38 protein-coding genes, 2 tRNA genes, 3 rRNA genes and 1 pseudogene (1 of these 44 running past the window's edge) are annotated in these 57,671 nt (G+C 41.9%); 17 read left to right on the top strand and 27 right to left on the bottom strand.

The window, feature by feature from the left end; all coding sequences use genetic code 11:
* Positions 1-635 carry the 3' portion of a solute carrier family 23 protein gene (locus BFG52_RS00215; protein ID WP_067551046.1) on the top strand. It extends 670 nt beyond the left edge of the window, so only the last 635 of its 1,305 coding nucleotides appear in the window; the start codon falls outside the window, past its left edge; the stop codon is at positions 633-635.
* 180 nt (positions 636-815) lie between these two features.
* Positions 816-1,700, top strand: a complete 885-nt coding sequence (locus BFG52_RS00210) for a LysR family transcriptional regulator (RefSeq protein ID WP_067551043.1) — start codon at positions 816-818, stop codon at positions 1,698-1,700.
* 53 nt (positions 1,701-1,753) lie between these two features.
* Here the strand turns inward: BFG52_RS00210 and BFG52_RS00205 are convergent, their stop codons facing one another.
* Together BFG52_RS00205 and BFG52_RS00200 are read right to left on the bottom strand one after the other, a co-directional pair.
* Positions 1,754-2,488: a sulfite exporter TauE/SafE family protein gene (locus BFG52_RS00205; protein WP_067551040.1), complete on the bottom strand. Its 735-nt coding sequence runs from the start codon at positions 2,486-2,488 to the stop codon at positions 1,754-1,756.
* Positions 2,489-2,731: 243 nt separating this feature from the next.
* Entirely contained in the window at positions 2,732-3,559 is an 828-nt protein-coding gene (locus tag BFG52_RS00200) for an AraC family transcriptional regulator (RefSeq protein WP_067551037.1), read from the bottom strand.
* Positions 3,560-3,668: 109 nt separating this feature from the next.
* Between BFG52_RS00200 and BFG52_RS00195 the strand changes: the two genes are divergently transcribed.
* Positions 3,669-4,817 carry an MFS transporter gene (locus tag BFG52_RS00195; RefSeq protein WP_067551033.1) on the top strand — a complete coding sequence of 383 codons (1,149 nt, stop codon included), beginning with the start codon at positions 3,669-3,671 and terminating at the stop codon, positions 4,815-4,817.
* A gap of 53 nt (positions 4,818-4,870) precedes the next feature.
* Here the strand turns inward: BFG52_RS00195 and BFG52_RS00190 are convergent, their stop codons facing one another.
* Positions 4,871-5,158 (bottom strand): chorismate mutase, encoded by a 288-nt coding sequence (locus tag BFG52_RS00190; protein ID WP_067551030.1) that lies wholly within the window; start codon positions 5,156-5,158, stop codon positions 4,871-4,873.
* Between the two features lie 26 nt (positions 5,159-5,184).
* Positions 5,185-6,474: a hypothetical protein gene (locus BFG52_RS00185; protein WP_067551027.1), complete on the bottom strand. Its 1,290-nt coding sequence runs from the start codon at positions 6,472-6,474 to the stop codon at positions 5,185-5,187.
* A 350-nt stretch (positions 6,475-6,824) separates the two neighbouring features.
* Here BFG52_RS00185 and BFG52_RS00180 point away from each other — a divergent pair, with 350 nt between their 5' ends.
* Positions 6,825-9,035 (top strand): TonB-dependent siderophore receptor, encoded by a 2,211-nt coding sequence (locus tag BFG52_RS00180; protein ID WP_067551024.1) that lies wholly within the window; start codon positions 6,825-6,827, stop codon positions 9,033-9,035.
* Between the two features lie 109 nt (positions 9,036-9,144).
* Here the strand turns inward: BFG52_RS00180 and ilvD are convergent, their stop codons facing one another.
* Positions 9,145-10,974, bottom strand: coding sequence for a dihydroxy-acid dehydratase (gene ilvD, locus BFG52_RS00175; protein ID WP_071890055.1), 1,830 nt, complete (start codon positions 10,972-10,974; stop codon positions 9,145-9,147).
* 472 nt (positions 10,975-11,446) lie between these two features.
* On the opposite strand from ilvD, the gene fmt reads away from it, so the two are divergent.
* A complete protein-coding gene (fmt, locus tag BFG52_RS00170) occupies positions 11,447-12,409 on the top strand; it encodes a methionyl-tRNA formyltransferase (RefSeq protein ID WP_067551018.1) in 963 nt (320 codons plus the stop codon).
* Complete coding sequence (rsmB, locus tag BFG52_RS00165; RefSeq protein ID WP_067551015.1) at positions 12,406-13,710, top strand: 16S rRNA (cytosine(967)-C(5))-methyltransferase RsmB; 1,305 nt, start codon at positions 12,406-12,408, stop codon at positions 13,708-13,710. Before fmt ends, rsmB begins: the two co-directional genes overlap by 4 nt.
* A 222-nt stretch (positions 13,711-13,932) precedes the next feature.
* On the opposite strand, the gene BFG52_RS16530 is transcribed toward rsmB, so the two are convergent.
* From BFG52_RS16530 to BFG52_RS00155, 3 genes are all read right to left on the bottom strand, one after another.
* A complete protein-coding gene (locus BFG52_RS16530; protein WP_071890053.1) occupies positions 13,933-14,046 on the bottom strand; it encodes a methionine/alanine import family NSS transporter small subunit in 114 nt (37 codons plus the stop codon).
* A 12-nt stretch (positions 14,047-14,058) separates the two neighbouring features.
* A complete protein-coding gene (locus BFG52_RS00160; RefSeq protein WP_067551012.1) occupies positions 14,059-15,537 on the bottom strand; it encodes a sodium-dependent transporter in 1,479 nt (492 codons plus the stop codon).
* Between the two features lie 391 nt (positions 15,538-15,928).
* A complete protein-coding gene (locus tag BFG52_RS00155; protein WP_067551009.1) occupies positions 15,929-16,504 on the bottom strand; it encodes a DUF1287 domain-containing protein in 576 nt (191 codons plus the stop codon).
* A 324-nt stretch (positions 16,505-16,828) separates the two neighbouring features.
* Between BFG52_RS00155 and BFG52_RS00150 the strand changes: the two genes are divergently transcribed.
* On the top strand, positions 16,829-17,524 hold the full coding sequence (locus tag BFG52_RS00150) for a TIGR04219 family outer membrane beta-barrel protein (protein WP_067551006.1): 696 nt from the start codon (positions 16,829-16,831) through the stop codon (positions 17,522-17,524).
* 90 nt (positions 17,525-17,614) lie between these two features.
* On the opposite strand, the gene BFG52_RS00145 is transcribed toward BFG52_RS00150, so the two are convergent.
* Complete coding sequence (locus tag BFG52_RS00145; protein WP_067551003.1) at positions 17,615-18,733, bottom strand: AI-2E family transporter; 1,119 nt, start codon at positions 18,731-18,733, stop codon at positions 17,615-17,617.
* Between the two features lie 197 nt (positions 18,734-18,930).
* On the opposite strand from BFG52_RS00145, the gene BFG52_RS00140 reads away from it, so the two are divergent.
* From BFG52_RS00140 to BFG52_RS00125, 4 genes are all read left to right on the top strand, one after another.
* Entirely contained in the window at positions 18,931-19,926 is a 996-nt protein-coding gene (locus BFG52_RS00140) for a DNA cytosine methyltransferase (protein WP_067558913.1), read from the top strand.
* Between the two features lie 81 nt (positions 19,927-20,007).
* Positions 20,008-20,835, top strand: a complete 828-nt coding sequence (locus BFG52_RS00135) for a hypothetical protein (protein ID WP_067551000.1) — start codon at positions 20,008-20,010, stop codon at positions 20,833-20,835.
* A gap of 223 nt (positions 20,836-21,058) precedes the next feature.
* A complete protein-coding gene (locus BFG52_RS00130) occupies positions 21,059-24,415 on the top strand; it encodes a DEAD/DEAH box helicase (protein WP_067550997.1) in 3,357 nt (1,118 codons plus the stop codon).
* Between the two features lie 253 nt (positions 24,416-24,668).
* A complete protein-coding gene (locus BFG52_RS00125) occupies positions 24,669-25,157 on the top strand; it encodes a lytic transglycosylase domain-containing protein (RefSeq protein WP_099092647.1) in 489 nt (162 codons plus the stop codon).
* Positions 25,158-25,257: 100 nt separating this feature from the next.
* Here the strand turns inward: BFG52_RS00125 and BFG52_RS17020 are convergent, their stop codons facing one another.
* The 8 genes from BFG52_RS17020 to tyrS form a co-directional block, all read right to left on the bottom strand.
* Entirely contained in the window at positions 25,258-26,259 is a 1,002-nt protein-coding gene (locus BFG52_RS17020; RefSeq protein WP_067558909.1) for a hypothetical protein, read from the bottom strand.
* A 113-nt stretch (positions 26,260-26,372) separates the two neighbouring features.
* Positions 26,373-26,487, bottom strand: a 5S ribosomal RNA gene (gene rrf / locus BFG52_RS00115).
* A 186-nt stretch (positions 26,488-26,673) separates the two neighbouring features.
* Positions 26,674-29,565: ribosomal RNA gene (locus BFG52_RS00110) — 23S ribosomal RNA — on the bottom strand.
* A 316-nt stretch (positions 29,566-29,881) separates the two neighbouring features.
* Positions 29,882-29,957 (bottom strand) — tRNA-Ala (locus BFG52_RS00105).
* Positions 29,958-30,032: 75 nt separating this feature from the next.
* Positions 30,033-30,109 (bottom strand) — tRNA-Ile (locus BFG52_RS00100).
* A gap of 57 nt (positions 30,110-30,166) precedes the next feature.
* Positions 30,167-31,703 (bottom strand): 16S ribosomal RNA (locus BFG52_RS00095).
* The 16S, 23S and 5S rRNA genes sit together here with 2 tRNA genes alongside, the layout of an rRNA operon.
* A 562-nt stretch (positions 31,704-32,265) precedes the next feature.
* Positions 32,266-34,416 (bottom strand): AAA family ATPase, encoded by a 2,151-nt coding sequence (locus BFG52_RS00090; RefSeq protein WP_067550992.1) that lies wholly within the window; start codon positions 34,414-34,416, stop codon positions 32,266-32,268.
* A gap of 726 nt (positions 34,417-35,142) precedes the next feature.
* Complete coding sequence (gene tyrS / locus BFG52_RS00085) at positions 35,143-36,375, bottom strand: tyrosine--tRNA ligase (RefSeq protein ID WP_171257337.1); 1,233 nt, start codon at positions 36,373-36,375, stop codon at positions 35,143-35,145.
* A gap of 65 nt (positions 36,376-36,440) precedes the next feature.
* Here tyrS and BFG52_RS00080 point away from each other — a divergent pair, with 65 nt between their 5' ends.
* Positions 36,441-37,568: an anhydro-N-acetylmuramic acid kinase gene (locus BFG52_RS00080; RefSeq protein ID WP_067550985.1), complete on the top strand. Its 1,128-nt coding sequence runs from the start codon at positions 36,441-36,443 to the stop codon at positions 37,566-37,568.
* Positions 37,569-37,782: 214 nt separating this feature from the next.
* Here BFG52_RS00080 and BFG52_RS00075 read toward each other — a convergent pair whose 3' ends face one another.
* The 3 genes from BFG52_RS00075 to BFG52_RS00065 all read right to left on the bottom strand — a co-directional run bounded on the left by BFG52_RS00075 (position 37,783) and on the right by BFG52_RS00065 (position 41,100).
* Positions 37,783-38,814 carry an alpha/beta fold hydrolase gene (locus tag BFG52_RS00075; RefSeq protein ID WP_067550982.1) on the bottom strand — a complete coding sequence of 344 codons (1,032 nt, stop codon included), beginning with the start codon at positions 38,812-38,814 and terminating at the stop codon, positions 37,783-37,785.
* A gap of 118 nt (positions 38,815-38,932) precedes the next feature.
* Entirely contained in the window at positions 38,933-39,994 is a 1,062-nt protein-coding gene (locus BFG52_RS00070) for an AAA family ATPase (RefSeq protein WP_067550979.1), read from the bottom strand.
* Between the two features lie 65 nt (positions 39,995-40,059).
* Positions 40,060-41,100 carry an aliphatic amidase gene (locus BFG52_RS00065; RefSeq protein WP_067550976.1) on the bottom strand — a complete coding sequence of 347 codons (1,041 nt, stop codon included), beginning with the start codon at positions 41,098-41,100 and terminating at the stop codon, positions 40,060-40,062.
* Between the two features lie 1,013 nt (positions 41,101-42,113).
* On the opposite strand from BFG52_RS00065, the pseudogene BFG52_RS17215 reads away from it, so the two are divergent.
* A pseudogene (locus tag BFG52_RS17215) lies at positions 42,114-42,386 on the top strand (response regulator transcription factor); the annotation flags it as partial.
* A 53-nt stretch (positions 42,387-42,439) separates the two neighbouring features.
* On the opposite strand, the gene erpA reads toward BFG52_RS17215, so the two are convergent.
* Positions 42,440-42,775 carry an iron-sulfur cluster insertion protein ErpA gene (gene erpA, locus BFG52_RS00055; protein ID WP_067550970.1) on the bottom strand — a complete coding sequence of 112 codons (336 nt, stop codon included), beginning with the start codon at positions 42,773-42,775 and terminating at the stop codon, positions 42,440-42,442.
* Between the two features lie 185 nt (positions 42,776-42,960).
* Here erpA and BFG52_RS00050 point away from each other — a divergent pair, with 185 nt between their 5' ends.
* The 4 genes from BFG52_RS00050 to BFG52_RS00035 all read left to right on the top strand — a co-directional run bounded on the left by BFG52_RS00050 (position 42,961) and on the right by BFG52_RS00035 (position 49,667).
* Positions 42,961-44,946, top strand: a complete 1,986-nt coding sequence (locus tag BFG52_RS00050; RefSeq protein WP_067550967.1) for an ATP-binding cassette domain-containing protein — start codon at positions 42,961-42,963, stop codon at positions 44,944-44,946.
* A 348-nt stretch (positions 44,947-45,294) separates the two neighbouring features.
* Entirely contained in the window at positions 45,295-46,320 is a 1,026-nt protein-coding gene (locus tag BFG52_RS00045; RefSeq protein ID WP_157758053.1) for a 1-acyl-sn-glycerol-3-phosphate acyltransferase, read from the top strand.
* On the top strand, positions 46,321-47,163 hold the full coding sequence (locus tag BFG52_RS00040; RefSeq protein ID WP_067550961.1) for a phosphatase PAP2 family protein: 843 nt from the start codon (positions 46,321-46,323) through the stop codon (positions 47,161-47,163).
* A gap of 11 nt (positions 47,164-47,174) precedes the next feature.
* Positions 47,175-49,667, top strand: a complete 2,493-nt coding sequence (locus BFG52_RS00035) for a PEP/pyruvate-binding domain-containing protein (protein ID WP_067550958.1) — start codon at positions 47,175-47,177, stop codon at positions 49,665-49,667.
* 46 nt (positions 49,668-49,713) lie between these two features.
* On the opposite strand, the gene BFG52_RS00030 is transcribed toward BFG52_RS00035, so the two are convergent.
* From BFG52_RS00030 to dnaA, 6 genes are all read right to left on the bottom strand, one after another.
* On the bottom strand, positions 49,714-50,247 hold the full coding sequence (locus tag BFG52_RS00030) for a DinB family protein (RefSeq protein ID WP_067550955.1): 534 nt from the start codon (positions 50,245-50,247) through the stop codon (positions 49,714-49,716).
* 317 nt (positions 50,248-50,564) lie between these two features.
* Positions 50,565-50,909 carry a hypothetical protein gene (locus BFG52_RS00025; protein WP_067550952.1) on the bottom strand — a complete coding sequence of 115 codons (345 nt, stop codon included), beginning with the start codon at positions 50,907-50,909 and terminating at the stop codon, positions 50,565-50,567.
* A gap of 332 nt (positions 50,910-51,241) precedes the next feature.
* Positions 51,242-53,710, bottom strand: coding sequence for a DNA topoisomerase (ATP-hydrolyzing) subunit B (gene gyrB, locus BFG52_RS00020; RefSeq protein WP_067550949.1), 2,469 nt, complete (start codon positions 53,708-53,710; stop codon positions 51,242-51,244).
* Between the two features lie 55 nt (positions 53,711-53,765).
* Positions 53,766-54,842: a DNA replication/repair protein RecF gene (gene recF / locus BFG52_RS00015; RefSeq protein WP_067550946.1), complete on the bottom strand. Its 1,077-nt coding sequence runs from the start codon at positions 54,840-54,842 to the stop codon at positions 53,766-53,768.
* Between the two features lie 58 nt (positions 54,843-54,900).
* Positions 54,901-56,049: a DNA polymerase III subunit beta gene (gene dnaN, locus BFG52_RS00010; protein WP_067550943.1), complete on the bottom strand. Its 1,149-nt coding sequence runs from the start codon at positions 56,047-56,049 to the stop codon at positions 54,901-54,903.
* 218 nt (positions 56,050-56,267) lie between these two features.
* Positions 56,268-57,671 (bottom strand): chromosomal replication initiator protein DnaA, encoded by a 1,404-nt coding sequence (gene dnaA / locus BFG52_RS00005; RefSeq protein ID WP_067550940.1) that lies wholly within the window; start codon positions 57,669-57,671, stop codon positions 56,268-56,270.

Here is a 57,671-nt window from a genome sequence, read left to right as displayed (position 1 = left end):
CAATTGATTTTGCAGCAATCCAACAAGCCAGTTGGTTTGGTATTCCCACTTTCCATTCACCACAATTTGATATGAATGCCATTTTAATCATTGCCCCTGTCGCTTTGATTTTAGTCGCAGAAAACTTAGGTCATATCAAAGCCGTCAGCGCGATGACCGGTGAAAATCTTGATCCTCATATCGGTAAAGCCTTTGTTGCCGACGGTGTTGCCACCACATTATCTGGTGCTGTGGGCGCACCAGGCATGACCACCTATGGTGAAAATATTGGTGTTATGGCCGTGACCCGTGTTTATTCCACTGTTATTTTTGTGATTGCTGGGGTATTTGCGATTTTCCTAGGCTTCTCACCGAAGTTTGGTGCCATTATTCATACCATCCCAACTGCGATTTTGGCAGGTGCATCGATTGTGGTTTTTGGCTTAATTACCATTGCCGGCGCCAAAATCTGGATCGAGAATAAAGTCGACTTCTCTCAAAATAAAAACCTTATGGTCGCAGCAGTCACCATTATTTTAGGTACTGGCGACTTTGCTTTGCAGTTTGGTCAGTTCAATTTGGGCGGGATCGGTACAGCAACCTTTGCTGCACTCATTTTAAACTGGCTCTTTAATCTAAAATTACGTGCAGACTAATGCAGTGTAAAATACCCTACCATGCGCATGCACCCAAGCGTATGGCATCACATGTTTGCCCAAGCTGCCCAAGCTATACGGCTTGGGCTGTTTCTTGCGCTTTACATGCCAGCGCTTAGCATTGGTTTTCCTGTGGCTTTTGGGTAAGATAGCTTTATCTCATGCAAAGCAGTTATAGGCATGCGCCTAGATTTTTTTGATATTCAATTATTTTTACATGTGGTGGACTGTGGCAGTTTAACCAAAGCAGCACAACGCTCTTCAATTTCTTTGCAAGCTGCCAGCGAACGAATCAAAAAACTCGAACAACATTATCAAGTCAGTTTATTCACACGTCATCATAATGGTGTACAACTCAGTGCTGCTGGGCAAAGTTTTGCTGAACATGCTTTGCGTTTAAAACAACAATATTTAGCCTTACAAGACAGTATGCAAGCTTTTAGTGGACGCCGACGTTTTTGTTTATGGTGTAATTCCTCCGCACAAAGTGAATATTTACCTGATCTATTACCACAATATTTATTGGATCATCCACAGTTTCAGATTGAGCTCAAAGAAGCTGAAAGCTTAGATATTATTCAAGCGATTCAACAAGGTCATGCCGAACTTGGCATTATTTCAAGCTTTTTTGCTCATCAACACTTACAAAGTCGCCCTTTTGCCGATGATCCCCTGGTGCTGATCTGCGCCACGCAACACCCACTGGCACAAGCCACACAATTAGATTTAAACCAAGTGCTGAGTTATCCCTTTGTGGGTTTAATGGCACATCATTCCTTACAGCGTTCCATTGAGCATCAAGCGCAACAACTGGGTTATCAAATCCAATATCGTTTACGTTTACCTACTTTTTCAGCCATTCACCAAGTCGTTGCCAATGGCGTCGGCATTGCCATTGTGCCACGGCGTGCTACACAACATCTCCGGGCACAAAAGCTGCATGTCATTGCTTTAACCGGCGCTTGGGCACAACGCCAACTGCTGTTAGTCGCCCATGACTTTGCAAAATTAAATCCCGACTATGCCAATTTTGCGCACTATCTCAGTCAACACAACCCGCCCTAACACATCATTTTTTCAATGACGCAGACTAAGACAGATCGATAAAGTCTAAATGCTTATTTTAAAAATACACCACTCAACATATATAGCCCCAATGCACATAAGCCATAAAAAAATAAACGTCTAAATTTGGCTTCAGCAATACGATGACGTAACCGCGTACCCAACCACATGCCCAATACCGCAGGCAATAATGCAGCCCAAGATAAATAATTCAATACACTAAAATCATCAACTGGGTTGTGATATAAAAATAGTGCCAAACAAAGCGTAGATACGGTAAAGGCAAGTCCCAAAGACTGTACCAAGTCATCGCGCTTTAACTGCAAAGATTGTAAATAAGGCACCACTGGAATCACCACGACACCTGTGGCAACGGTTAATGCGCCACCTAAATACCCGACGATTGGCGATAAATAAGCTTCATGTTTAGAAAAGTTAGGAAGCTGCCGTGCATATAAACCGTATAGCCCATATAAAGCCAGCATACTGCCCAACAGTGCTTCACTTGGAAAGTCATGATGATTTAAAGTCGGGAAAATACTCCAATAAGCGCCAACGATAATCCCAAGGATTAAAGACCAAAAACGCTTGCATAACCGCAGCACGCCACCTTCAGCAAAGAGTTGCCAAAAGTTCGTTAACATCGACGGTAACACCAATAAACTGGCGGCATGAAAAGGTGACATCCATAAACTAAGTAAACCCATCGAGACCGCAGGTAATCCGAGCCCTAACATCCCTTTAATCATCCCTGCTACTGTAAATACTGCTATGACCACACCAAGCATATTCTCTCTGCCCTCGTACCTTAAACAAGATTGCAATGACGCCATGTTAGTGCATGGCAAAGCGATGCTCTATCATGATTTTTGGGACAGGGCTCAAGCAAAGATTGAGGCTATAAGGGCATAGATTGTTTTGACATTAAAAATAGGATTGAGCTAAAAATAGGATTGGGTTAAGAATAGGATTGAGCTGAATTTGCCTCAATCGTCGCAGACATTATTTTCAGGATGCTATACTGACCAACATCATATAGACCCGCTATATGCAGATTCAGGATATGTAGATCCGGAATCTACAGACCCAGAATATAAACTCAGATATTGTGCAGGTGCTAAGCCAGTTCGTTGTTTAAAAAAAGCAATAAAAGCACTATCACTACAAAATGCTAAACGCTGTGCGATCGCGTGAATACGCTGCTGTTCTAATAACATTTTAATTGCTGTAATCAAACGATAATGTTGCCGCCATTGTTGATAGCCCATTTGTGTTTCGCGCTTAACTATACGACCCAACGTTTTCTCACTCATATGCATTAGGCTTGCCAACTGACGCATAGTGGGAGGGATGTCATACTGCGCCAGACAGAGCAATAATTTTTCATGCCGCGGCATGGTCAGTAATAATTGCTCTGGGCGGGCTGCAGCAATCTCCAACAAGCTTAATTGACTCAGATGATAGGCTGCACCGTGTTGCCAATCGCTGTCTAATGCATAGCCCATCAAACGCTGTAATAAGGCTTTGAGCAATGGGCTGGCGACAAAGATCTTACTGTGCTTTAAGTCCTGACAAAGAGAGGCATCAAACCATAGCGAATGATATTGAATACGATGTTTTACCACGATTTGATGCAGGGTTTGTGGTGCAATCCAAACCAAAAAATACGGCGGTAATAAACAATAGCGCTGCGTATCCTCCAGATATAACTCGACATAGCCTTCACTGATATAAAGCAACTGCCCTTTTTGATGACAATGCAAATCTGAACGATGCTGCTCAAATTGTGAAGCCACAGCCAGTACCTGAGCTGAGATTTGGTCTGCATCAAAGTCAGTTTGTGGATCAACCCATGCCATCGCTATACCTTGTCCGATTTTTGATATTTATGGTCTTTTATATTGTAAAAGGAAATGGTCAATTTTTATATAGTGGCACTTTTGCTTAACCTGCTGTGCTCAGAACATTATGAACAAAGCTCATTTTTATTTACTGATTGTTCTCATCATGCTGCCGCAAATCGTAGAAACGATTTATAGCCCAGCCCTCCCCAGTTTAAGTCTGGCATTTCAAACTGCTCCACCGACCATGGCACTCACCCTTTCCCTTTATTTTATAGGCTTTGCCATAGGGGTACTGATCTGGGGCATACTCAGTGATTATTTTGGGCGTAAACCGATATTACTGTGTGGCTTAGCATTATATAGCCTGTCCTGTTTTGCGATTTTATACTGCACATCTTTTTATAGCCTATTATTTTGGCGTTGTTGTGCTGGTATCGGTATCGCTGTTGGTTCAGTCATCACCCAGACAATGTTACGGGACCGTTTTACAGCAACGCAGTTATTATCCATCTTTGCACTGATTGGCTTTTTTATTGCCATGAGCCCTAGTATAGGTTTATTTATAGGCAGCTATCTGAGTGCGCACACAGGCTATCGCGGGATATTTTATGCCTTAGCGGGTAGTGCTGCATTGCTATGTTTACTCAGCCTGTATTACTGTCAGGAAACAGCACCACCCCAACGTGCTCAGCACGCTTTCATGCAAGTTGCACAGCGCATGCTGCGAGACGCAAAAGTCGGCTGCTTTGCCTTATTAATCACCGCTTATAATGTGCTGATTTTTGGTTATTATATTAAAGCACCTTTTATTTTTGCTGCACAAAATAGTGAGACATCGTACCAACTCTATAGTGGTGTGTTCTTTGCCATCGGTTCTTTGGTTGGGGTCTGGGGCAATCGTTATTTACTACGGCGTCATGCCAATAGCGCACACGTTGCCACACGTTGGATCTTGTGCATTGCCATGCTCTGTTGTGTTTTGGGGTGTCTCTGTGCCTATTTACTCCAAGATCAAGCAACATTTTTTATGGCAATGATAATTTTTATGCTGGCCTATGCGATGGCTATTCCGATTTTACTCGCACAGGCACTGCAACATTATACTGAGCATAAGGGTACGGCTTCAGCACTTTTTAGTTTTGGCTATTATATTGCGATCGCATTGGGTTTAGAGGCGAGTAAATATATCAGCACCCTTAGCATGATGTTCTCAGTACTAAGCGCGATAATTATTATTCTGAGCCTATGGATATTACAACGTCGTTGGTTATAAACACCATCGACGTCATGTCTTCAGCACAAAATTCTCTCGATTGAGAATCAGCTTTAGGGGCGAATTTGTTTCAACTCTCTTTGAATAAAATGCTGAATCATGTGACGATAAAACTGTTCAACCCAATCAGCATCAAGCCCCTGCTGTTGTGCATATTCTCTGACCGCTGCAATCACTTGCTCCACACGTGCAGGTGCCTGCACAGCAGCTTCATCTAATTTAAAATGACTGACCTGATCGACATAAAACTGTCTTAGGGCAATAAGCTCAATCATATGTCGATCAATCTCATCGAGATGTTGTCGAATTTCAGCTAAGGACTGGCATTTTTGTTTTTCCATTTTCACCTTCTATGATCTACTCTTTGCTATGGTTTACTATTTTGCGCTTTATACTTCTGTTCCAATACTCGGCTTAAAATACTTTCAATCATCCAAACTCGATATAAACTATTAAAGACATATTGCTGACCATCGATTCTTAATACCAATACAGGTAAATCTGGTTGCGCCAAAGCACTGCATTGCTCAGCATTATGCAATAACTGTTGTTCTGCCCCCGAAGCCAATTGTGTGATCGCCAATTGTTGCTGCAAAGCATTAAAATGTGGCGTATAAGATAAATCACGACCATCCGTCCATACCGCCGCTAAAATATCGTACATGGTTTGCAGTTGCTGTTCTTCAGCCACACTATAAAATAAGCTTGCCATATGCATGACTGCATCTGCATCGGGTCGACAGAATGGCGTAAATGCCACTTCGGTCCGTTTCGATAATCGCGTGGCTAAACGCCAATCAAATTGATCGCGCCCACTATACGGTAACGGGTAGAGTTTCAGTTGAATATCATAATACTCAGCCAATTCCTCTTTAATATATGCCAATAATAACCAACTAATTGGATCTTCCAGTGCGATATATAAATCCAATTCAGGATCCATCGCCTGTATCTCTGCTAATTGTTCCGCATCATTAATTAGATGTTCACGCCACTCAATATGATTAATTAAAAAAATTGGCGTGCCATTGAGTAAGTTTTGTTGTCTTAAACGCCGTGTTAAACGTAATAAGTCATCTACAGCCTGATATTGCCGCTGACCAAACTCAAAATAACTATAGCGTACAGGCTCATGACTAAAAATACGTTCAGGAAAATGCTGCGGGACTTGATGCCGACTCGCCATGGCAAATAAAGTTCGCAGTTTGCCATATTGCTGTTGCCACAGCATATGAAAAACATCTTCAAGTAAATATAGAAAATTTTGTCCACGCAATGGGGTATGACGTAAAATAGTTTTGGCTTGTTTAAGCGCCTCAGCACTAGGTTGTTCGGGTTTTTCATCATCAAAACTAAAGCGATGTTGCTGTGCCAGAATGCGCGCATCATTCAGACAATACTGATGCCATGCCGCTACATCCATGTGGTTCGGCGGTTCAGCACTGACATCGGAAATAATCACCTTTAACGGTTTGAGTTGCTCACTGAGTAATTCATCTAATTGTGTTAATTGCTGTACCGCCAAATAGCTATACACGTCATCTAGACGTAAATAGATACTCAAGCCCTGATCGATCGGTAATACCGCTTGGCGACTAGGCTTTTGGAAAAACCATCGTGATCGAATCGGATCAAAGCAACGGCGCAACAATGACATGAGATTTGCCTCAATCTAACAAAGTTTGAATATCAAAAAATTATGGCGATCAATATACATATGTATGTCATAGACCTGTTTAAAGTTTATAGCAATTTGTCGCCGAATGATCAATGAAAGCTCATCATTTAAAGCAATAGCACCTTAAAAATTAGACTTTAATCTTTGCCATATCACAGAAGCGATTAATGCTTCTATACAAAGTGCTCTTAGATATGGGAGCCAATACGTCAAGACAATACTTTATACACTGATAAAAAAATGGCAAAAGTAAAAATTTTTTATTGATTTTAACTAATAAAAATAATAATAATTCTCATTTTAAATAAGTCAATGGATTTGTAAAACACATGAACCAATCCGCACTCACTATGGCAATCCGCCATATCCTATTTTCCTCGCTTACCTTATGCAGCTATGCAACATATGCCGCAGATCAACCAGAGCAGCTGCCCACTATTGAAATAAAAGCACAGCATGATCAAGCCCCCGCCTATACAGCAACCTCTTCTCGTGCGGCAACAAAATTGGACCTGAGTTTAAAAGATACCCCACAATCCGTTACGGTCATGACCAGTCAACGTATTGAAGAGCAAAATTTAAAAACAGTTGAAGAAGTACTCTCGCAAACCCCTGGAATTTATATCCAACGTTTCGGTGCCCAAGGTGCTGTGGGTAATGGCGGTGAATATACGTTTTATTATGCACGCGGTAACCAGATTTTAAATTATCAAGTCGATGGCGTAATGACTTCCCCTGCAACCAGTGGAAAAAATGGATCGTCTCTAAGTAATTTAGACCCTATTATTTATGAAAATATTACTGTACTAAAAGGTGCTGCAGGTTTAACCAATGGCGCAGGTTACCCAAGTGCAAGCGTAGGTTTAAACCGCAAACATGCCAATCAAACCGACCCGACCGGGAGCATCAAAATAAACGCTGGTTCAAACAACACTATTCGCTCAGAGTTTGATGTACAAAGTGCCCTCAATGCATCGGGTACAGTACGTGGTCGTCTTGTGGCAGCCTATGGTCAAAATGATTCATGGCGAGATTGGGGGGATCAACGTAATGCGACACTTTATGGTGTATTAGATACAGATCTTGGCGCAAAAACCCAACTTAGTTTAGGTGCATTATTAAGCCGTGCGCGTTTAGATGGTCAGGGTGTACATGGCATTACCATCTTTGGTGATGATGGCAAAATCATGCCTTTTGATCGCGAATTTAACCCAAATGCGCGTTGGGCATATAGCAACATCGATACACTCAATTTATTTACTGAGTTTAAACATGAGTTTGCCAACCGTTGGAAAGTTCAAGCGAACTACAATTATACCAAACAAGATATTGAATCTTTATATGGGGTAATTGGTGTTGCACAAGTTGATTATAGCAATATGACCGCTTCCCTTGCCGCGTCACAAAATGATTTTAGCCCAGAAGAACATAGTATGGATATCTCTGCGACAGGTTATTATCAGCTGTTGGGGCGTGAGCATGAACTAATGTTCGGTGCAAGTTATCAACGCTTAAAAAGCGACAACAATGCTTATGCGGGCTATAATGCACGGGGTGTCATCGATCTTAATACTTGGGATGGCAACATTGCTATGCCTACCGAAGCAACGGTTGCCACAGGTCTAAGTCATAAAGATTATGAGCAAAGCGGTTATTATCTTGCAACACGGTTAAACCCAATCGAAGCATTGCATATTATTCTCGGTGGTCGCTTATCCAATTATGACTTAAAAACACGTTCAACCAACGATGTCCGCAATACCGTATCAGATACACATATTAAAGAAAGTAATGAACTAACACCCTATGCAGGTATTACTTTTGACATCACCCCCTATTTAACAGCATATGCAAGCTATACCAATATCTTCCTCCCACAAAGCAATCGTGACTACAGCTATAACGTACTTGACCCACAACAAGGTGATAACTATGAAGGCGGACTAAAAGCAAGTTTTTATGACGATCGCCTCAATCTGAGTGCCGCCTATTTCCAAGCCAAAATGGATAATGTTGCTGAAACCGCTGGAAAATATACAGATACAGATGAAGCTGTGATTAATGGTTGGACCACGACCGGTTCTAACTATTATCGTGCAGTAAAAGGTGCCGAAACCAAAGGCTTTGAAGTCGAAGTTGCAGGACAGATTTTACCTGAATGGAATATTCAAGCCGGTTATACCCAAGCGGAGACCAAAGATAATAATGGTCAACGCATTAATACCGATCGTCCTAAACAACAGTTTAAAATGTTTAGTACCTATAATCTTCCTATCCTAGACCGTAAATTAACAGTAGGCGCTGGCTTAAACTGGCAAAGCGAGTTCTATGACAACAGTAAAACTGGGCTGAACTACCAAGCATTCCGTCAAAAATCCTTTACTTTAGTTGATCTTATGGCGCGTTACACAATCAACAAAGATCTTAATGTTTCTTTCAATGTTAGTAATTTAACTGATGAGAAATATCGTCTAAATACTTGGGCAAACACTTACGGCGATCCAAGACGCTATACTGCTTCAATTCATTATAACTTCTAAATCATCGTGCAAAAAAATCCCCAAACGCTTGGAGATTTTTTGATTTTTAAATACATCACTTTCTAGTCATGCTTGATTGAACAACAATATATAGTTTAAATATTATTGTTTAAATCTCACGCACCGCACCTTTTGCTGCACTGGTGGTGTGCATGGCATAGGCTTTTAATGCTTTAGAAATTTTACGTTTACGTTGCTCTTTCGGCTGCCAACCAGCTTGGTCTTGTTGCACACGACGTGCTGCAAGCGTTGCCTCATCGACACGTAGTTCAATAGTACGGTTGGGAATATCGATATCGATAATATCGCCATCTTCAACCAAACCAATAGCACCACCTTCTGCGGCTTCTGGTGAAACATGACCAATCGATAAGCCAGATGAACCCCCAGAGAAACGCCCATCGGTAATCAAGGCACATTCTTTACCCAAACCTTTGGACTTTAAATAACTGGTTGGATACAGCATTTCTTGCATACCAGGTCCACCGCGCGGACCCTCATAGCGAATTACCACCACATCGCCAGCTTTAATCTGTTGCCCTAAAATAGCATCCACAGCAGCATCTTGGCTTTCAAAAACACGTGCTGTACCACTAAATTTCAAGATTGACTCATCTACACCAGCCGTTTTTACGATACAACCATCGAGTGCAATGTTGCCGTATAACACCGCCAAACCACCATCTTTGGAGAAGGCATATGCTGCATTACGAATCACACCTGTCTCACGGTTACCATCTAAGTTTGCATAATAACGATTTTGTGAGAAGGCCGTTTGAGTCGGGATGCCGCCAGGTGAAGAACGATAAAACTCATACACTTCTGGATTTTCAGTACGAATAATATCCCACTGATCTAATGCATGTTTTAGAGTCGGCGCATGTACCGTACTACAGTCGGTAGTCAGCAAACCTGCTCGGTCTAACTCACCTAAAATAGACATGATACCACCAGCGCGATGGACATCTTCCATATGAACATCTTGTTTGGCTGGTGCAACTTTACACAGTACTGGTACATGACGGGATAAACGATCGATATCATCCATGGTGAAATCAACACCCGCTTCATTGGCTGCAGCCAATAAATGTAGCACGGTATTGGTTGAACCACCCATGGCAATATCAAGCGTCATGGCATTTTCAAAAGCAGCTTTGGTCGCGATAGAACGTGGCAAAATGCTGTAATCATCTTGCTCATAATGGCGTTTAGCCAATTCCACAATCAATTCACCCGCTTTTAAGAATAGCTTTTTACGATTGGCATGCGTTGCAACAATTGAACCATTCCCGGGTAAAGACAAACCCAGTGCTTCCGTCAAGCAGTTCATCGAGTTCGCTGTAAACATACCTGAACATGAACCACAGGTTGGACAGGCAGAGCGTTCAAAAGCTTGCACTTCTTCATCGGTGTAATTGTCATCTGCGGCAACCACCATCGCATCGACTAGGTCGATTGCTTTTTCATTACCACGAATTTTGACCTTACCGGCTTCCATCGGTCCACCAGACACAAAAACCACTGGAATATTCAGGCGCATCGCTGCCATCAACATACCTGGGGTGATTTTGTCACAGTTCGAAATACAGACCATGGCATCGGCACAATGCGCACTCACCATATACTCAACAGAGTCGGCAATAAGGTCCCGTGATGGTAAAGAATACAGCATGCCATCATGCCCCATCGCAATACCATCATCTACTGCAATGGTATTAAACTCTTTGGCCACACCACCAGCTTCGTGAATCTGTTGCGCAACCAATTGCCCGAGATCTTTGAGATGGACGTGACCTGGAACGAATTGAGTAAAAGAGTTCACGACGGCAATAATTGGTTTGCCAAAATCTTCATCTTTCATACCCGTTGCGCGCCATAAACCACGCGCACCAGCCATATTTCTTCCATGTGTCGATGTTTTTGAACGATAGTCAGGCATTGCGTATATTTCCAACAAAATATGTGCTTGAGTGAAGTCACCCTTCACTCTGGCTAATAACAACCACTTAAGCTATAGCGATGAACAGCCTAATCGGTTTAAATTTCAAACATCATACTATAAGTTGTGATGTAGCTGATGACTCTAAATAAAATCTTTTGTAGTGGCTTAAGCTTGTGGCGACGCCATTACAACGCATGATGTGGTGCACCGTCGCGCTCAGAATTGTTTAGGCAACTATGGCATAAAATCATGCTGAATAGTCGCTTAAATACAATAAAAATATTAAATATAAGCGCTATAAGCAGTCAATATACCTGTAACGACTAGATTCTGATTAAAAACTTATATGAATAATTTTTAAATTTTAGATAACTTTATTTTATGAATAACATATGCATTCATGATTAGCAATGCGCAGCGCGCTGGCTTTGTTATAATGGTCTGGTGTTATTTATTGAGCTGAATATCGTTGAAAATCATTTTTGCAGGTACACCAGAATTTGCTGCTGTCGCCTTAGCAGCCCTCATTGAAACAGAGCACGACATTGTTGCGGTTTATACCCAACCTGATCGTAAGGCCGGCCGTGGACAAAAGCTCAGCGCATCTGCAGTGAAACAGCTTGCGCTTGAACATCACTTACCGGTAAAACAACCATTGCATTTTAAAGCCTCAACAGCAGAAGGTTTGGCAGCACAGCAAGAATTAGCCGCTTTCGATGCCGATATTATGGTGGTTGCAGCCTATGGTTTGATTTTGCCACAAGTCGTATTGGACCTACCCAAATATGGCTGCCTGAATATTCACGCGTCCTTATTGCCTCGTTGGCGTGGTGCGGCACCGATTCAGCGTGCAATTGCCACCGGTGATGACACAACCGGTGTCACGATTATGCAAATGGCTGCAGGTTTAGACACGGGCGATATGCTCTATAAAACCCACTGCCCCATCACGGCGCAAGATACCGCAGCCAGTTTGCACGATCGCCTCGCCATACAAGGTGCTGAAGCCATTTGCAAGGTACTCGCTTCTGAGCAAAGCCTACAAGGCTATATTGCACAACGTGAAATACAAGATGATGCACAAAGCATCTACGCACAAAAGCTTGCCAAAGCAGAGGCACAAATCAATTGGCAAGACCCTGCCTTACACATCGATCGAAATATCCGTGCCTTTCACCCTTGGCCAGTTGCATTTACTGCACTTGATGCCGACAACAACCTGCGTGTATGGATGAGTCAATTATCTACACGCACTACAGAACATGCGCAAGCTGGAGAAATTATTGCGATTGACTCACACGGCGTTCATGTTTGTTGTGGCGATCAGAAAGTGATTTGTCTAACCCAATTACAATGGCCGGGTGCCAAAGCATTTAATGCCCAGCAAATTCTCCAATCTCAACGCCTTCACGTCGGACATATTTTTGCATGAATCAGCCCTTGTCTTCATCGAAACGAAACCTCAGAGCACAGCTCGTCACTAGCCTACTTGCTGTGCAGCAAGGGCGCTCTTTGCAAAGTATCCTCAGCCACGAATTGGCACAAGTGCCCAGCAAAGACCGTGCACTGTTTCATGAGTTATTACTGGGTACACTCAGACAGTGGCATGCTTTAAAAAACATTAGCTTGCCCCTCCTGAGCAAACCACTCAACAACCCAACGGTCGAAAGTTGTATTTATTTGGGGATGTACCAGTTGCTCATGACACGTACTGCACCTCATGCGGCCATCTCAGAAACCGTTGAAGCTTGTAAACAACTCGGTTTTGCAGCGCTCAGTGGTGTGGTCAATGCCATCTTACGTCGTGTTTCACGTGAAACTGAAGCATTTCAGCAAGCGTTAAATGCCACACATGGCTTACCCAGCTGGCTCGCCAAACGTTTAAAACGCGATTGGCCAGAACACTTCCCAGCACTGTGTCAGCAACTTAAACAACCGACCTCGATTTGCTTACGCATCAATCAGCGTAAGATTGGTCGTGATGCTTATCTGACTTTATTGCACGCACAAGATATTGCAGCCCATGCTGTAAGCTGGATTGAAAGTGCCATTGTGCTAGATCAAAATGTACAAATCACCAGCTTACCGGGCTTTGAAAAAGGCTGGTTTGCAGTACAAGACTTACATGCACAATTGGCAAGTCAATTGCTCTGTGCTCTAGATCAGAAAGTTGTACTGGATGCTTGTGCAGCACCGGGCGGCAAAACTGCACACTTATTAGAAAAATATATTCCCAAACAGCTGATTGCCATCGACTCCGATGAACAACGCTTGCAGCGTGTGCAAGAAAACCTCACCCGCTTAGCACTGCATGAGATTGCGCCATTGAGCATTCAATGTGCCGATGCCACCACATGGCAGGCCGAGCAGTTGCTGGATGCAATTTTATTAGATGCACCGTGCTCTGCAACAGGTGTATTACGTCGTCATCCTGATATTCGCTTATTACGTCAATCTTCGGATATTGAACCAATTGTACAATTGCAAAGTCAGATTCTGGAGCAGCTCTGGTCACAGCTCAAGGTGGGTGGGCAATTGCTTTATATTACCTGTTCCATTTTAAAAGCCGAAAATGAGCAACAAATGCAAAACTTCTTCGCCAAACATGCCGATGCACAAGAGATAAAGATTGCAGCAGATTGGGGTATTGCACAACAGTACGGTCGTCAGTTGTTACCGTTAGAAGCCTATGGTGATGGTTTTTATTATTGCCTCATCAGCAAAATCGCATAGTGTGCCCATTGCACGCTTGGTCTAAAAAGCATGGCTCAAAATAGATCGCCTATAGCTGTCGTCTAGACTGTTCTTAAAATAATACCCTCTTATTTCAGGACGAGCGAAACAGTGGCAATAGAGACTAGATAATTTGAATAAAAAGTGGCACATCATGTGCCACTTTTTGCTTATCTTTTTGCTGAAAAGCAGTGTGTATCGTCTTACAACCCTACGCTGTGATTATTCATCATCAGCAGGTTCTGGATGTCGAATTAAATGAATGGTGGCTAAAATCAAACCGCCCCATAAAAACACTGCGGAGATGATAAACATAATAATTGCTTCAAAAGTCATGTAAGCTTCTCCTTAGCGGTCTTTGAGACGTGAGAACAATAACGCCCCTAAAGCACAAAATACGATACAGCCCCAACCAAAGATATATAACATGCTCTGGGTATAACCACCATAACCTTCATGGAAAATCGAATTTAAGGTCAAGAATAAAGTCGTGATTAAAATGGTTGGGGTTACGATGGTTAGGGTAAGTTCCCAAATACGACCTAACTTAATGGTAGAGATATGGTTTATATGTATTTCTAACTCACGCATCAGACTACGTCTAAACCAAGACACCATAATAATCGAAACCAATGCACTTGAAACAATACCAATATTATTAATAAAGTGATCAATGATATCGACCAGTTTAATCGCGCTGGTGCTAGAAAAGAAAGTAATCGAAATAATTGCTGAACCGCCAGCAACGATGGTTACCGCCTTACGCCGCCCCCATTTGAGTTTATCTTGTAAAGCTGCAATGGGCACTTCTAGGATACTGACCATTGATGTAATACCCGCCACAAATAACGAGGTAAAGAACAATAAACCAAATAGATCTGCGCCAGCGCCTAAACTTGAAATCAATTTCGGGAAGGCAATAAAGGCTAAAGCAATCCCCCCACTGACCACTTCATCAATCGGTTTACCCGCAGCATGTGACATAAAACCAAGTGCTGCAAAAACCCCGATCCCGGCCAAAAGCTCAAATGATGAATTGGCAAAACCAACAATCATCCCAGAACCGGTTAAATCAGTTTTCGGTTTTAAATAAGATGAATACGTCACCATAATCCCGAAACCGACCGATAAACTAAAGAAGATATGACCATAGGCCGCTAACCAAACCTTATAGTCTTTCATGGCTTCCCAGTTTGGGGTGAAGAAGGCATTTAAACCATCCACTGCACCCGGTAAGCGCACGGCTTGAATAACTAAAATCGTGAATAACACCACCAATAACGGCATAAAAATACGGTTGGATAATTCAACCCCTTTTTTCACGCCACCATATAAAATAACCATAACCGCCAACCAAATGGCTAAAATAGGCCAGAATAAATGGCTTACAAAATCCAATTCAAAATGACTAGATTCTGAAGTTTGCAAATAGTCATTAAAAAAGAAATGTTGTGGATCATTGCCCCAGACTTGTCCAATCGAGAAAAAGATATAACTCCCTGCCCAGGTGAGTACGCCAGCATAATATAAACCAATAATCAGACAAACACTGACATGCCACCACCCCAATGTCTCTGCTGGTTTCCACAGATTTTTATAGGCTTTGGGTGGTGCGCCATGACTACGGTGCCCAACAGCATAGTCTAAAAATAATAACGGCAAACCTGCTGTCAGTAATGCGATGAGGTACGGTATTAAAAATGCACCACCACCATTTTCATAAGCAATATAAGGGAAACGCCAAATATTACCTAAACCTACTGCTGACCCAATGGCTGCAATAATGAAGCCCGATCGCGCAGACCAATTTTCACGTTTATCTGTCATAGAACACCTAGCCTTAAGGCTTGTCGTTTATGCTGCTTGTTGTCATTGTGCTAATGCAAGCAAAAAAATTAACCAATTGTTGTTTGAATAAATCCTTATACTCTAGAAATCATCGTGTTGCGTCCAAGCCAATGGTTCTGCCCACAAAGTCTGAAGCACAATAACAATATACATGAGTAAATAACGCCATTTGGTGAATACCAAATAACGGCAGGATTGTAATGCTCAGGACAGAGTTTAATGTTTTTTCAAAATAAATGTTATATGAATAACAACGAAGTGCTTTCTTCGTCCAGAAAAACTGCTGATTCACAGAAGATACAACAGCATGACAATGCCAGCGAAAAACTGATTACTGATGTTTTTTGAGGAGGCAGCGCTTTGATTTAATTTAACTTAAACTCGGCAAGCGATAATGCCCAATCATCTTAAATCTGTGCAAAATATCATTTTCTTGCGTGCCGGCGCCAATATTGTGAATCACCAAAGCCGTGCCCTGTGCTGATGTTTTATCGGAAATAATACCAATATGGGTCAAGCCCTTGCCTAAATCCCAAGTCACAATATCACCAGGCAAATAATGTTGATCATGCACTGCATAAGACTGGCGCTGCAAATACGTCATAATATTTGGTACACGACGATGGTCAATGTTGCGATCAGGACCTTTTAAGCCCCATTTTTGTGGATAGATACGAAAGTTTTTTCGCATATCTTCATGAATATTTTGCTGTAAATCGATCCCTTGCGCTCGAAGCGCCCGAATCAGCACATCCGTACAAACGCCTTTGATCAAATCGACATCGCCCATTGGGTAGCTCAATTTGCTATAAGCGGGGTCATAATACAAGGTTTGACCAATTTGACCCCGTGCATCTGTGACCAAGCGCTGTGCATCAAAAGCCCATGCTGGCACGGTATAACAGCCCAAGGCTGTCGCCAATATCATCAAGTTTATTGTTTTCATAACGCTTATAACATTCTTAAATCGGTGTCTTATTTGAACTTTACGTTAAGCATCTAGACAGTACAAGCCCTGAAAGTCGCTTGAATCTATCGATATTCATTGATAGCCATAGCATTACAACGGACTTATATCATGATCATGCTTAAACCGATGAGTGACATTTCATCTGATGAAAGGCTGCCGTAGAATGGCTAAATCATAGACGATTTACTCGCTTTTATTCGCAGCATCTCCCGCTATCTCGTCTATGTCTGCGCTATTGCAGAATCAACATTCTAGGACCTAGGGTCAACAATCGCTATAAATTTATCATTGAAGGGATTTATGATGATGCGTTTCTATCTCTTACTCAGCCCACTTTGGCTTGGTCTCAGCAGCAATTTATATGCGAGTAGCATCAATTTACAAGGTCAAGCACAATACTGGCAATACCACACCACCACCCAAGCCCAAATACTCAGCCCCCTCAGTCTAAGCTATCCGCATGAAGCTGCACTACAATGGTCTATCGATCTCCAGCATCAACTACCTTTCTTACCGCAAGCTAAAGTTAAATCGACATCCTTGAGTAACCAACTCAATCACCCTCCGCTCAAACAAGATTTTTCTTTTGACTATTATAATTATATTTTGTACTACCCGATCTTTGATCGCTTACTCCGTTTCAATCTTGGCGCTGGAATCAGTCAAATAGATGCCGAAGCCAATGCGCAGTTTTTTGATCATCATATCGCTCAAACACAACAGCAACATAAGCCCATCGCTTATAGCAAAATTTCCGCCCAAATACCCAATAGCGGGCTTTCATTGCATACCGAGATTATTTATAGCCAATACAAAACACTTAAGTTGAATGATATTCAAGCAGAAGTTCAATACCAATTTCAAAAATTAGGCTGGCTCGAAGCTGGGCTTAATTTTGGCTATCGTTGGTTAAATATCAACTATGATCATCCACAAATTCAAGATTTAAAGCTTCGTTTTCAAGGACCTTATCTCGGTATCAATGGGGCTTTTTAACAGTGCACTCATGCTTGATCTTTTCATCATGCCTATTCAAAAGATCAATCTTAGCAAGATGATACTACTGTAATGCTTTATTCTGCAGATTTATTCTGCGATTTGCTTGGCCTCAGTTTGCGCTGCCATATTTTTCATCTCTAGTTGATAGGCGACAGGATCATCGACCATCAGTAATGCAAATGCACGGGTAGAAGGAAACGCCCCTAAAATAATCACAAAAATAGAAGTTAAGGGTACAGCCAAAATAGCACCAGCAACACCCCATAATGATGCCCATAAAGACAGTGATACCAAAACGACAAAGGGTGATAAATTAATTTGTTTACCAATCATTTTAGGTTCCAGTACATTCCCGACATACATTTGTGCAACGGTCAATAATACTGCCACCAATAAAGTCATTTGCATTGAACCAAATTGCGCTAAGGTTAATATCACTGGGAAGATGACGCCTAATAATGAACCGATATAAGGAATATAATTGAGTAAACCAATAATTAATGCCCAAAATAAAGCATGTTCAACGCCACATAACCATAAGATCAACCAACAGATCACAGCCAAAATAACGTTGATCAGCGATTTAATAGCCAAATAATCACCGATTTTACGGTTGATATTGAGTAATAATGTTCTGGTTTGATCTGCACCTTGCCCTGAAAAAGCCATCGCAAAACGCGTGGCAAAACGACCGCGTTCACTAATTAAAAATAAGGCATAGACCACCACCAACACCACCATCCCGGTTAAAGTACTCAAAGCACTAATACTGGCACTGATAAATGGATGAATATCAATTTTATCGATGGTCATTGCACGTAATAACTGCCAATCAGGATCTTGACTCAAGCCCAATTGCACACTCATATCAATCACAATTTTTTCTAAATTATTTTGATAAATTGGCAGTGAGGCTACAATTTGTTGCCCTGTAATATAGATAATCTGACTTAATCCAAAAACGGTTGCCATAAACGCAACGAAAACCAATAAACGTCGTATTGCTTCACTGCTATGTTTTAGGAAAATAAAACGACCTAAAAAATCAGTTAAAGTGACGATAATATACATGCTGATGACAGCCATCAAAATCGGCAATAAAAAGTTCTGTCCAACTTTGATTAACCATCCTAATAGAATAATAAAAAGTAACACGTAGACCATCGTCTGTAAGCTGTCATGCCAGCTGCGCTGTTGTTGTCGCATATTTCTAATTAAGGTTATGATAAATAAAAAGAGTTTAACTTATATTTGATGAAATTGCGTTTTTAGTTTACAGCCACTTGTTATTTAACATCTTTATTTTTGAACGACAGTATAAGACGTGTTTTTTAAAAAAAAGCTGGCCTTTTGAGCGTAAAAATGTAAAAATTACGCTTAAATTTTCAAGCGTGTTTTTCTATATGTCTCTTAAAATCGCATCTTTCTTTTCTGGTGCTGGTGGTTTAGATCTCGGCTTTAAACAAGCAGGATTTGACATCATTTTTGCCAATGAATTCGATAAGGACATTTGGTCTACCTATGAATTTAACCATCCTGAAACCTCTTTAGATAAGCGCAGCATTACCTTAGTGGATGAAACTGAAGTTCCCGATTGTGATGGTATTATTGGTGGTCCACCTTGCCAGAGTTGGAGTGAAGCAGGTTCTAAACGAGGTATAGAAGATAAAAGAGGGCAGCTATTTTTTGACTTTATTCGTATATTAAAAGCCAAAAAACCGGCATTTTTTTTAGCTGAAAATGTCAGTGGAATGCTCGCAGCCCGACATAAAGATGCGCTAGAAAATATCAAGAATACCTTTCTTGAAGCAGGTTATGATCTTTATTTTAAATTACTCAATGCGGCAGATTTTGGTATTGCTCAAGATCGTAAACGCGTTATTTTTATTGGTTTTAGATCTGACCTAAAAATTGATTATTCATTCCCTGAACCACAACAAGAATCAAAGTGTTTAAATGATATTATTCGTGATTTAGCAGAATCTGCTGTTCCTGCACTCAATAAATCAAAACCCAATCCAGATGCAACAATTCAAAACCATGAATATATGACTGGTGGTTTTTCTTCCATTTATATGTCTAGAAATAGAGTCCGTGCTTGGGATGAACCTTCCTTTACCATTCAAGCAGGTGGCAGACATGCCCCAATTCATCCCAGCGCACCGAAAATGATTAAACTCGCGCAAGATCAGTTTATGTTTGCTCCAAACAGTGAATATCGACGCTTAAGTGTTCGAGAATGTGCAAGAATTCAGAGTTTTCCTGATCACTTTATTTTTAAATATTCTGACTTAAATCATGGCTACAAAATGATTGGCAATGCTGTAAATGTCGATTTTGCTAGGATTTTAGCAACGAGTATTCGCGAGGCATTATGTCTTGAGCCGAAGCAAAAATGATATCCGTAGATTAAAAAAACTTCCCTTTTGTTTGCTTTTTATTGATTATATGCTTTTTCTACAATGATAAAGAGAAAGCATATGTCAGCTTATACTGATAATTTTGAATGTCAGCTAAAAAATATTATTGCAAATTTTTCCCAACAACCCTTACCAGAACATCTTCCACTATGGGTTAGAGACCTCGGTATTTCTAGTTCAAATAAAATCGTAAAAGCAGAAAGAGTTGGAAGCTCTGGTTATAAAACCGATATTATTGTTCATTTTGATAATCATAAACTTTTAAAAATTTCCGCCAAAATGAGTAGTGCAGACTATTTTGGTAATTGGTATTCTCACAAGCGTTTGGTCAATGAATTCGGTTTAGATAGTTTCGAAAAACTCACGCAAGATTGTACAAAATGGGCAAATGCTTGGATAAACCATTCAAACGCCTCTTTATTTGTTGGGGTGAGTATTTGCTTTGGTAAAAGGTCTGGCAATACTTCTCGCGATTTCCTAGACGTATTTAACCCCAATGATATGATTAAGATAGTTGCTGGAATTGGCACAGGCAACGAGACAGCAAACTGCCTCTATAGTACCTCAAACTTACCCAGCTCAATTGAACAGTTATTTCAGATTCTAAAACCCATTAATACTTCCACTATTTTTGAACTGAGTCATAATTTCAAAATAGCATATCGACCGATTAACCCAATGACAGAAGATAGTAATCGAAAAAAATGTGTATATACCCAATTTGTTCCTTTTAAAGCATTCGCAGAACCGCTAGAAGTGACCCATGTAAGTGATTTAAAGACCTTGGGAAGTTTTCAAACAGTTGAATTTAACAGCTTAAATCATAATAGAATTTTAAATAATCTAAGCGATAATTTTAATCTTATTATCCCTAGAAAAGTTAAGTAAAGTCAGGACCTCACCTCGTATTAAAGCAAAGCATTAGATTGCAAAATCGGCAATAGCGAAGATCGAAGATGCGAACATTGCCGATTGAAAGCAAATTAAGCTCTATCTCACTGATGTTATATTCAGTCTATCCAGCCTATTGTCTTTCGAAACAATATTCTATTCGCTTCTCATATCCAATTCGTCTTATAATTTCGCTGTTCTTTATTTCAACCAGCAAGCTATGCGTAATTTAAATAATTTTTTATCATGTTTCAATAAAGCGACCATTCAGCGTAGTGCCAGTTATGTAGAGCAAATCGACTTGTCTACGCTCGATATTATGACTGAAAATGATATAACATTTGTCTACGCACAAATTGAGGGCACAGATTATTATGACACGACAATTTTTTACCATAGTGTTTTAGATCGTTTAGTTGACACAGATTGTAGCTGCCCCGTTGGAATTCATTGCAAACATGCCGCTGCATTAGCACGTCTTTTTTATGAGTATTACTTAAACCAAAAACAATCCAGTTCATCGCTTCTATCGAGTCCCAGCCATGCTGAAGTTGATCTACAATATATGCAAGCAGAAAGTTGGCTCAATCAATTTAAATACAAAATTCAAGATCTCGTTGCAGATAACACACAGCACAATATAACTGACTCAAAACTTATTTATATATTCAATCGAAAAAAACATTCTACGCAAATTGATGTTTCCTTACAAAAAGTCAGACGTAATAAACAAGGAGAAATTCGAGAAACAACTCGCTATGACGTCTATGAAAATATTATCAATGGTCGTTTGAAAGTTTCAGAAGCTGAAAAAGATCTTTTTCTAGAACTCTATTTTTACAATAATCTCAACAGTAAAAACAGATACTTTAGCACTGAGCTCGATATCTCTGGCATTTTACAACCTCAATTACAACATTTTATACAAAATGCTGAAGCCTATTGGGAGAAACATCAAAATCCCCGTCTACAATGGAGTGATCAAGCCTACCATTTAGAATTTTCTTGGCATAATGATATTGTTGCCAACAGCGAAAAACTCGAACTCTATTTAATTGATCAAGAACAACATCGTGTTTTACTTAAAGATTGCAATCACTTCCACCTTATCATGAGTAAACCACTTTGCTATTTAGACAGTTTACAACATCGCATAGGCGCGATTCACAGCCCCTATCCAACTGCGCTGATTCAGCAATTACTCAATATGCCCGCTATTCCATTGAACTTGCTTGGTCAATTTCAAGATATTATTTCATCACAACTACAACATAGCCCTTTACCCGAACCGAAAGCTTTACAATCACTCCCCACTATCACTGGAGAAGCGATACCTATTTTGCGCTTTGGCGGCTATCGTCATTTGGAGCTCAAGTTAGCAGAATATCAAATTGTGTTTGTAGAAGTTGAATTTGAATACCCTGCGGGGCGCATTAAAGCCAATCATGCTGAAGAAAGCTTTATTAGTCATCAACAGCAACAACCTGTGCGTCAACAACGTGATATAAAACAAGAACAACACATGATCCAGCAACTGCAACAGAGCATACCAACATTGGTATGGACTAAAGATCATCCTATTTTCAAGAAAACACAGCTCGATCTCGCTCAGTTTAATAATGTTTTGATTGGTCCTCACCATGATTGCTTGGATCAACTCATTCCAGTCAATCATATTGAGCAATTGGGTTGGAAAATTGAGCATAGCGCACAAAGCGCACTCAATTTACAAGCCATCACAAACCTAGAATGGTCATTGCAAGACAGCGCACAAAATGACTGGTTTGATATTGGCGTCACTATACAAGACCAACAGGGTCAGCAGCATGATCTGATTACGCTCTTGGCCCAACTGACCAAACATTATCCTCAATTTCTCGATAGCGATTATCTTGAAACAGTAGATGACAGTAGCATCATCAGTATTGCTATAGCGCCAGATCAGCCAAAATTGGCAATAACCTTGCAGCACATCAAACCCATCTTTTATTATTTAAAAGAAATTTTACAGCAACCAGAAAACCGTCGAGTCGATCGCTACGATGCTTATCAATTATTAGACTTAAATGACCATCATTTGGGCATGAGCTGGCAAAGTAGTGAGCGATTACAAGCCTTTGCCAAAAGCCTAAAACAAGGCTATCAAAACAGTATAGCAACACCACAAGGTTTCCAAGCTGAGCTACGCCCATACCAACAACAGGGTCTGGCATGGCTGCAATTTTTAAGAGAAACAGCACACGGTGGTATATTAGCCGATGATATGGGCTTGGGTAAAACAGCACAAACGCTGGCACATATCTTATTAGAGCATCAAGCTGGTCGCTTAGACGGCAAGCCGGCTCTCATTATCGCTCCCACCTCGTTAATGCAGAACTGGTTCAAAGAAGCACAGAAATTTACACCGGAACTCAAAGTTTTAATTTTACAAGGTTCCCAGCGACATCATTTATTTACCGAAATTCCTGCACATCATATTGTGCTCAGTACCTACCCTCTATTGTCTCGAGATGAAGAGCATTTGATGCAACATCAATATCATCTGCTGATTTTAGATGAAGCACAAAATATTAAAAACCCACGTGCCAAGGCAGCACAAATTGCACGTCAATTACCAGCGCAGCATCGTCTATGCCTTACAGGTACCCCAATGGAAAATCATTTGGGTGAGTTGTGGTCACTCTTTCACTTCCTTATGCCTGGTTTTTTATATTCGCAAGAAATGTTTAATAAGAAATTTCGACATCCTATCGAAAAACAAGCCGACTCAAAAACAAAAAACTTATTGGTCTCACGTATTAAGCCTTTTATGCTGCGACGTTTAAAAACAGATGTTGCCACGGAACTGCCTGAAAAGACCACCATTGAAGTCGATATCAGCATGAACACCCAGCAAGAAAAACTATATGAAGCTGTGCGTGCCACCATGCAAAAAAATATCCGTGAAATCATTGCAGAAAAAGGTTTTGAACGCAGTCAAATTCAAATCTTAGATGCTTTGCTCAAACTACGTCAGGTCTGTTGCCACCCGAGTTTACTCAAGCTGGATTCATTACAGACGACAACAACAGCATCTGCCAAGCTGGATCAACTACTAGAGATGGTCACAGCCATGCTTGAAGAAGGTCGACGTATCTTAATCTTCTCGCAATTCACCAGTATGCTGCACATCATAGAGCAAGCTCTACAAGCGCAAAATGTGCCTCTGGTTAAACTAACAGGACAAACCAAAAAGCGTGAGCAAGCCATTGATGCTTTCCAATCAGGTCAAGTCCCAGTGTTTTTAATTAGCCTCAAAGCTGGCGGGGTTGGGCTCAATCTCACCAGCGCAGATACGGTGATTCATTATGATCCGTGGTGGAACCCTGCCGCGGAGGAGCAAGCTTCAGACCGTGCTTGGCGTATTGGACAAGATAAACCGGTATTTGTTTATAAGCTCATTACCAGCCAAAGTATTGAGGAGAAAATAATTCAGATGCAAAAAAATAAAGCACAACTGACACGCTCTATTTTATCGATAGATCAGCAAGATGATATTAAACTCTCTGAAGACGATATTATGCAGCTGTTCGATTAATAATCGTCATTATATTAACAGTCATCCAATAGACAAATGCTGAGCTGGTATTTATATTGGGAATCTGATTTAGTGCTATCGGGTTCTCAATATTGACTGTATATCTAGTAGCCCGTACCATAAGTGCAACTTTTAACTACAGTCTATAGTGGCTTTTGTCTTGTCTATGAAACTGTTTCTGTCTCAACTTAATCCAACACACTATTATAAAAGCGCTGTAGCGCCCCTCTTAATACTCGGTCTCAGCAGTATTATGGTCGGCTGCACCACACTTGGGCCGCATAGCGGTTCACTGGCGACACGATCAGCCAAGCTGTCCAAAGGTATTCAATCAGCTTATTCTGTTAATGCAAATACTGCCAATCGTGTTGCACCAATGATTATTCAAAGTGCAGATCAATATGGGCTGCCTCCGCTAAAAATGGCAGCATTAATACGCCAAGAATCAAGTTATCGTAGTACAGTGGTGTCACCTGCAGGGGCTGTCGGATTAACCCAAGTAATGCCACGCTATTGGCAACAAAAATGCCCAGGTGATTTATTTAATGAAGCAATTAATATCAACTGTGGCGCTTATATCTTGGCCAGCTATGAACAATCTGCAGGAAGCTTAAAAAAAGGCTTAGCTTATTATAATGTCGGTCCAGGTAACTATAGTAAAAGCTGGAAAATGCGTCGCCAAGGTAAAAAGTACGCACGCCAAGTAAAAGCCCATGAGCGTGCATTAAAATCAGCACTATAAATTCAATGCAGCTGATATCGATTAAAGCTAAGTTGTTCAATATCAGCTGTGATGTTTTAATCTTCAATGCCTCAATATTCGATGCTTGAATCTTCAATACTTAAGCAATGGGTCGTTCTAAATAATGTGCTTTGCTCTCTCGATCATGTAAATCAATAATACTCGCTAACTGTCGATCAACACGTGAAGAGCCCATTTCCTCTAAATAATGACAAGCCGCATATGGCGCTGCTTGCTGCTCATACTGAGCGATCCATTTTTGCCGTAACTCTTGCTGATGTGCTGCAACCGGCCATAAAGTACGAGGACGTTCTTGCTGAAAACCTTTAATCCGCCATGGTTTTGCGCTAAGTCGGGCACGGAAACATTGTTGTCGAATACACATTTGTGCATAGACGGCATCAACCCCCATAAAATCAAAAAAATCTTTTACCACAGGATCATTCGCAGCAAAAAATTGATGCGTTGCCATTAAACGCAGTCCGGAAGGCGTACGATATAGTCGTATATTCCATAAAGGATGCTGTTTTAAAAATAGCGCCAATCGTTGTTTATACGCATCTACCGGATCAACCTGTGGCTGTGCTGTATTGTTTTGCTTCTTGTTTTGCTTAGCGCTCCATTTAAAAATGAGAAAAAGAATAACGACTAAATATAATCCACGCCCCAGCCAATCTGCAAAAAGAAAATAACTCGATAATATGCCCAAAACAGTCAATAGCAGTGCCCAAAATACTCTACTGCCCTGCCCTATATTTGTTGCTGTCTGCTCTTCAAAATCGATATCTGCAAATAAAACCCGCGGCGTATTTAAACAATGTGCGCCATAACCATTACGGCTAATTATTTCTTCATCATAACGAGCTAAAATTTCTTCTCGAATTGGAACACCAAAGGCGCCATTATAAACAGCATGGTGTTCACGCAAATATATCTGCTCACCCTGTTCAAGGCGTTGTATCGCATCGTGCAAACGCGTCTGCGCCATAGCAAAAGCCTCGGCTTCATTTTGATTAGACCAGCCAAAACGCCGTATAGTTTGTTGTCGATTGTCATGCTGTAATAGCTGAGTTGCTTCAGCCCAAAATTCAGGTATAAGCATATTATTTATATTCTCGATCTTGTCATTTAAAGTATTATGCCATATATCAGTATTTTTATTTTTCCAAATAAAAAAATCCCCCAAGTTTAACTTGGGGGATTTTAGAATTAATGAGCTGGCGATGACTTACTCTCACATGGGTAACCCCACACTACCATCAGCGCGAAGAGGTTTCACTTCTGAGTTCGGGAAGGGATCAGGTGGTTCACTCTTGCTATTGTCGCCAGCACAACTGTTTATGGTGATTTCTGGTCTGATCTGAACATTTTTATTCAGTGCCATACTTTCTTAACCAAATGAGTTATTAACGGATTAGAACTGGGTCTGTATTGTAACTAGAATTTCACATGAATCAAGTAGATTTGATTTTAAATGAATCGAATGAGCTTTATACAACAACTGTTTGGGTGTTGTATAGTCAAGCCTCACGAGCAATTAGTATTGGTCAGCTTCACATGTCGCCATGCTTCCACATCCAACCTATCAACGTCGTAGTCTTCAACGGCTCTTTAGTGGAGATAAACTCCAAGGGAAATCTAATCTTGAGGTAGGCTTCCCGCTTAGATGCTTTCAGCGGTTATCCCTTCCGAACATAGCTACCCGGCGATGCGACTGGCGTCACAACCGGTACACCAGAGGTTCGTCCACTCTGGTCCTCTCGTACTAGGAGCAGATCCTCTCAAATTTCCAACGCCCACGGTAGATAGGGACCGAACTGTCTCACGACGTTCTAAACCCAGCTCGCGTACCTCTTTAAATGGCGAACAGCCATACCCTTGGGACCTGCTTCAGCCCCAGGATGAGATGAGCCGACATCGAGGTGCCAAACACCGCCGTCGATATGAACTCTTGGGCGGTATCAGCCTGTTATCCCCAGAGTACCTTTTATCCGTTGAGCGATGGCCCTTCCATACAGAACCACCGGATCACTAAGACCTACTTTCGTACCTGCTCGACTTGTTGGTCTCGCAGTTAAGCGCGCTTTTGCCTTTATACTCTACGCGTGATTTCCGACCACGCTGAGCGCACCTTCGTACTCCTCCGTTACTCTTTAGGAGGAGACCGCCCCAGTCAAACTACCCACCAGACATGGTCCTCGATCCCGATTAGGGACCAGAGTTAGAACCTCAACATTACCAGGGTGGTATTTCAAGGATGGCTCCATGGTAACTAGCGTCACCACTTCTAAGCCTCCCACCTATCCTACACAAGTAAGGTCAAAGTTCAATGTCAAGCTGCAGTAAAGGTTCACGGGGTCTTTCCGTCTAGCCGCGGGTACACTGCATCTTCACAGCGATTTCGATTTCACTGAGCCTCTGCTGGAGACAGCGCCGCCATCATTATGCCATTCGTGCAGGTCGGAACTTACCCGACAAGGAATTTCGCTACCTTAGGACCGTTATAGTTACGGCCGCCGTTTACTGGGGCTTCGATCAAGAGCTTCGCTTACGCTAACCCCATCAATTAACCTTCCAGCACCGGGCAGGCATCACACCCTATACGTCCACTTTCGTGTTTGCAGAGTGCTATGTTTTTAATAAACAGTTGCAGCGGCCTGGTTTCTGAGGCTGCCAACCGCTCATCCCGCGAGGGGAATCACCGTCAGCAGCGTACCTTCTCCCGAAGTTACGGTACCATTTTGCCTAGTTCCTTCAGCAGAGTTCTCTCAAGCGCTTTGGTCTACTCGACCTGACCACCTGTGTCGGTTTCGGGTACGATTCCTGTGTAACTGTAGCTTAGAGACTTTTCCTGGAAGCAGGGTATCAGCCACTTCGCTAGTAAACTAGCTTGCTATCGACTCTCAGCATAGAGCACCCCGGATTTGCCTAAGATGCATGCCTACTGTCTTCCACCTGGACAACCAACGCCAGGCTGACTTAACCTTCTCCGTCCTCTCATCGCATTACACAGAAGTATTGGAATATTAACCAATTTCCCATCGACTACGCCTCTCGGCCTCGCCTTAGGGGTCGACTCACCCAGCCCCGATTAACGTTGGACTGGAACCCTTGGTCTTTCAGCGAACGGGTTTTTCACCCGTTTTATCGTTACTCACGTCAGCATTCGCACTTCTGATACCTCCAGCAGACTTCTCAATCCACCTTCTTCGGCTTACAGAACGCTCCCCTACCACGTATACATAAGTATACATCCGCAGCTTCGGCACATAGTTTTAGCCCCGTTACATCTTCCGCGCAGGCCGACTCGACTAGTGAGCTATTACGCTTTCTTTAAAGGGTGGCTGCTTCTAAGCCAACCTCCTAGCTGTCTATGCCTTCCCACATCGTTTCCCACTTAACTATGATTTTGGGGCCTTAGCTGGCGGTCTGGATTGTTTTCCTCTTGACTACGGACGTTAGCACCCGCAGTCTGTCTCCCGGATAGTACTCATTGGTATTCGGAGTTTGCATCGGTTTGGTAAGTCGGGATGACCCCCTAGCCGAAACAGTGCTCTACCCCCAATGGTATTCGTCCGAGGCGCTACCTAAATAGCTTTCGGGGAGAACCAGCTATCACCGAGTTTGATTAGCCTTTCACCCCTATCCACAAGTCATCCCCCGGCTTTTCAACGACGGTGGGTTCGGTCCTCCAGTTAGTGTTACCCAACCTTCAACCTGCTCATGGATAGATCACCCGGTTTCGGGTCTATACCCAGCAACTAGACGCCCTATTAAGACTCGATTTCTCTACGGCTCCCCTATACGGTTAACCTCGCTACTGAATATAAGTCGCTGACCCATTATACAAAAGGTACGCAGTCACTCCAAAATGGAGCTCCCACTGCTTGTATGCATGCGGTTTCAGGATCTATTTCACTCCCCTCACAGGGGTTCTTTTCGCCTTTCCCTCACGGTACTGGTTCACTATCGGTCAGTCAGGAGTATTTAGCCTTGGAGGATGGTCCCCCCATATTCAGACAAGGTTTCACGTGCCTCGCCCTACTCGACATCATCATATTTGCTCTTTCGTGTACGGGAATATCACCCTCTACGTTTGCACTTCCCAGTGCATTCCACTAAAACAAATATGACTTAATGGGCTGTTCCCCGTTCGCTCGCCGCTACTCAGGGAATCTCAATTGATTTCTTTTCCTAAGGGTACTGAGATGTTTCACTTCCCCTCGTTCGCCTCAATAACCTATGTATTCAGTTATTGATACCTACCTTAAAGTAGGTGGGTTTCCCCATTCAGACATCGCCGGATCACAGGATATTTGCCGCCTCCCCGACGCTTTTCGCAGGCTATCACGTCTTTCTTCGCCTCTGACTGCCAAGGCATCCACCACATGCACTTAATTACTTGACTATACAACCCCAAACAGTCGCAAGCACCTACAAGGAGCACTAACAACATCGCAGTTCGAAGTTTCGTGTACTTAAACACTGTACAGCTTCAATCTAAATTCACATACCAAAACGCTTGATTCAGTGTTCATTTACTAGTTCTCAATTTGTCTTTTCAAACAAATCAAGTTGAACAATTTATTTCAGACTCAATTTCTAATCTGTTAATGATTTATCTTGCCTTCGTCAGGTCAAGATACTGTGATAAATCACAGAGGTTAATAAACTTCTGCTTACTAAGCTCTATAATCTTTCTTAGCCTTACTCATCATAATGAGTGGTGGAGACTAGGAGAGTCGAACTCCTGACCTCCTGCGTGCAAAGCAGGCGCTCTACCAACTAAGCTAAGTCCCCAGCTTAAATCTACGAGATTATTTCGTATCTACTTTTCCGTCACCCTCTCACAAGATACCTTGCAAGCATAGTTAGTGGTGGGTCTGACAAGACTTGAACTTGTGACCCCACGCTTATCAAGCGTGTGCTCTAACCAACTGAGCTACAGACCCATCGTAGACACTGAAGAACAACTTGTTGTGGATTCTTACCAATCACTAATCTTTCGTTAAGGAGGTGATCCAGCCGCAGGTTCCCCTACGGCTACCTTGTTACGACTTCACCCCAGTCATTGGCCACACCGTGGTAAGCGGACTCCTTACGGTTATCCTACCTACTTCTGGTGCAACAAACTCCCATGGTGTGACGGGCGGTGTGTACAAGGCCCGGGAACGTATTCACCGCGGCATTCTGATCCGCGATTACTAGCGATTCCGACTTCATGGAGTCGAGTTGCAGACTCCAATCCGGACTACGATCGGCTTTTTGAGATTAGCATCCTATCGCTAGGTAGCAACCCTTTGTACCGACCATTGTAGCACGTGTGTAGCCCTGGCCGTAAGGGCCATGATGACTTGACGTCGTCCCCGCCTTCCTCCAGTTTGTCACTGGCAGTATCCTTAAAGTTCCCATCCGAAATGCTGGCAAGTAAGGAAAAGGGTTGCGCTCGTTGCGGGACTTAACCCAACATCTCACGACACGAGCTGACGACAGCCATGCAGCACCTGTATGTGAATTCCCGAAGGCACCAATCTATCTCTAGATCGTTCTCACTATGTCAAGGCCAGGTAAGGTTCTTCGCGTTGCATCGAATTAAACCACATGCTCCACCGCTTGTGCGGGCCCCCGTCAATTCATTTGAGTTTTAGTCTTGCGACCGTACTCCCCAGGCGGTCTACTTATCGCGTTAGCTGCGCCACTAAAGCCTCAAAGGCCCCAACGGCTAGTAGACATCGTTTACAGCATGGACTACCAGGGTATCTAATCCTGTTTGCTCCCCATGCTTTCGTACCTCAGCGTCAGTATTAGGCCAGAAGGCTGCCTTCGCCATCGGTATTCCTCCAGATCTCTACGCATTTCACCGCTACACCTGGAATTCTACCTTCCTCTCCCATACTCTAGCCACCCAGTATCGAATGCAATTCCCAAGTTAAGCTCGGGGATTTCACATTTGACTTAAATGGCCGCCTACGCACGCTTTACGCCCAGTAAATCCGATTAACGCTCGCACCCTCTGTATTACCGCGGCTGCTGGCACAGAGTTAGCCGGTGCTTATTCTGCGAGTAACGTCCAATACACTTAGGTATTATCTAAGGTACTCTCCTCCTCGCTTAAAGTGCTTTACAACCATAAGGCCTTCTTCACACACGCGGCATGGCTGGATCAGGGTTCCCCCCATTGTCCAATATTCCCCACTGCTGCCTCCCGTAGGAGTCTGGGCCGTGTCTCAGTCCCAGTGTGGCGGATCATCCTCTCAGACCCGCTACAGATCGTCGCCTTGGTAGGCCTTTACCCCACCAACTAGCTAATCCGACTTAGGCTCATCCATTAACGCAAGGTCTTACGATCCCCTGCTTTCCCCCGTAGGGCGTATGCGGTATTAGCGCTCCTTTCGAAACGTTATCCCCCATTAATGGGCAGATTCCTAAGCTTTACTCACCCGTCCGCCGCTAGGTCCAGTACCGAAGCACCTTCCCCCGCTCGACTTGCATGTGTTAAGCCTGCCGCCAGCGTTCAATCTGAGCCATGATCAAACTCTTCAGTTAAAATCATTAGTGACTTAAGGTCACAATTCTGGCTCATCAATTACTGACAAAAAATTTGCTCAAATAAACTTCGAGTAATTCCTACCAATCAATCAATGATAATATTTTCGATCAATCAACCAGTAAAAATCCACACAAGTTGTTCTTCATAATCTCTTAATGATCTTCTTACTACTTCGTCAGGAGTAAGCTAGGTCGGCTATTCTACGCCTTATCTCAGATAAGTCAAGCAAAATTTAATGTTTATTGAATTACTTTCTAATTCACTCAACTTAACTTATCACTCTGGATTTGTTAAGCATCTGATTTTAAAAAGCTTTTAATCAACATCACCGCCGATGGATGTGCATTATAGGCTATTTATTTTCTGGTGCAACCCCTTTTTTTGACTTTTCTACACGCTTGTTTGTTTTCTCGGCGATATCGGCGAAATGAGCTAATATTTGCTTATTTTTTGAAGGATTTAATTAAACTTGCCAGCAATTGCTGGCAAGTTTAGCGCTTACTTTATCTATAGCGCTTGCTATGCATTTATAAATGCATAGCAAGTACAGCTTTATTTTCAATCCAACGGCTTTATTTTCTGATCTACGGCATCAGGATGAAAGCCTATAGCCGTAGATTGTGGATTTTTCACCGCCATTTCATCTGCTAAATGCTGCAGTAAGGCATCTGCATCGGCAAAGCCATGAAAATATGCCTGTCGCACAATCACTGCAAAATCACCAGCACATAGTTTATTTAAGCGCTGTAATCGGGCTGAGACCTCTTGCTCAGACACTGCAATTTTTAATTGCTGAGCGACCTTTTGCAAGAGCGCCCAACGCTGTGCATAGTTGAGGTAATCAAAATGCAGTTTAAAGTCAAAACGGCGTAATGCAGCTTGGTCTAAATCTTCAAAGCGATTCGTGGTACAGATCAATACGCCATTAAAGCCTTCCATCTGTACCAGGAACTCATTCACCTGCGAGATTTCCCAAGAACGTACTGCTTGTTGGCGATTTTGTAGCAAAGAGTCTACCTCATCGAGCAGCAATACCGCTTGTTGTTGCTCCGCTTCAGCAAAAGCTTTGGCAAGATTTTGCTCGACCTCACCGACCCAAGGGGATAATAAGTCTGAACCCCGTTTCACCAGTAAAGGTTGATCGATATATTCAGCTAACCAACGCGCAAATGCCGTTTTACCCGTTCCTGAAGGACCATATAAGCACAAACGTCCAAAACCATGTGCCGCAATACCCTGACTAATCTGTGCTAAATTGGCTTTGGTATGAATAAAGTCCAAATCATAAAATGCAGGTAACGCATGCGCATCATACTGTTTCAACACAGGATAACCCTGTGCTTTTAAGGTATTAGAGATCAATTGCGTCATACTCGGTTCTACAGCTAAATTGTTATTTTCAACTTTGGCTGAGCGGGCAACACGATAGGCACGGCGTAACACGGCAGGTGATAAATGCTCGACACTGGCCAAACGTGTTTGGTAATCCGCAGTTAAGTCATGATCACAATGTTGCTGAATCATCCGCATACGTTGTTTTTTCGGTGGAACCTGTACTTCAATCACCAAATCAAAACGGCGTATAAAAGCAGGATCCAGCTGTTCAGAGTTAGACACCCATAATGTGGGTGTTTGATTTTGCTCTAACATGCGGTTGACCCATGCCTTACGGCTTTGTGCAGTACTTTTCATCCCTGCGCCATTTTCAGTATCATTAAAAACATCTTCAACTTCATCAAACATCAATAATGCTGTTTGATCGTCAAAAATACTTTGTGCAGCCCGATAAGCACAAAGTCGTCCTGTCGCAGTAATCGCATCACCATCATCATCTTCATAGGCAATTTCATAAAGCGGCAACTGCAAATGTTGTGCAATCGCTTGGCATAACTGTGTCTTACCCGTACCCGAAGCACCATAAATAAAGATATTAATACCCAGCTGTTTGTGCTGTTGAGCATGTTGTAAATACGCCAGCAAGACAGCCAACTGTTCTGCCAAGTGTGGAAAATCATCCAAACTAAGCTCAGCAGTCGCACATCGATTAATGGTTCCTACAAATAGCTCCATCACATCATGTGTTTCAACCAATAGTTTGTCGACGAGCTGGTTGGACACTAAACTCAATTTATTGCGTAGATATTCACTATAATGTTGTTGCACACTCATCAAACCACTACGGTGTAAGCTGCCCTTATTGGACAATGCTTGTCGAATGGTATCAAAAGGAAGATCTAATATAATTGCTAATGCTTTCATTGCCTTAGCAGCAGTCAAACTACCGAGTGTATCGGCAACATCATCTAAGAGTTGCTCACTATTCAGCACAATTACAAAGCCTAAAATTAGACATTCATGCTGGTTTAACCCGAGTAAAGCCTGTAGGCGTTGTAAATTAAACTGCAATACTGGGTTTAAGCTAAAAACTTGCTGTGCATGTTGCTGTTCAATTTGTGCGTGTAACTGAGCCAACTCCTGATGAGCTTGCTCACTATTAAACTGCCCAGATAACAGCGCTTCAGAAAAACCTAAATGTTTTGCAATCCATGGGTGGTTAAAATTACTGTCGCAAATAAAATCGCGTGATCCGCCCAGTTCAGCCAAAATCCGCAAAGCCCACAATTTAACCAGCGGAGCAACGTCATCAAAATTGCTATTTGTCAGTGCATGACCTTGTTGTGTAAAAGGCTGCTCTAAAAGTTCATTCATATAGTCACATATCATAACCGCTGTGTAGGTACAGCTGGATTTCTGCCAAATACTGTACGCTTACACAGACATGGTGTATAGAATTTCAAATACTTTTTATCGATAAAAGTTCGAAAGAATAGGTTGTAGCAGCATTTATATATTTCTATCTATCTTAGAGACATACCATACATTGCGATGCTGTATCGCCAAACAAAAATGCTGCGTTATAGAAAACCAAGAGGATAGCGTTGCTTGAGTAGCATCATTTAAACCTCACAACGTTTAAAGATTGAAAATAGTCAACGGTATATGACCTTGTGCGTAATAAAAATCCGTCACACCCGACAAATGTACCGATAAACTTGATTCAGCAAGAGATCATACCCAGTATTTTTAAGTATATAGATCGACCGATAATCTATAAGCCATCTCGGCTAAAATCGCTGGCTATTTTAAAGACTCTGCCAACATTTGGCAATTTTTGTTTTCATCTTTGCATCGACTTCACGTGGAACAAGCTAAAGCTTAAAGTGAAAATAGTAGTGTCCCTACAACACGCGATCACTCAACAGATATGCCAAAACAAAATACCCTAAATGGATTCACACACATTTAGGGTATCTCTAAGCGATCTGCTATCTGGATGCTCTGTACCCTCAGCGACTCAAAACCTTGGCTAGCAAGGCCGATGTGCCACCACTTGGCGGGTTTTAATCCATCACAACGAATTAATCACTAAACGAATTAATCACTAAAGGTCACACGTGCAATGGCTTTTTTACCTGACTGAATAATTAAGGTACAGTTTTCTTTGACAGAGAAGCTTGCATCCACAACATTCCAATCAACTTTTACAGCGCCACGTGCCACAGCATCTTTGGCTTGTGCAGCATTCTTGGTTAGACCCGCACTACGTAAAATAGAGGCAATAAAGATTTCACCGCCAAAATCTGCACGTGAAATAGTGACTTCCGGTGTATCTTCAGGGACTTCCCCTTCGGTAATCACATTACCCGCACCTTTATGCGCATTGGCTGCCGCATCCGCGCCATGGAAACGTTCGACCAACTCTAGAGCCAAGATTTTTTTGATTTCTTGTGGATTACGACCAGCAGCTATCTCAGCCAACAAGCCATTAATTTCATCCATACTTTTAAAGCTCAAGAGTTCAAAATAACGTTCGATCAGGCTATCTGGCATAGACAGTACTTTTTGGTACATCGCACCTGGTGCATCAAAGACCCCAATATAGTTGCCCAAAGACTTAGACATTTTATTGACGCCATCAAGACCTTCTAGAATCGGCACGGTAATGCAGACTTGAGATTCTTGTCCATAACGGCTCTGTAAGGTACGCCCCATCAACAAGTTAAAGGTTTGGTCTGTACCACCCATTTCAACATCAGCTTCAAGTGCAATCGAGTCATAACCTTGTACCAAAGGATATAAAAACTCATGAATTGCGATTGGCTGGTGATTATTATAACGCTTGGTAAAATCATCGCGTTCTAACATCCGTGATACGGTTTGCTGACTCGCCAATTGGATCAAATCGGCAGCTGTACGTTGATTAAACCATTCCGAGTTAAAACGTACTTTGGTTTTCGCGGGGTCTAAAATTTTAAAGACTTGTTCTTGATAGGTTTGGGCATTGGCAAGTACTTGCTCTTTCGACAACGGTGGACGTGTCGCACTTTTACCAGTTGGATCGCCAATCATTGCGGTGTAATCACCAATTAAGAATGTCACTTCATGACCTAGATCTTGGAATGTTTTGAGTTTATTAATCAAAACAGTGTGACCAAAATGTAAGTCAGGAGCCGTAGGATCAAAACCCGCCTTAATCCGTAACGGGCGATTTTCCTTGAGTTTCTTTAATAAGTCTTCTTCGGAAATAATCTCATGAGTTCCTCGTTGAATGAGGGCGAGTTGTTCTTCGGGCGGTAGAAAATTTGACATCACAAATTCCAAACACATAATTAAGTTATACAATTTGTGGGATATACTAACACTTTTTCCGCATATTGCAGGCGACTATTGCGATGAGTGCAATCTATATTGGCGTAATGACGGGCACCAGCATGGATGGTGTCGACTTTGTCGCCGCTTCTTTTGATCCACTACAACTCCACGCAACCCTAAGTCTAGATTTCGATCCTGATCTACGGGATGAGCTGATGGCACTGACTTTACCTAGCGATAATGAAATTGACCGTATGGGCAAAGCTGATGTGGCTTTGGCACGCATGATTGGTCATGGCATCAATCAACTGATTACAGACAATCAATTAGATCGTAACCAGATCAAAGCCATTGCCTCACATGGCCAAACCATTCGGCATCGCCCAGAACATGGTTTTAGTCTACAAATCGGTGATCCCAACATCATTACTGAAATCACAGGTATTGCTGTCGTCTCAGACTTTAGACGGCGTGATTTAGCCGCAGGTGGTCAAGGTGCTCCGCTCGTTCCTGCTTTTCATCAAGCTTTATTCCAGCATCCAAACATCCATCGGGTGATTTTAAATCTCGGTGGCATCGCCAATGTCAGCCTACTCCCTGCAGGTGATGCCGATGCGGTTTATGGTTTTGATACCGGTCCTGCCAATATCCTCATGGATGCTTGGTGTCATCGTTATACCGGTCAAGCCTATGATGAAGATGGGCGCTGGGCATCTTATGGCCAACCGATTCGTCATTTATTAGAACGCTTACAAGAACACGAATTCTTTGCCAAAGAGCCTCCCAAAAGTACTGGGCGTGAAGACTTTAATTTGGAATGGCTCGATGAGCAAATTGCCGATTGGCGCAATGATGCTGAGTATGATGAATTAGAAGATCGCCCCGAAAATGTGCAAGCGACCTTATTGAAACTGACCACACGCGCGATTAAAAAAGCCATTTATCGCTCGCCCTTAGACACCGGTGAAGTCTATGTATGTGGCGGTGGTGCTTACAATGGTCAACTACTGGAACAACTGCGTTGGCGCTTACGCAAACACAATTGGAGCGTCCAAACGACTCAAGCCTTAGGCTTGTCACCAACTTGGGTGGAAGCCACGGCTTTTGCTTGGCTTGCGATGCGTTTTTGTCAGCAACAAAGTGGTAATTTAGCCGCGGTAACAGGTGCAGTAGGTCCTCGGATTTTAGGTACTATAACCAAACCTTAATGCCTGACTGACCTTAGGTCTGTACGCACCTTAACCTTAAATAGGGACTCACTTGAGCCTCATACTCAATAGACATCCTGTGTTGGTGAGACAAACCCGCACAGGATTGATCTACAGACGGCGAAGCCATTTACCATACACCTAAAAAACACTTATAAACAAATTCTTATAAACAAACACTTATAAGCCATCATCTAGCTTATGCTTAAAGCGACTACACGACAGAAATATCCGAACTCAGTAATTCTGCCAAAGCATGGTCAATAAATGCAGTATCGACAGGATTTATTCCACTGCCAGCAAAATGCCCCCAAACACCTGGAATCACTTGTAAGCTTGCATTGGGCATAAAGGACACCTCATAGATTTCATCTTCTACAGGAAAATATAAATCACGTTCCGCAGGCATCACCACAGCTTGTGCCTGAATAGCCGCCAAAGCTGCCTGATGGTCACCATTAAAACCGGGTGTATCACCAATATCCCCATGCCACCAAGTATCCAGCATGCAAAGCAAATTATTGGCATCTCGCTGATCTAAAAAGAAACCATCCCAAAAACGGATAATAAAATCTTCTAAACTGCTATACCCCAACTTACGATATAAACGTTTCCAATAAAATGCCTGACTAAAACCCCAACTGGCATAAACACGTGCCGCGGCACGTAAACCATTGGCTGGTTGCCTTTGATAATGCCCATTGGCAAAAGCTACATCGGTGGTAATGGCTGCCCGCACTGCATCTAAGAACACCTTATTATGTTCACTAGTCCGGGCTGAACCACAAAAAGCAAATATTTTGGGCACCATTTCAGGGTAGCTTAATGCCCATTGAAAACATTGTGCTGCTGCCATTGACCAGCCAACCACGGCTTTTAACTGACGAATACCAAATTTTTCTGTAATCAATTTATGCTGTGCACGAATTTGATCTAGATAACTGATACGTGGAAAATAAGGACCATTATAAGGTGCTGCAGTATTGGATGGTGAAGAAGACAGTCCATTGCCCAACATATTCGGCACAATAATAAAATACTCATGAGGGTTTAAAGCTTTATCTGCTCCGATTAACCATTCATTTTCCCAATGTCGCCCCGAAAACCAGGTTGGATAAACGATGGCATTGGAACGCGCTTCATTCAATGTGCCATAACATTGATAAGCCAATACAGCCTGTGTCAAGGTTGCACCGTGCTGTAGTTCAAAATCACCTAATGCAAAAATATGATGATGATCTGACATCGTTCACTCCTTAGATATCGCTATTTTTATGTCTTTGTTGAATATCTTTTTAATGTCTTGTTTTTGAATGTCTTGTTTTGAATATTTTGTTTTTGAATGTCTTGTTTAATGTCTTTTGCTAGTCTAAGTTTTCATGTGCTTCTACTTGACCACCACGATACTGCAATGAAATGTTTTGTATGTCTGGAAAACGCAGCATAAAACGAGCAATCACCGGTTCAATCTGGGTACGTATGCAACGAACCACATGGCGCGCACCATAACGTTGATCATACTCATCGGCTAGATAATCCAGCACAGCTTCATGTAATTGCACAGTAACATTGTATTTAGATAACCGCTGATTCAGTTTTTCGATCTCAATTAAAATAAGATTTTTTAAATCATGGCGACTGATCCGATTATAATAAACGGTACGGTCTATTCGATTTAAAAACTCAGGGTCAAAACGTTTACGTAGCGCTTGTTTCACCAAATGGTATTCATAACCATCGCGCTGACGAAACCAATATTGTGGTCGCAATAAAAACTTAGACCACTGTTCTTGTAAAATAGCAGCACCAACATTACTGGTCATAAAAATCAGGCAATTTCGAAAATCAATAGTTTTCACCCCAGATGCTACGGTCAATCGACCATTGTCAAATATATTCAATAAACAACGAATCACCTCCTGACTGGCTTTTTCTAACTCATCAAATAATACGATACCGGGTTTACTATAACTGCCTTGTATTGCCTCGATATCAAATAAAGTGGTCGCTTCTTTACTGCCAACATAACCTGGTGGCGCGCCACTCAGCGCAGCCACATAATGCTCTTGTGCCAAAGTATTCATATCTATTCGACAGTAAGCATCGGCATGACCATGTATAGCCTCGCTGAGTAAACGTACAGTTTCAGTTTTCCCCACACCGGTACTGCCCAGTAATAGCATCACCGCCAAAGGTTTATTGGGCGCATTAAAATCTGCTTTCACTAAATATAATAATTGCTCAAATTGTTGTAATACTTGCGCTTGCCCCACAATGCGATGTTTTAAAAATTGCATCACGGCTTCGGGTTCAAAAACAAAACGTGATGCGCAATGCGGGCTTGATGTTGCCTGTTGTTGGCTTGTAGACTGTTGTGCGGCAAGCTGTTGTAAATTAGATTCTAATCGATCACTGGCATAGGTCATTCGACTCTCCCTAGTTTCAATTATTTTATCTGGCGCAATGCTTTCTTGACACGATCATCAGCGCTTCACCGCTCTTGTAATTTACCTTCATGCGGTAAATTCCCGACCGGGCATTCAGCAACACCAACATGGCTACGGGTAAACTGTTCCACATTTTCTTGGGCTTTTTTCGCATCCAACACCCAGTTTCGATAAAAATCGAATGGACAATCTGCCACACCTTTGTCACCATCGCCATCGTTATATACTGCGGTATAACCGCGATGTAGTAGTTTAAATAAATGATTTTGCGACTGCCCGTATTGACGTGCATCGCGGATTTCCGGCACTGATAACTGCGCGTATTGAATACCATTTTCCTCGGTACCACATTCACCCAAAGTACGACCATCAAAACCAATAATGGCAGAGTGACCAAAATAGCTATACACACCATCAAAGCCAGTGCCATTGGCAACCGCAACATAGACATTATTGGCCCATGCCATCGATTTAGAAATAAGTACTTGCTGTTCGCAGGCTGGGTACATATAGCCCTGACAACGGATAATCAATTCGGCACCTTTCATGGCACAGTCACGCCAGATTTCTGGATAGTTGCCATCGTCACAAATAATTAAAGAGATTTTTAAACCTTTGGGTCCTTCGGTCACATAGGTGGTATCCCCCGGGCACCAACCTTCAATGGGGCACCATGGGATGATTTTGCGATATTTCTGTACAATATCACCTTGATCATTGATTAAAATCAAAGTGTTATACGGCGATTTATGTGGGTGTTGCTCGTGCTGTTCACCAGTAATGGAAAATACCCCCCATACTTTTGCTTCACGACAGGCTTGGGAAAAAATTGTGGTTTCGTCACCGGGTACCGTTGCTGCTGTGGCATACATTTCATCACGATCATACATAATGCCCATTGTGCTATATTCAGGAAAAATCACCAGATCCATTCCGGGTAAACCCGTTTTCATGCCCTGAATCATTGCTGCTATATTTTTTGCGTTATCGAGTACTTGCTCACGACTATGTAAACGAGGAATCTTATAGTTTACTACCGCTACCCCAACGCAATTGGGGCTACTGGAAATATCACCATGTCTCATATCTCTGTCCTTATATGACGCTATTCGATTTATAATAGGTTTTATTCAATAATAGGTTTTATTAAATAATCATTTTGATTAACAATAGCTTTGATTAACTATCTACTGCAGTTCAATACGGCTTAAATTCATAAATAGCACAACAGCGATAGCCTTTTTATATTGCAAAGACAATCTACAAACATAATCAAATGCTTTAGAGTATTTTAAAATACGAAAAATGACGTATAACATATAAAACGCGAACAGCAAATTAAACTATTCAATGCTCTTAAAGCCAGATATAATGCAAAAAAACAATATTTAATCGCATTTGACTCTTAATAGTATATCGGCGATTCATAGCATAGCGGCGATATAAATACGGAATAGACACTGAATAAACACAGCATAACGGAGGCTCAATACGCTATAAATAATTTATATATTTAACATAAAAACAAGAACTTATACATAAAATTTCTTTTTAAAAAATGATTTTAAGCCCGCAACAAAACCGTTATTTAATATCATATTTTAGCGTTATATTTTTATGGATCAGTGCTTTATTTTTATATTATTAGTCTAGCACTATAATAAGGATAACCAATATGAAATCACAGTATGACTTTAATGTAAAAAATAAAACAAATAAATATTCTATTATATTGTTGGGTTCACAGTACAGTAGTCATTTAATCGACTTAAAACATTATTTAGTGGCACAACAACAGCCTGTAATTTTGATTTTAAGCCTGTGCTCAGCGATACAATATCTAGATAAGATTCGCCATCCGATACTGTTGCTGGTCGATGACTTACATCCAGTCTGTAATGTCTTTGAGGTTTTTATCCACCTCAGACATAATTCTCACTTTACTTTGGCGCACAGTATTTTACTCACACCACAGCAACAACCCGATTATCTCTACCAAGCATTTATGGCGGGTTATGATGACTATATTGCCATCCCCTATAATGTACAACATGCTTATTTGCGCATCATGACTCATCTTTATCGACAGCAACAACAACTACAATATTATGATATTCAACAATACTGTCCGCAACTGACTCCACGTGAAACCGAAGTCATGCACTGGCTCATGCGAGGTCAGAGCAATAAAAATATTGCCAATAGGCTGTGCTGTAGCCCAAGAACTATCAATAAGCATTTGGAACATATCTTTCGTAAACTATCCGTCGCAACTCGCACCGCAGCCGTTGCCTATATTAATCAATATCATTGGCGCAAAAAAAATCCTCAACTGCTCTTTGAGGATTTTGATCAGCAACAACAAGTCTAGCGCATTGGATGGCTGTCTGGTCTTATATCTGTTGCAATACAGACATGTGGGGATTAGATCGAAAAAGATGAACCGCAACCACAGGTTGTCGTTGCATTCGGGTTATCAATAATAAAACGCGACCCTTCTAAACCTTCAACATAATCTACTTTAGAACCAACCAAATACTGATAACTTAAGGAATCTACCAACATGGCGACATCACCATTTTCAAATTTGGCATCGTCTTCATTAATACTTTCAGCAAAATTAAAACCATAGGAGAAACCAGAACAACCACCACCTGTCACATATACACGTAACATGAGATCTGGATTACCCTCGCTTTCACGCAATTGACGCACCTTATTTGCTGCTTTATCTGTAATTTCAAGGGCTTGGGCATTCATGATAGATTATTCCTCAGAGCGATGATGCAAGTAAAATAACATCTGGCGTAGTATACCATAGTCATTATATGGGCTGTCACTGCTGTTTAAAGATCGAATGTTATAAAATTTACACATAATTTTGCTGACCCAATCGGAATCCTTTACTATAGGCGCTTTGTTTCGCAGCGATTGATTGTTAGCTTATGATCCAGTTAGAACAACTTTGTTTACGCCGTGGTGGACGGATTCTCTTTCAAAATGCCTCCATGCAACTTCACCCTGGTTGGAAAATTGGTCTAACTGGCGTCAATGGTGCTGGGAAATCGACCTTATTTTCTGCCTTGCTGGGTCAGATGGAATCTGATCATGGTCAATTGACACGTCCCCATACTTGGACAGTTGCTCACATGGCGCAAGAAATCAAAGCCTTAAATATGAAAGCCATCGATTTCGTGCTCTCTGGTGATGAAGAATATTGGCAAATTCAGCATGAGCTTGCTCATCCAGATCAGTTAGATGACCATCAACTGGCTGAACGTTATAGTCGCTTTGATGAAATCAACGGCTATTCTGCACCTGCTAAAGCATCGCAATTGATGGCGGGTTTAGGCTTTCAAGACTTCCAATCTGAACTCGATGTGGCTAGTTTTTCTGGTGGTTGGCGTATGCGTCTCAATTTGGCACGTACCCTGATGAGTCGCTCAGATTTATTATTACTCGATGAGCCCACCAACCACTTAGACTTAGATGCTATTTTATGGTTAGAAGACTGGCTAAAAGCCTATGCGGGAACATTGGTGCTGATTTCCCATGACCGTGATTTTTTGGATGCCATCACCGATCATATTTTGCATATCGAAAACCAAGAATTGATACTCTACACTGGTAACTATTCAAGCTTTGAAAAAACCCGTGCAGAACGTTTAGCCCAACAACAACAAGCTTTTGAAAAGCAGCAAGAAACGCGCGCGCATTTACAAAAATTTATCGATCGCTTTAAAGCCAAAGCAACCAAAGCACGCCAAGCGCAAAGCCGGATTAAACAGCTGGAACGCATGCAGGAACTGGCACCAGCACATATCGATACGCCTTTTACCTTTAGTTTCCGTGAACCCAGTAAAATGAGTTCGCCTTTGCTCACGCTAGAACATGCCGATATTGGCTATGAAAATCGTATCATTGCCAAAAATATCAATCTACAAATTACCCCCAATAGCCGTATCGGTTTATTGGGTATGAATGGTGCGGGGAAATCCACCCTGATCAAATCACTGGTTGGCGACTTAGCATTACATCATGGCTTACGTAAAGCCTCAGAACTGTTGAATATCGGCTATTTTGCTCAGCATCAAATGGATGCTTTAGATGGTGATGCCAGCCCTATGCTACAACTGGCACGACTCGCCGATAAAAAAATCAGTGAAGCGACACTGCGTTCATTCTTGGGAAGTTTTGGCTTTAGTGGCGAACGCATGGATACACGCTGTGAAAACTTTTCGGGTGGTGAACGAGCACGTTTAGCCTTGGCTTTAATTGTTTGGCAACGCCCTAATGTATTGATTCTAGACGAACCAACCAACCATTTAGACTTAGACATGCGCCATGCACTGACCATGGCTTTACAAGAATTTGAAGGTGCGGTGGTATTGGTATCGCACGAACGGCAGTTAATCGCCAGTGTCTGTGACGATCTGATTTTGGTTCACCAAGGGCAATGTCAAAACTTTGATGGTGATTTACAAGATTATGCGCAGTGGTTACGCCAAGCACGTGCGCAACAAAGTAAAAAAGCTGTAGATCCGGTAGACAACAATACAGAAGCTGCAAACCCTAAAAAACCAGCAGCATCCCAAGCAAAGCCATCAAGTAGTGCAAATACAACCGCTACCAATACGGCAAAACTCGATAAAGAAGCACAGCGTAAAGCAGCAGCACGACGCCGTGAACAAAGCCGCCCGATCCGTAAAGAGATTGAAAAGCTAGAAGCTAAAATTGAGAAGCTGCACAATGCTTTGGCTGACCTTGAAATTAAACTTGCTGATAGCAGTATTTACGATGCGCAGCGTAAAGCTGAGTTATTGCTCATTATGGAAAAGCAAAACCAGTTGAAAGCCGACTTAGCCCAAGCTGAAGAGCAATTATTAGAGCATATGATGGCACTTGAAGAACTGGAAAGTAGTTTTGATTGAGCTCGCTTATCTGACATAAACGCTTATTGCATCACTCATACCATACATAGAAGCCACCTGCACATGTCGGTGGCTTTTTTACATCATAAATATGCAGTAAAAAAATATGCAGTAAAACTTAATTTTTCAGCGCATATATTTAGGTCAGATTCAACCATTCAATAACAGATAACGCTAATGTTCATTAACATTTTCAATATAAACATGGCGTTGACTACAGTTTTTTTAGATTGTATGGTTAAAAAATCTTAATAAAAACAGTTGATCTCTTCCTCATAGACTTTCAGTCATCCTACAACATTCCATCACGCCCCCACTTGGGACATGATCAATCGGGGATCATTATTCTTGAGAAAACTATCGTTATGGCATCAAAATTTAGCCAAGCTACTGACACGGTTTTATTATAAAAGAATCGATGTACAAGGCACAAAATCAGCTAAACCCACCTTGTTTCTCGCCAGTCATCGTAATGGTGCAACCGATGGGCAAATTTACGTGTGGGCATTAGACGAGACGCCCTCGCTCATTTCCATACAAATGCTACGTAAATGGTTTCTACGCCTACTTTTTGATGGCATCCCGGTGGTGCGTCCCAAAGATGTTGCGCGTTATGGTATCTCGCCACAAGCCGTGGCATCTCCGATCCAACAAGCCATTACACAAATTGCTCAAGGTGGTTCATTGTGCTTAATGCCTGAGGGCAGTAGTGAATGGCAGCATCAAGCCTTGCCCTATAAAACAGGTATGGCACAAATCGTACAACAGTTAAAACAGCAACAAATCGACTTTGAGGTCCAATGTCTGGGGCTGTTTTATAGTCGCCCAGATGGGTTTAAAAGCCGTGTATCAATCGTGTTTGGCACTGCATTTTATCCACAAAGCAATGATATTGAACAAATTCAGCAAGAATTATCAACCGCCTTAAAAGAGGTTTCAGTACATTGTCAATCTATTGCCCACTTTAACCAAACTCAAGCATTGGCTTGGCAGCACTGTCAGTCACAAGATAGCGACTATGGTCAGGCATTTTTAGCCGCTCAACAGCAGACATTATTGGACCCGCCTGCAAGCCTTATTCAACCGCATGTCTGGCTACATCAACGCCTCATCCAACTCTTTTTTATCGTGGCTTTTTTTCCAACTGTTGTGGTGGCACGACTGGCGCAAAAAGCATCTGATGGTCGCAATAATGTCACCTTCTTTCGACTGCTGGGTGGCTTTTATGGCAGTCTTTTCACGCTATTGTATTGGGCAATACTGTGTTATTTCACACCCATACTGGCAATTTTCATCATCATCGTTGGTCATTTAGCGTGGTATTACTATCCTGAACCCACACCGATCAATCTATCTGCAGACCTTGGACGCTAAATGAATACATATATTGCTCGGTTATTTTTAGCAATCGTTTTGCTGTTGCTCATTCTTGCTGGTATCGCCATTAGCCAAGTAGGTCAAATCAAAGATCAATTCTCCTTGATCGCTGTCAGTATCTTATGGTTATGCAGTACTTGGCTCGCAATCAAAAAACCACAACATGCCAATCTAGGCGTGTTACTTTTTTTACTGTCTTGGGCAGTTTTTCCCTTATTGTCATTCATTGCCCAGTACATTTTAGGTTGGTCTGCCGATCCCTTATTGCTCCAAATTGATCAAATGCTCTGGCAAGGTCATACCCTTGCCGCCTATTTTCAGTATGAACAACACCCCGTTTGGGCTGATGTCATTTCGGCATGTTACTTTTTCTTCTATTTGCTGATTGTTGCGAGTGTTATTTATTATGCACTGCAACGCAAAACTCAGGCAGGGAAAAGCTTTTTTAATGGCTTAATCACACTGTATAGCATTGGTTTTATAGGCTATCTGCTATTTCCTGCGGCAGGTCCTGCTTTTACCATTTTGCCTCAGCATGGTGGCGGTGGTGTGATCAGCCAATGGGTGACTGCCACAGTCAATCAAGGGGTGACCGGTATGGACGTCTTCCCCAGTCTACACACCGCTATCTCAATTTTTATTGTTGGTTTTCTCATACAAACGGGGCATCGTAAAATCGGTATTGCTCTCATCCCTATCGTCACAGGCACAGTCTTTGCCACCATCTTTTTGCGCTATCACTATGGAGTCGACATTCTCTTTGGTTTAGCACTCAGCGCAATACAACTCAAAATCAGCCAACGTCAATTACAAGCGCCTTCTAGCAATGGATCAACATAGGTTTTACATACATGAAAAATAATATATTACCATCACTCGATGAAGCCCAGCATCTGGATATCCAAGCTGTAGGCGGTAAAGCAATGGGGCTGATACGCTCGCACCAAGCTGGATTAGCAGTACCAGAAGCTTTTATTGTTCCAACTAACATTTACCAAGCATGGCTTGCCCCCTTTAAAACAGCGATTGCACAATACGAACAACAGCATAATGCCAATGAAAAAAGCCAAAAGATTCGGGCATTGCTGCAACAACAAGCCCTCAGCCCCGAACTGATACAAGCACTGCAACAATTACAACAAGATAACCCTGACACCTATTTTGCAGTACGCTCTTCAGGCAGTGCTGAAGATTTACCGGGTGCAGCATTTGCTGGTTTGCACGATACGCTTTTAAATGTCCATGGCGTAGCAGCCTTGCAACAAGCGGTTTTACAATGTTGGTTATCCCTCTGGAACCCTGAAGTTATTATCTATCGCGAGCGTTTAGGTGTTCCAGACCACGCTGCTGCAATGGCTATTGTGATCCAAAAAATGGTCAATGTTGGTCCACAGGATGCTGCCGGCGTTGCTTTTTCAATTGATCCAGTCGGTGAAGACATTGAAAATGTGCTCATCAATGCTGCATTTGGTTTAGGTGAAACGGTTGTTGCCGGCGAAGCAGAAGTCGACGAATTTCGAATAAATGCACAAGGTGCAATTGATAGCCAGCATATTGCACAAAAAACCCATGCCCTAGTACGTGCAGCAAGCGGCAGTACGCTGCTCGAATTACCCATTACACAACAACAGCAGCCCGCTTTAAATGCTCAACAAGCCAAGCAAGTCGCAGAATTAGCCCGTTTAGCCGAACAACATGCGACGTTTCCACAAGATATTGAATGGGCTTTTGAAGGAGATCAGCTCTACCTCCTACAGTCTCGCGCAGTGACACGCTTTGCGCCACGCTGGACCCGTGATGAATCCGCAGAACGTTTTCCCAATCCAGTCACGCCTTTAACTTGGCAACTCTGTGAGGATGGTTTTCATCAGTCACTCAACTACTCTTTCCAATTGATGGGACTGCCTCCTTTTCATGACAAATGGTTTGTGCTCAAAGACAACTATGTTTATGGCAACCAAAATGCCGTGCGTGTCTACGCAGGGCGTATGCCAATCGCATCGTTAAATAGTACAGAAAAATTAGCTGCTTTTATTGAATCAGGTGGTTTATGGCAATTTACCTGGATCAGTGAACTTCCAACACGCTGGATGAATGACCTCGATAGCTATTTACTGGCCATTGGTCGCTTGAACGATATCGATTATCAGCATAAATCTATCACAGAATGTTGGGAAATTTTGCAGCAGATCAATACCCTTGGAACGGCTTATTTCTTACCCAATATTGCTATTTCTTTAACCCAAAGCTTGCTCTATCAAACCTTACGCAAAGTACTTGAACAGTTTATTCCCAGCCAAGCCCAACAGGTTTTTGATCAACTCATCGCGACCACAGAAACCAAAACTGCCTTGGTCAATCAAGCCATGTGGGAGTTATCTCGTCTATTACGCCAACATGATGAGTTATATACACGTAGCTTTGAGAATACCCAACAACTGCAAGATGCACTGCGAGACTATCCAAAATTGGCAAAAAAATTCCAGCAATTTCTTGCCCAGCATGGTCACCGTGAGGTGGACTTCGATGCCTATCATGCAACGTGGTTAGAAGCGCCGCATCTCGTTTTTTCTCAAATCCAATTGATGGCAAAACAACAAGAAGATCATCACACCGTCAGCTATTGGCAAAAACGCGATCAAATGCTGGCGACGGAACTTGAGATTCTTAAAGCGGTGCCAGAGACTTTTCGATTTTTCTTGCAAGAACTGATTCGCTTAGTTCGTACATATACTGCACTTGATGACATTGAGCATTACCACACCACACGTTTAAATATTCCCTTTCGCCGTGCAGCGCATGAAATTGGTAAACGTTTGGTCAACTATGGTGCCTTAGATGATGCTTGGGATGTATTTTTTATTCCACCAGACACATTGGGTGAGGCAATTGCATCACAAGACTTTAGCGATATTCGCCACCTTGCTGCCACAGAAAAAGCACGCTACCAACATGCGCAACAACATCCTGCTGCATGGGTATATGGCGAAGAAAATATCATCACTACCGACCATAGCGGCGAACGGCAAGGTTTAGCAGGCAGCTCAGGGCAAGCTGAAGGTGAGGTTTTTGTGATTACTGATCCCAATCAATTTGTTCATTTTCCCAGTGGTGCTATCTTAGTTGCCAAAACCACCAACCCAGCTTGGACACCACTATTTTACCAAGCCAAAGCCGTGATTACAGAAAGCGGTGGACCACTATCACATGGTGCTGTGACTGCACGAGAATTGGGTATTCCTGCCGTGATGAGTATTCGAGATGCCTGTAGCTGGTTACAATCAGGTGACCATGTCATCGTCGATGGACAAAAAGGTACTGTGCGACGCTGTGAGTCAACATAATCACAGCATCAGCAAAAATCACAAATATGCAGCAAGTGGTGATACATCATGTCGCTTGCTGTTCTTCTAGCTGTTCTTCTAACTGTTCTTCTAATAGCATATAGATCATGTCTATTTCAGGACAAGCATAGCCCAATTGAGTTAAAGCGGCGCTAATCTGCCCACGGTGATGCGTCGCATGGTGAAAAACATGTAGTAATGTGGCTTGATAAGGCAAAGAGAGCAACTGCCCTGCACAACTACGATAATGCAATTGCTCAGGGAGGGTTTCTTCATCCAATGTTGCCAACCACTTTAACCAAGATGCTGCACCAGTTTCTAATGCTCTTAATAATTGCTGTCGATCAGGTTGAATGATCTGATCTAATTTTAATGACGCAGTGTTTTCACCTTGAAAACGCGGGAACCATAAATGATGCTCACCCAACAATACATGATTTAAGGTGGCGAAAATACTTTTAAAAAATAAACCACAGTCTGCAAAAAAATCCTGATCAGAAATTTGACTTAAGTGTTTATTTAAATTCTGAGTTGCCCAAATATTGTAACGCGCTAAAATTTCAAAATTTTTTAAATTCATTAACCACCCCGAAATTCTGCTCCAAAACGCTTTTAAATTTATAATTTTAAATTCAAAAACTCGCTTGTTGATAACACATAAGTTATCCACACCTTACTTTTAAATTTATTTACTCAAACTTTGAATTTAAAAGTAGCTGCGTTATTTAAATTCAAATATAGTAAGCGCAAAATAAATTCAAAAATAAAAAACCGCAACACGCTATCTTATCCACAATACAAATACAGCGATACGTTAAAAATAGCAACTTAATCGCTTGATCATCACTTAAACAGTAGCAGCGAAAGATATAAAATTCTTATTGTTATATTTTAAATTTAAAAAATAGTTAGCCTATAAATCTGCCATAACCCACTATGATTACGCCACTTTTCTTCGACCAATATACGATCTTGTGCATCTCTTAAACGAACCAAACAATGATGAAAATCATCACTAAACTCAAATTCCTCAGCAACAATATCGAGTTTCTGTGGACGCCACATAGCATTTTCTACCGCATGTTGAATCTGGTTATAGCGATTAATACAGCTTTCATCGATGCCGGATGCTTGATAATGAATCAATAAATCTTCAGCCTCGTACTGTTGTAATTGTTGTACATTACCCAAATAATAGGCATTTACCCAAGCATCCCGACCTTGCTCAAAACTAAAATTCATTGTCACATCCTCTTTTTATCGTTGTACAATAAACAGTCTCCCATCAACTTAAAGCAATCCGTTGACAAGTAGATTGCAAGACACTAAATCGCTATCAAAGCGCATTCCATTTGCCACAACAACCGTTAAATTACTTCATAAAGCATTTGAATTTACTTAAATATTAGCTTGTTTTGCAGCCCTTCCAACAGCAATCATCTGTCACAGAATAAGCTTTAAGCCCATAAATTGTCGACAAAAAAGTCGACAAAAAAATACACGCCAATTGGCGTGTATTTTACAAAATGCTTAGCTGATATCTATATCAACGTCAATATCTATATCAACGTCAATTAAGCATCAATATCTGCATTCAATGCATTTTCCTCAATGAAAGCCCGACGTGGTTCGACATCATCGCCCATCAAGCAGGAGAACATGCGATCTGCTTCAATGGCATCATCAATGGTGACTTGCAGCATATTACGGTTTTCAGGATCCATCGTGGTCTCCCAAAGCTGCTCAGCATTCATCTCTCCCAAACCTTTATAACGCTGAATCATCATGCCACGACGTGAGTCAGACAAGACTTGATTCCAAACTTGGTGGAAGTTTTCTACTGCAATTTTGCGCTCACCTTTTTGTAGATATGCACCGTCTTCCAATAGCGTAAACCAGCTTTTGGCATTTTGTAGCAAACGCTTATACTCATTGGATGCCAATAACCCCGCATCCAATAAATAATGCTGTGGCAAGTTGTGGACATAAATGGTCATACGTGGCCAATAATGTGCTGACTTTTCACCGCTACTGCTCTCTTTTTCAAAACGCTCCAAACTGACCTCAGGGCGTAAGCTTGGCTGTGAGGTGAGCATCAAGGCCGCCAGTTGTTCAGCCCATTGCTGTACATATGCAGCATCTTGGGTTTGATCCAATTTAAATGCCTCTACAGCCAACAAGGCATCTAATAAACTTGCTGGATAACGTAGCGTTAAGCGGGTTAAGCTTTTCTGCGAGACTTGATAATCTGCAATCACTGCCGCCAAACGATCCCCACGAATCGCAGGCGCCTCAGCACTAATATGCAAAGACAATTCATCAAGTGCATTGGAGATTAGATAACTTTCTAAAGCATCATTATCTTTGAGGTATTGCTCTTGTTTACCTTTTTTCAGCTTATACAAAGGTGGTTGCGCAATATAAATATGACCACGTTCCACCAACTCCGGCATTTGACGGAAGAAGAATGTGAGTAACAAAGTCCGAATATGTGAACCATCCACATCCGCATCGGTCATGATAATAATTTTATGATAACGTAATTTGTCAGGGTTATATTCTTCACGCCCAATACCACAGCCCAAGGCTGTAATCAGTGTGCCCACCTCAGCAGATGAAATCATCTTGTCAAAGCGTGCCCGTTCTACGTTTAAAATCTTACCCTTCAAAGGCAAGATGGCTTGCATTTTACGATTACGCCCTTGTTTGGCTGAACCACCCGCCGAGTCACCCTCGACAAGATATAATTCAGATAACGCAGGATCTTTTTCTTGGCAATCTGCCAATTTACCAGGTAAACCAGCGATATCCAGTGCACTCTTACGACGTGTCATTTCACGCGCTTTACGTGCAGCATCACGTGCACGTGCAGCATCCACGATTTTACCTGCAATCGCTTTAGCCGCTGTAGGATTCTCTAAGAGGTACTCAGAGAAGGCCTTATTCATGGCTTGCTCTACCACGGGTTTGACTTCACTCGAAACCAACTTTTCTTTGGTTTGTGATGAGAACTTCGGATCAGGAACTTTGACCGAAATAATCGCGGTCAAACCTTCTCGTGCATCATCCCCAGTAACGTTCACTTTTTCTTTTTTGAGAATATTTTCATTCTCAAGATATTGATTTAGACCACGTGTTAAAGCCGCTCGGAAACCAGCTAAATGTGAACCACCATCCTTTTGAGGAATGTTGTTGGTAAAACAACGCACATTTTCTTGATACGTATCATTCCATTGCAACGCAACTTCTACAGCAATACCATTTTCTGAATCTGTGGTGAAATGAAAAATATCATTCAGGTTATTTTTACCCTGATTGATGTATTTTACAAATTCCGATAGACCACCAGCATAGTCATAAACATGTTCTAAATCAACACGTTCATCTCTTAAAACAATTTTTACACCAGCATTCAAAAAGGACAATTCACGCAAGCGACGCGCTAAAATATCTACATTAAAAATTGTTTGACTAAAAGTATCAGCACTTGGCCAGAAACGAACGACTGTACCAGTGAGTGCCGTCTCACCGATCACTTTTAAACGTTCTTGTGGATCACCATGGCGATATTCTTGTTGATGAATCTTACCAGCACGATAAATAGTTAATTCTAATTTACTTGAAAGCGCATTAACAACAGAAACACCGACACCATGTAAACCACCCGATACCTTATAACTGTTGTCATCAAATTTTCCCCCCGCATGCAAGATCGTAAGGATCACTTCTGCAGCAGATACTCCCTCTTCAGGATGAATATCTGTGGGAATACCACGACCGTTATCCGACACACTGACAGATTCATCTTGATGAATCGTCACAACAATCTCATTACAGTGTCCAGCTAATGCTTCATCAATGGCGTTGTCGACAACCTCAAATACCATGTGGTGTAAACCAGTACCGTCATCCGTATCACCAATATACATTCCAGGACGCTTACGTACTGCGTCTAGACCACGTAATACTTTGATACTAGAGGAATCATAAGTTTTTTCATTGGTCTGTTCTGATTGAGAAGCGATTTGATCTTCTGAACTCATGGTTTCTCCCTAGTGAAAATAATGGGCCTAAACCCCCAAATACTAAAAGCGTCATTCATACAGCAATAACTTGTCCAGACTCTACCTTGTATTGCCGATAAGCAATAGGAGAGTTCTGGAAATGATTATGGATAAAATCTTGGTCCAAGGTGGTCATAAAAACTTGACTTCCCAATTGGCTCAATCGCGCAATCAATCGCTGTTGCGCAGCCAAATCTAATTCTGCGGTCACATCATCCAATAATACCACAGTTTCCCTATTACAAGCATGTAACATAGCGATCTGTGAGAGCTTTAATGCCATAATCAACAATTTCTTCTGACCACGCGATAGCACTTGTGCGACATCACCATGTACCGTCTTCAAACGTAAATCTGCTCGATGTGGTCCATATTCGGTATAACGTCGATCCAAATCGCGTTGATGATGTTGCGTCAAATCCTGCAATAAGCCATGTTCCACATGAAACCCAGCCTGATATTCAAGCTCAATTTCTAGATCAGGCAATAATGCAGCCAAATCTTCAACCAAATAACATTTCCATTCAGCCAACATTGCCAAACGTTGTTGATGTAATTGCTCGCCATAATGGCTTAGCATCTGATTCCATGCACTCAAGTCTTGTAAACTCAACTGTCTAGAACGCTTTAATAAACTATTTCTTTGTTTTAAGGCACGTGAATAGTGTTGCCAATTTTGATAAAAACCAGGTTCCACATGAAACATCAGCCAATCCAACAACTGTCTTCGTGCTTTGGCACCATGATCAATAATATCGGTACTGAGTGGATCTAATAATTGTAAAGGTAGAATTTTTGCCAACTGTCCTTGTGTGGCAATGCTGTCACCATTAACCTTGATGACTTGCTCACCTGATAAATTTTTTTTTAAACCAATTTTTTCATATGCGGATTGCGCAAAAATCAATGCGTCTTGGCATTGGTACTGAATATAGTGCTTAGCAATATGGGTACGAAAAGATCGACCAGTGGCTAAAATATGCAATGCTTCTAGTATCGACGTTTTACCCGAACCATTGGCGCCATAAAAAATATTAAACGGTTGCAAATCTTGTAATGCAACCGTCGTTAGATTTCTTACACGCTGTATATTTAAACGCGTAATATGCATAAATACGACATCTTAAAAAATGACAGGAATAACGCGAGATATCGCAACTTTTTCAAGCTTAAACACGCATTGGCATAACCACATAGGTTTGATCGCTATGTGTTGGATCCTGTACCAAAACAGATTGCGTCGCCTCAGTCATAATCATGGTGAGATCATCACCATCTAAAACATTCAGCACATCTAAAATATATTGCGCATTAAAAGACATTTCGAGGCTGGCATTGCTGTATTGAATCGCCAAGTCTTCAATTGCTTCATCTTGCTCTGGGTTATTTGCACGCAACTGTAAGCTGTCTGGATTAAAATGCAAAAATACGCCGCGAAGTTTTTCATTACTTAAAATCGAAACCCGTTGTAGGGATTGCTTAAAAACGTCATGTGCAATCACTGCCTGTTTATCACCGCCACGTGGAATAACACGACGATAATCAGGGAATTTACCATCAATTAATTTAGTACTAAAACGTACTTGAATACCACCCTGTTCTTTTTCACGATTGGCAATATTAATGGTTACGTTCAACAGCTCACGACCAATCATGAGATTGAGTTGATGATCTTCTGTACTCAATAAGCGCTGTAACTCTCCCACAGCTTTACGTGGAACAATAGCTTGCATTAATTGGGCGGTGTCAGATTGTGCTTGTGTTTCACACAGCGCTAAACGGTGACCATCTGTAGTCACTGCACGTAAGCTTTGATCTTCAATCTCTAGTAAAGTCCCTGTCAAATAAAAACGTACATCTTGTACAGCCATAGCAAAAGCTGTTTTCTCAAATAAACGTTTCAACTCACGTTCAGTTACCTGTACCGATGTGCCTTGATTGCGATCATGGTTGAGTAATGGGTAATCTTCAGCAGCCAAAGTCCCTAACACAAAGCGGCTATTGCCACTTTTTAAAATACAACGCTGATCTTCAGTAATCTGTAAGTCAACCAATGCGGTATTGGGTAAAGACTTACAGATATCCATCAATTTACGTGCAGGAACAGTGGTTTCACCTGCTTGTAAACATGCGCCATCGGTCAACTGAGTACTGGCAACCAGCTCAACTTCAGAGTCCGATCCTGTAATAATTAAGGCCTGTTCAGTGGCTTGAATTTTGACATTGGAAAGAATATTAATGGTATGACGCCGTTCTACAGCTCCCATAACCAATGATAAAACATTGAGCAAACTCTCTTTTGCTATTTTCAAACGCACGATGAAATTCCTCTAAATCCAATGCAACCGAAGACAATTAATTTAATTTTTTAGCAGTGTACTATGCTGCAGAATATACCGTATTGCAACAAAGTACAAAGCGCAATTCTATCACGTATGCGATCCAAGCAATCATCATCAATAGCGTCATTTCGTACAAACAATTGCATAAAATTTAATCTTTCATGCAGCCCATTTGTAGCTTGAGGTATAAGTCACTAACTCTGCAACAAACGCATGAGATTCTTATAATCTTCATTAAAAATAGGATCTTCAGCACATAGGCTCTGCACTTTTTCACAGGCATGCATCACGGTACTATGATCACGCCCACCAAAAGCCATGCCAATTTCAGGAAAACTGTCTCCTGTTAACTCACGCGCCAACCCCATAGCCAACTGTCTCGGTCGCGCATAAATACGTGTTCTTTTAGGACCTGTTAATTCTTTCAAAGGAATCCGAAAATATTCACTGACCACCCGTTGAATATTTTCAGTACTAATCGTTCTGGCACGAATAGCCAGAACATCTTTTAACGACTCGCGCACAACATCTAAATCAATCGCTGCACCTTTAAAACGAGAAATTGCAACAACTTTATTGAGTGCGCCTTCCAATTCGCGGACATTCGCCACAACTTGTTGTGCAATAAATAAAGCACAATTTCGCGGTAAATCGATACCATTACTTTCGGCTTTTTTAAGTAAAATTTCAATACGCGTTTCAATATCTGGCGGTTCAACACCAACTGACAATCCCCATGAAAATCTAGAGACCAGTCGTGGATCAAGTTCAGTCAACTCTTTAGGATAACGGTCAGAAGTTAAAATAATTTGTTTAGATTCATCGAGTAAAGCATTAAAAGTATAGAAAAACTCAACCAAACTCGCTTCTTTACCGGCTAATAAATGGATATCATCAACCAATAGTAAATCCAAAGAACGACAGTTTTTCTTAAACTCCTCAACCTTACCTTTTTGCAAAGAGCTCACAAAGTCTTGTACAAAGCTTTCAGCCGTCATATACATTACGCGCGCATTGGGTTTGGCTTGTAATAAAGCATTCCCTACAGCTTGCATTAAATGTGTTTTCCCCAAACCTGTCGGACCATATAAAAATAATGGATTATGCTGAGACTCCCCCAATTGCGTTAACACTTTACGGCAAGTTTCTGCAGCCATTTGGTTTGACCGCCCCTCCACAAATAATGCAAAGGTAAACTGAGGATTTAATAAGCGTTTTTTTGCATTTTTACTTTGAGCATTGCTAGGGGCTTGCACAGACTCAAGCTCTTTTTCTTTTTTTGCTTTCGCTGTCGTAACAGGTGCAGTTGATAATGCTGCCGTCGTTGTAGCAGGTTGTTCCGCCGCAGAAAGAATTCCGCCGGGGCGAGAATCAACTAAAATCTCGACTTTACGAACCCGACCTTCAGACAGTTGCTCTGCCAAAATAGAGATCAACTCAAGATGATGCTCTTGTATATAGCGCGTCCAATATGGATTAGGTGCATAAAGTTTTAAAACACCATCACTTTCTTCAGCAACTAAAGGACGAATCCACATTGCGTAGACATTATCAGACAGCTCTTGTCGCAAGCGAGTTAAGCATTCTGTCCAAAGCAT

Source organism: Acinetobacter larvae (genome assembly GCF_001704115.1).
GTDB lineage: Bacteria > Pseudomonadota > Gammaproteobacteria > Pseudomonadales > Moraxellaceae > Acinetobacter > Acinetobacter larvae.
The sequence above is the reverse complement of the archived record's forward strand: the minus strand, read 5'-3'. Positions and strand labels throughout refer to the sequence as shown.

Bases quoted from the DNA above. Each gene is read 5' to 3' on its own strand.
- BFG52_RS00210 (WP_067551043.1), top strand. From the start codon at position 816: ATGCGCCTAGATTTTTTTGATATTCAATTATTTTTACATGTGGTGGAC.
- BFG52_RS00205 (WP_067551040.1), bottom strand. From the start codon at position 2,488: ATGCTTGGTGTGGTCATAGCAGTATTTACAGTAGCAGGGATGATTAAA.
- BFG52_RS00200 (WP_067551037.1), bottom strand. From the start codon at position 3,559: ATGGCATGGGTTGATCCACAAACTGACTTTGATGCAGACCAAATCTCA.
- BFG52_RS00195 (WP_067551033.1), top strand. From the start codon at position 3,669: ATGAACAAAGCTCATTTTTATTTACTGATTGTTCTCATCATGCTGCCG.
- BFG52_RS00190 (WP_067551030.1), bottom strand. From the start codon at position 5,158: ATGGAAAAACAAAAATGCCAGTCCTTAGCTGAAATTCGACAACATCTC.
- BFG52_RS00185 (WP_067551027.1), bottom strand. From the start codon at position 6,474: ATGTCATTGTTGCGCCGTTGCTTTGATCCGATTCGATCACGATGGTTT.
- BFG52_RS00180 (WP_067551024.1), top strand. From the start codon at position 6,825: ATGAACCAATCCGCACTCACTATGGCAATCCGCCATATCCTATTTTCC.
- ilvD (WP_071890055.1), bottom strand. From the start codon at position 10,974: ATGCCTGACTATCGTTCAAAAACATCGACACATGGAAGAAATATGGCT.
- rsmB (WP_067551015.1), top strand. From the start codon at position 12,406: ATGAATCAGCCCTTGTCTTCATCGAAACGAAACCTCAGAGCACAGCTC.
- BFG52_RS16530 (WP_071890053.1), bottom strand. From the start codon at position 14,046: ATGACTTTTGAAGCAATTATTATGTTTATCATCTCCGCAGTGTTTTTA.
- BFG52_RS00160 (WP_067551012.1), bottom strand. From the start codon at position 15,537: ATGACAGATAAACGTGAAAATTGGTCTGCGCGATCGGGCTTCATTATT.
- BFG52_RS00155 (WP_067551009.1), bottom strand. From the start codon at position 16,504: ATGAAAACAATAAACTTGATGATATTGGCGACAGCCTTGGGCTGTTAT.
- BFG52_RS00150 (WP_067551006.1), top strand. From the start codon at position 16,829: ATGATGATGCGTTTCTATCTCTTACTCAGCCCACTTTGGCTTGGTCTC.
- BFG52_RS00145 (WP_067551003.1), bottom strand. From the start codon at position 18,733: ATGCGACAACAACAGCGCAGCTGGCATGACAGCTTACAGACGATGGTC.
- BFG52_RS00140 (WP_067558913.1), top strand. From the start codon at position 18,931: ATGTCTCTTAAAATCGCATCTTTCTTTTCTGGTGCTGGTGGTTTAGAT.
- BFG52_RS00135 (WP_067551000.1), top strand. From the start codon at position 20,008: ATGTCAGCTTATACTGATAATTTTGAATGTCAGCTAAAAAATATTATT.
- BFG52_RS00130 (WP_067550997.1), top strand. From the start codon at position 21,059: ATGCGTAATTTAAATAATTTTTTATCATGTTTCAATAAAGCGACCATT.
- BFG52_RS00125 (WP_099092647.1), top strand. From the start codon at position 24,669: ATGGTCGGCTGCACCACACTTGGGCCGCATAGCGGTTCACTGGCGACA.
- BFG52_RS17020 (WP_067558909.1), bottom strand. From the start codon at position 26,259: ATGCTTATACCTGAATTTTGGGCTGAAGCAACTCAGCTATTACAGCAT.
- BFG52_RS00090 (WP_067550992.1), bottom strand. From the start codon at position 34,416: ATGAATGAACTTTTAGAGCAGCCTTTTACACAACAAGGTCATGCACTG.
- tyrS (WP_171257337.1), bottom strand. From the start codon at position 36,375: ATGTGTTTGGAATTTGTGATGTCAAATTTTCTACCGCCCGAAGAACAA.
- BFG52_RS00080 (WP_067550985.1), top strand. From the start codon at position 36,441: ATGAGTGCAATCTATATTGGCGTAATGACGGGCACCAGCATGGATGGT.
- BFG52_RS00075 (WP_067550982.1), bottom strand. From the start codon at position 38,814: ATGTCAGATCATCATCATATTTTTGCATTAGGTGATTTTGAACTACAG.
- BFG52_RS00070 (WP_067550979.1), bottom strand. From the start codon at position 39,994: ATGACCTATGCCAGTGATCGATTAGAATCTAATTTACAACAGCTTGCC.
- BFG52_RS00065 (WP_067550976.1), bottom strand. From the start codon at position 41,100: ATGAGACATGGTGATATTTCCAGTAGCCCCAATTGCGTTGGGGTAGCG.
- erpA (WP_067550970.1), bottom strand. From the start codon at position 42,775: ATGAATGCCCAAGCCCTTGAAATTACAGATAAAGCAGCAAATAAGGTG.
- BFG52_RS00050 (WP_067550967.1), top strand. From the start codon at position 42,961: ATGATCCAGTTAGAACAACTTTGTTTACGCCGTGGTGGACGGATTCTC.
- BFG52_RS00040 (WP_067550961.1), top strand. From the start codon at position 46,321: ATGAATACATATATTGCTCGGTTATTTTTAGCAATCGTTTTGCTGTTG.
- BFG52_RS00035 (WP_067550958.1), top strand. From the start codon at position 47,175: ATGAAAAATAATATATTACCATCACTCGATGAAGCCCAGCATCTGGAT.
- BFG52_RS00030 (WP_067550955.1), bottom strand. From the start codon at position 50,247: ATGAATTTAAAAAATTTTGAAATTTTAGCGCGTTACAATATTTGGGCA.
- BFG52_RS00025 (WP_067550952.1), bottom strand. From the start codon at position 50,909: ATGAATTTTAGTTTTGAGCAAGGTCGGGATGCTTGGGTAAATGCCTAT.
- gyrB (WP_067550949.1), bottom strand. From the start codon at position 53,710: ATGAGTTCAGAAGATCAAATCGCTTCTCAATCAGAACAGACCAATGAA.
- recF (WP_067550946.1), bottom strand. From the start codon at position 54,842: ATGCATATTACGCGTTTAAATATACAGCGTGTAAGAAATCTAACGACG.
- dnaA (WP_067550940.1), bottom strand. From the start codon at position 57,671: ATGCTTTGGACAGAATGCTTAACTCGCTTGCGACAAGAGCTGTCTGAT.